The sequence below is a fragment of the Streptomyces sp. NPDC002817 genome, from assembly GCF_053592055.1.
The window spans coordinates 1-56806 of sequence record NZ_JBSFUY010000046.1 but is presented as its reverse complement, the minus strand read 5'-3'; the positions used below and the strand labels follow the sequence as shown (position 1 = coordinate 56806).

Genomic DNA, 56806 nt, shown 5'->3' with positions numbered 1-56806 from the left:
TAGGGGCTCTTGCCGGTTCTGACCACCGCACAGCTCGTCGCGGTGAACACGGCACGCTGCCCCACGAGTCCGAGAGCCCCCGCGAGCAGGTAGCCGCCCCCGAGGAACGGCAGCAGACCGAGGACCACGACGAAGAAGACCGCGGTGAGCCTCCCGGTCCGCGGAGGGCGCGGACGCGCCGGGCGGGCAGGTCCCTGTGGAGGTCCCGGCACGGCCCCCTGGCGCGGTGTCCTCTGGCGCGGGCGCCGTCTCTTCCTGGACCCCTTGCCCACCGCACCCTCCCCTGACCGCGACGACCGTGACCGTCCGCCGCGACGATCCTCCTCGGACGGACAGGCACCGCGGGCACGAGCGGAGAGGCTCTCGGCAGATCCTTACCGAGCGCCGCACGCCGCACCGACAACGCCTTCTCCATTGAGGACAGAACCTGACCGCAAGGGTCCGTAACTTCGTAGGTGTCAGGCAGAGCCAGCTGACCCCGACGACAAGACGAAAGGCGGCCGGTCATGGTCACTCACGTGCGAGCCGAGGCCCACGGCGACGAGCGCGGCGCACTGCTCTCCTTCCTCGCCGAACAGCGCGGCGGCATCCGCCGGGCCCTCCTCGGACTGACCGACGAACAGGCGTCCGGCAGGCCCAGCGCGAGCGAACTGTCCCTGGCGGGCCTGCTCAAGCACGTCGCCGAGGTCGAACAGGGCTGGGTCGCACGGGCCAAGGGTGAGGCGCCGGCGGTGAAGCGGGACGAGTCGAACTGGCACGAGTGTTTCCTGCTGGTCGACGGCGAGACCGTGGAGCAGCAGTTGGCGTACTGGGAGAAGGTCGCCGACGAGACGGAGGCGTTCATCCGCGCGGTGCCCAGCCTCGACGACACCTTCCCGCTCCCGAACGAACCCTGGTTCCCGCCGGACGAGTCGGTCTCCATGCGCTGGCTGGTTCTGCACCTGATCCGCGAGACGGCCCGGCACGCGGGGCACGCCGACATCATCCGCGAGTCCCTCGACGGGAAGACGGCCTTCGAGCTGGTGGGACTGGCGCGGAGCTGAGGTCATAACCTGGACGGCATGTCAACGATCCGTCTCCTCGTGCTGGCCGCGGTGCGCCAGCACGGGCGGGCCCACGGCTATCAGGTGCGCAACGACCTGGAGTACTGGGGCGCACACGAGTGGTCCAACGCCAAGCCCGGCTCGATCTACCACGCCCTGAAGCAGATGGCCAAGCAGGGACTGCTGTACGCGCACGAGATCGCACCGTCCACCGCGGGCGGACCGCCGCGCACGGAGTACGAGATCACCGAGACCGGCACCGAGGAGTACCTCGGTCTGGTGCGCGAGGCACTGACCTCGTACGACCAGAAGATGGACATGAAGTCGGCGGCCATCGGCTGCATGGTCGACCTCCCGCGCGCCGAGGCGGTGGCCCTCCTCAAGGAGCGCACGCGGAGGATCGAGGAGTGGCGCTCGGCCGTCACCGAGCACTACATCCCGGAAGAGGGCCCGGGGCAGCTCGGCCACATCGGCGAGATCATGAACCTCTGGGTGCACACGGCCGACGCGGAGGCCGAGTGGACCCAGGGGCTGATCTCCCGGATCGAGGGCGGCGCCTACACCTTCGCGGAGGAGGGCGAGCGGTTCGTCGGGGTGCTCGCCGAGGACCAGGAGAACCCGTACGCGACAGGGGAGCGGCATCCGGAGGACGCCCGCTAATCAAGTTTGACTAACTGAGGTCGGGGTATTAGCTTCGAGCTGGTAGTCAAGTTTGACTAGCGAAGGAGTCTCAGTGGCCGACGCGGCGATCACCGTCGAAGGGGCACGCAAGAAGTACGGCGGCGGCACCACCGCAAAGAACGCACTGGACGGCCTCGACCTGGAGGTCGGGCGAGGCACGGTGCACGGAGTGCTCGGGCCGAACGGCGCGGGCAAGACCACCCTGGTCCGCATCCTGTCCACCCTGCTCCGGCCGGACGCGGGCCGTATCGAGGTGGCCGGCCACGACGTCGTACGGCAGGCGCACGAGGTGCGTTTCCGCATCGGCCTGCTCGGCCAGCACGCGGCGCTCGACGAGGAACTCGGCGGCCGGCAGAACCTGGAGATGTTCGGCCGCCTCTACCACCTGGGCGCCCGCCGGGCACGCGCGCGTGCCGACGAACTCCTGGAGCGCTTCGACCTGGCCGGCACCGGCCGCAAACCGGTCCGCGCCTACAGCGGAGGCATGCGCCGCCGCCTGGACCTCGCGGCCTCCCTGATCACCGAGCCGGAGGTGCTCTTCCTGGACGAACCCACCACCGGCCTCGACCCGCGCGGCCGCGCCGAGGTGTGGTCCGCGGTCCGCACCCTCGTCGGCGGCGGTACGACGGTCCTGCTGACCACGCAGTACCTGGACGAGGCCGACCAGCTCGCCGACCGCATCTCGGTCGTCGACGTCGGCCGGGTGATCGCCGACGGCACGCCGGACGAACTGAAGGCACTGACGGGCGGCGACCGCATCGACGTCGTACTGCGCGACGAGGGCCAACTGGGCGCGGCGGTGGCCCTGTTGCCGCTGCGCGGGGCGGGAGTCTCGGTCGACCCCGACCGCCGGCTGCTCAGCGCCCCGGTCACCGACCGGATGGCGGCGCTCTCCGGGGTCGTACGGGCGCTGGAGGAGGCCGGGATCGAGGCGGAGGACGTGGCGCTGCGGCGGCCGACGCTGGACGAGGTGTTCCTGCACCTCACGGACGGGGACCGCCGAGCGAAGGAGGCCGCATGAGTACGTACGCGCTGACCGACTCCTGGACCATGACCCGGCGTGAACTCGCCCACTGGGCACGGCAGCCGGTGCAGGTCCTGGTCGGGCTGGTCTTCCCCGTGATGCTCCTGCTGATGTTCGCCTATCTGGTCGGCGGCGGCCGGGGCGTGAGCGGTGACTACGTCGACTACCTGGTCCCCGGCATGCTCGCGCTCACCATGGCCTTCGGCCTGGAGGGCACGATGCTCTCCGTCACCCAGGACCTCAACAAGGGCGTCATCGACCGGTTCCGCGCGATGCCCATGGCCAACGGGGCGGTGCTGGTGGGGCGTTCGGTGGCCGACATGCTCCAGTCGGCGCTGGGCCTGGCGGTGATGATCGGCGTCGCCTGCGCGCTCGGCTGGCGTGCGCACGGCGGTGTGTCCGGCTTCCTCGGCGCCGTCGGCCTCCTGCTGCTGTTCCGCTTCGCCATGCTCTGGATCGGCATCCACCTGGCGATGGTCGCGGGCAAGCCGGAGATGGTGCAGGCCGTGCAGATCCTGGTCTGGCCGGTGGGCTTCCTGTCCAACGCCTTCGCCACGCCCCAGTCCATGCCGGGCTGGCTGGGGACGGTCGTGGAGTGGAACCCGATGTCCCAGACGGCCACGGCGGTACGGGAGTTGTTCGGCGGGCCGGGCGGTGAGCCGGGGCATGTGTGGGCGGCCGTGGTGTGGCCGGTGGCGCTGATGGCGGTGTTCTTTCCGCTGGCGGTACGGCGGTTCGGGGCGCTGAGCAAGTAGTCCGGGCGGTCGGCGGGCCGCACGGAAAGTCGTCATGAGGAAGTGGGAACCCCGGCGCGGCGAGCGGTGTACCAGAGATGTCGGTGCATCGCGGACCGGGATCGGGGGACGACATGGAGTGGGTCAGGGGAAGGGCGGCGGTCGCCGTGGCCGTCGTGCTGGGCTTGCTGGCCGTCATGGCGGCGTGCACCCGGACGGACTCGGGCGGGCGGGTCTCCGCTTCTCGGGCGGCGGTGCCCGCCCGCATCCCGTCGGGGGCCGAACTGCCCGGAGGCGCGGTCGATGTCGGGTTCGCCGCGGACGGCAGCGGGTTCGCGTTGCTCGCGGAGTGCGGGAAGACCCGGTGCGTGCAGAGGATCGCCGTGCTGGAGAAGGGCGCCGGGGCCTGGAGGCTGGCGACCTCGCCGCTCCCGGACGTGACGGGCGACCTCGGCATCACCGCCGGACTCGTCGTCCTCGGCCCCGGCCGCGCGCTGATCACCGAGGGCAAGTGGCCGCCGCCGGAGCGCACTTGGTTCACCGGCGACGCAGGGGGCAGCTGGCGAGCGGCGACCACCGAGCCGACGGGCACCACGACGACCGTCCCCGAAGGCGGGGTCCTGGTCGAGAACTGCTCACGGCCCGACGAGGAGGGCAACGGATGCGCCCGGTCCCGTCTGGTGGCGGTGCTGCCCGACACGGGGGAGTACCGGATTCTGGCCCACCAGCCTCCGCTGAAGGGGGTCGTGATCCCGGCAGGTCACATCGGCGCCCGGCTCTACACCTACGGCCTCGACCCGCGCTCCGGCAACCCCGCACTCGCCGTGAGCGAGGACCGGGGCAAGAGCTGGCGTACGTCCGCGATGCCCGCCGGGCCGAAGGGCTGGAGCATGACCGTGGTGACCGACGGCTCGGTGCTCTACGCCGCCCACCACGGCCAGCTGCCCGACGAGGACGACGTGAAGAACGGCCTGCTCGCGATCGGCCGCAGCACCGACGGCGGCCACACCTGGGAGCAGGTCTGGAAGCACCGCAAGGGAGCCGAGCCCCGCTCGATCCTCGGTGCCCCGATCGCCGCCACCGACGGCAGCCTCACGATCCACGGCGAGGACGACGTCTGGCGCAGTACCGATGACGGCCGTTCCTTCAGCCGCGCCGGAGGCAGGGGACCGCAGGGCTGGGTGACCACGACCCCGCTCGGCTATCTGTGGGGCGACAGCTTCGGCGCCGGGAGGTACCGCATATCCGCCGACGGGGTCCACTGGACGACCTTCGACCTGGGCGACGGAACCTGACCGGCTCAGTGGTGGAACCCGGTCGCCGCCTCCTTGTCCCGGGTCAGCGGATGAGACTGGCGGCGCAGCTCCGGCAGCAGCCGGCTCAGGTCCTCCACGAACAGCTCGGCGAGATCGGCCGAGAAGCCGTTGCGGCACACCACCCGCAGCACGGACAGGTCCTCCCGGTTCGGCGGGAAGGTGTACGCCGGGACCAGCCAGCCGCTCTCCCGCAGTCGCCGGGACACGTCGAAGACGTCGTAGGCCGTCACGTCGTGGCCGGTCGTGAAGGCGAAGACCGGCAGCTGGTCGCCCCGGGTCAGCAGCCGGAAGTCGCCGAGCGCCTCCACCCGTTCGGCGAGGCTCAGGGCCACGTCCCGGGTGGACTGCTGCACGGCGCGGTAGCCCTCGCGGCCCAGCCTCAGGAAGGTGTAGTACTGCGCGACGACCTGGGCGCCGGGCCGGGAGAAGTTGAGGGCGAAGGTCGGCATGTCGCCACCCAGGTAGTTGACGCGGAAGACGAGTTCCTCGGGCAGGGCCTCCTTGTCGCGCCACAGTGCCCAGCCGACGCCCGGGTAGACGAGCCCGTACTTGTGCCCCGAGGTGTTGATGGAGGCGACCCTCGGCAGCCGGAAGTCCCAGGCCAGTTCCGGGTCGAGGAAGGGAGCGACCATGGCGCCGGACGCGCCGTCGACATGCACGGGGATGTCGAGGCCGGTCCGTTCCTGGAGTTCGTCGAGGGCGGCGCAGAGCTCGGTGATCGGTTCGTAGGAGCCGTCGAAGGTGGAGCCGAGGATGCCGACGACACCGATGGTGTTCTCGTCGCACAGTGCGGCGGCGGCCTGCGGGTCGAGGTGGAAGCGGTCGCCCTCCATGGGGACGAGGCGGGGCTCGACCTCCCAGAAGTTGCAGAACTTGTCCCAGCAGACCTGGACGTTGACCCCCATGACGAGATTGGGCCGGGCACCGGGCGCGGGGTTCCGCTTGCTCCACCGCCGTTTGAACGCCATCCCGGCGAGCATGCACGCCTCGCTGGAGCCGGTTGTCGAACAGCCCACGGCGGCCGACGGATCGGGGGCGTTCCACAGGTCGGCGAGCATCGCCACACAGCGCCGCTCCAGTTCGGCGGTGCGCGGGTACTCGTCCTTGTCGATCATGTTCTTGTCCCGGCACTCGCCCATCAGGACCCCGGCCTGCGGTTCCATCCAGGTGGTGACGAAGGTGGCGAGGTTGAGGCGGGAGTTGCCGTCCAGCATCAGTTCGTCGTGGACGAGCTGGTACGCGGTCGAGGGCGGCAGGGGGGCGTCCGGGAGCCGGTGCTTGGGCGGGGCCTCGGTCATACCGGCGACCGGGTTCGCCTCGCCGAAGAAGGGGTTGACGGACAGGGGGTTCTCGTCGGGCGTTTCGGGGCCTTGGTGCAGCGGCATCGATCGACTCCTCAGGGGTGGGATTCAGCGGACCGGGGTTCCGTCTGCGCGCAGTTGCATCTGGGGGCGGCCGGTCACCAGCAGCCAGGCGGGCAGCGAGGCGATGCACAGCAGGGCGATGATCGCAGGCGAGGCCACCAGTACGGCGGCGGTGAAGAGGCTCACCCAGCCCTGCCGGGTGATGGCGAGCAGCATGCCCAGTACCCCGGCGGCGACACCGAGCGCGGGATGGACACCGGGCACCAGGGCATGGGCACACAGCCCGAAGGCGACGCCCACGAACACGGCCGGGAAGATCCGCCCGCCGCGGAAGCCGCAGGACGCGGCGACGAGCAGCGCGGCCAGCTTGACCACCGCCATCGTGGCGAACTCCCCGGCCGACCAGCCGTCGGGGTCGGCCGCGATCTCCCCGACCTCGTCCAGCCCCTTGAAGAGGGTGAGGTGACCGCCGAGCGCCCCCAGCAGCCCCAGCACGAGCCCGCCGGCGGGCAGCGCGAGCATCGGATGGCGCAGTCGCGCGAAGCCGCCGTGGACGTAGGGGAAGGCTCGGACGGCGCACATGCCGAGCAGCGCGGCGGCGGACGCGATCACCACCACCGCCAGCAGATCGCCCCAGCCGGGCCGCCCGAGCGCGGGCAGATGCAGATCGAAGGTCGGATGGGCCACCAGGGTGGTCGTCACGGCGCCCGCGGCGGCGGCGGCGAGCGGCGCGAAGACGTTGTCCCACAGGGCCCCCTTGAGCTGCCGCCCCGCCAGCGCCTCGGAGATGAGGAGCGCCGCCGCAACCGGGGTGCCGAACAGCGCGCCGATCGTCGCCGCCTCCGCCAGCGCCGCCCACAGTCCGCCCGGCAGCCGGGGGAGCAGCCGGCGGCCCAGCCAGAAGGCGAGCGCGACGTTCACGGCGATGATCGGGTTCTCCGGTCCGAGGCTTGGTCCGCCCGCGAGCATGAGCGCGGTCGCCAGCAGCAGCCCGGGCAGCACGGCGGGCGGCAGGACGGGAGCGTTCAGGCCCATGGTGGCCGGGTCGGGGCCGGCGTGCCCCGGCACCTTCCACACCACGAGGCCGACCACCACACCGGTGGCGGTGAGCATGACGATCGTCCACAGCACGGAGTACCGGCCGACTCCCAGGGCGTCGGGCAGATTCCGCCACAGCACGTGCTGGAGCGCCTCGGCCGCGGCGCTCACTCCGAGAAGGAGCAGACTCGCGCCCACGCCCACGACGAGAGCGGGGAGGATCAAGGGCAGGAGCGCGCGAGCCGGGGCTGCCGTTGCCTGCTGCGCGGTGTCCTGGGCCACGGGCTCACGATAAACGGACAAAACCGGCACGACATCCGGAGCGCCCGGTGCGGGACCCGAGGCGGAACGGGCTTGCACCTCACGTGGCGTGAGGCCTCAGCGTGGAGGACGTACAGAGAAGGGAGCGGACGAAGTGAGCTATTCCGTAGGGCAGGTCGCCGGTTTCGCCGGAGTGACGGTGCGCACGCTGCACCACTACGACGACATCGGACTGCTCGCCCCCAGCGAGCGCAGCCACGCGGGCCACCGGCGCTACAGCGACGCCGACCTCGACCGGCTGCAACAGATCCTGTTCTACCGGGAGCTCGGCTTCCCGCTCGACGAGGTCGCCGCCCTGCTCGACGATCCGGCCGCGGACCCGCGCGCCCACCTGCGCCGCCAGCACGAGCTGCTGACCGCCCGGATCGAGAAGCTGCGGAAGATGGCGGCGGCCGTGGAGCAGGCCATGGAGGCACGGAAGATGGGCATCAACCTCACACCCGAGGAGCGGTTCGAGGTCTTCGGCGACAAGGACCCGGAGCAGTACGCCGAGGAGGCGGAGGAGCGCTGGGGCGGCACGGAGGCGTACGCCGAGTCACAGCGCCGCGCCGCGGGCTACACCAAGGACGACTGGAAACGCATGCAGGCCGAAGTGGCCGACTGGAGCGAGCGCTACAGCGGCCTGATGGCAGCCGGTGACCCGCCGGCGTCCGAGGCGGCCATGGACATGGCCGAGGAGCACCGGCAGCACATCTGCGGCTGGTTCTACGAGTGCCCGTACGACATGCACCGGTCCCTGGGCGAGATGTACGTGTCCGACGAGCGCTTCAAGGCGTTCTACGAATCCATGCGCCCCGGTCTCGCCGAGCACCTGAGGGCCGCGATCGACGCGAACGCGGCCCGGCACACCTCCTGAGGTCCCGGCCCGGGAGGAAGAGGCCTACTCCCGGGTCAGGATCACCGCCGTCCCGTACGCGCACACCTCGGTGCCGACGTCCGCCGCCTCGGTCACGTCGAAGCGGAACGCCAGTACCCCGTTCGCACCCCGCGCGCGTGCCTGCTCGACGAGCCGCTCCATGGCCTGGTTGCGGGTCTGCACGAGCGTCTTGGTGAGCCCCTTGAGCTCACCGCCGACCATCGACTTCAGCCCCGCCCCGATCTGGCTCCCCAGATGCCGGGAGCGGACCGTCAACCCGAACACCTCACCAAGTACCTCCTGCACCCGGTAGCCGGGTGCGTCGTTCGTCGTCACGACCAGCACGTCCGGCTGGGGTCCCTGACCGCCGCCGTACTCTTCGATACCCATGCCCCACAGCTTTGTCCCAGCGGGCGCACAGTGCATCCTGGGAGACCGCATGGAACCTGGGTTGTGACGGCTGCGTTGATACTTTTGGGCAGCCAGCCCCAGCCCGTCTCCCAGTACCAGGAGCCACAGACCCGTGACCACGCTCGCGCTCGCCCCCGAGTGGCTCAGTCCGAACTATCTGATCGAGACGTTCAGCCTGCCAGGCATCCTGCTGATCGTCTTCGCCGAGTCGGGTCTGTTCGCGTTCCTGCCCGGCGACTCCCTGCTGTTCACGGCGGGTCTCTTCGTGGCCCAGGGCGAGTACATCAGCCAGCCGCTGTGGCTGGTCTGCTTCCTGATCGTGGTGGCGGCCGTCGTCGGTGACCAGGTCGGCTACATGATCGGAAAGTTCTTCGGGCCCAAGCTCTTCAACCGTCCCAACTCCAAGCTCTTCAAGCAGGAGAACCTGGACAAGGCCCACGAGTTCATGGAGAAGTACGGCCCCAAGGCGATCGTCCTGGCCCGCTTCGTGCCGATCGTGCGCACCTTCGCCCCCATCGTGGCGGGCGCAGGCCGTATGAAGTACCGCACGTTCCTCACGTACAACGTCATCGGTGGTATCGCCTGGGGCACCGGCGTCACCCTCGCGGGTTACTGGCTCGGCCAGATCGACGTCATCCACAAGAACGTCGAGGCGATCCTCGTCCTCATCGTCTTCGTCTCGGTCGTCCCGATCATCATCGAGTACCTCCGCGAGCGCTCCAAGAAGAAGAAGGCGGCAGCCGAGGCCCCGGCCCCCCAGGCCTACCAGCCCCCGCCGATGGACGACGCGACGACCCAGCTCCGCCGCATCCCGTCGGACGACGAGCAGCACCAGCAGCAGTACGGCAACCAGAACGACCAGGGCTACGGCCAGCAGGGCCACCAGGGCCAGCAGCAGTACGGCTACGACCAGTACTACGCCCCGCAGCCCCAGCAACAGCAGCAGCCGTACGCCCAGCAGTACCCCCAGGGATACGGCGACCAGCAGCAGTACGACGGTCGGCAGAACCAGCAGTACCCGCCCAACCAGGGCTACTGAGGCGCCCGTTCAGGGGCGCCGACCCAGCTCTCGGGCGCTCAGAACCCACGCGTCCGCTTCGCCGCCCTGCGCCCCGAAGCAGCCCCACCCGGAACGCGCAGGAACAGCCGCGAGATCTCCGACCCGAGGTTGACCCCGATGGCGATGGCCATGGCGAGTGACGCCGCCGTGGCCAACGACACCAGGCCCTTGTCCACGTCGTTCTGCGCGATGGACAGCAGCCCGAAGTACGTGGCGGAGCCCGGCAGAAGAGGCCCGATCGCGGCCGTCGTATAGGGCAACGCCGAAGCGAACCGGTACCGCGACAGCATCTGCCCGAACAGCCCCACCAGCCCCGCCGCCACCGCCGTGGAGGCGACCGGGGAGATGTCGCCGACGTAGTACATCGCGCCGTAGACCGACCATGCGACCCCACCGTTGAGGGTCACCGCCAGCACGGTCGAGCGCTCCTGCTGCAACAGCACCGCGAACGTCAGCGACAGCAGCATTGCCGCCCCGATCTGCCACAGCGGCCGCTCCTCGATGACCAGAGCGACATCGGGGTTCAGTTCGGCGCCCAGCGTCACCCCGAAGTAGAGGATGAGCAGCACTCCCACGACGATGCCGACGAAGAAGTACATCACCTCCAGCAGCCGCGCCGACGCGGTGATGTAGAAGCCGGTCAGCCCGTCCTGCACGCCCGCCACCAGTGCCCGCCCCGGCAGCAGCGCGAACAGCCCACCGGTGATGACCGCGGAGGCCTTCACATCGATGTCGGCCAGCGTCAGCGCGATCCCTATGGCGGCCGGCGGCATCGCGGCCACCGTGAACTGGTAGAACTCCGGCAGCCCGCGCCCCGCGCACAGCCATGCAAGCCGGTCGCCGAGCATCGCTCCCAGCGCGGCCGCGACGAACACGATCAGATCACCGCCGACGAGCACCGAGGCCGCACCGGCGAGCAGCCCGCTCGCCCCGGTCAGCACCCAGCCCGGGTACGGGTGCCGGTTGCGGCGGATCTCGGCGAGCCGCCGGTAGGACTCCTCCAGGGAGATCGCCGTCTCGGGGTCGCTGAGGTCGTCCACCAGGTGGAAGACGGCCGCGAGCCGGGTGTAGTCGGTGCCGCGCCGCCGGACCGTCCGGGACGCGGTGACCGGATCGTCGACCAGCGACGGCTGGTACGAGATCGACAGCAGGGTGAAGGTGACGTTCGGCTCGCAGCGGTCGAGGCCGTAGGACCGGCAGACGGCGAACATCGCCGCCTCCACGTCCTCCGCGCCCTCACCGCCCGCGAGCAGCAGCTCGCCGATACGCAGCGTCATGTCGAGCACGCGCGGGACGGCCGGCCCCACTTCTTCGGCCTTCGCCGCCGACTCCGGAGCGGGCCGCTCGGCCACCGGCATCCGCAGCATCGTGCGCATCCGGTCCTGCCAGGGCACGTCCTTGGTCAGACTCACCACCGGTATGCCGGTCGCCGGGGTGAACGCGGGCGCCTGCTTGGCGCTGTAGGTGCGCGGCGTGTTGAACGCCGACCCCTCGGACTCGGCCGAGGGCACCTGCGGGACGTCCAGACCGTCGGGGACGGCGAACTCGCTCGTCGTCTCCGGTTCCGTGCCGCCTCTGGGCATCGCGAGCCCCTGCGGGATCGCGAACTCGGACGTGATCTCGGGGTCGTAGACACTCCTCGCCTCGTCCGACTGCGGCTTGCGGTCCTCCGCTTCCGTCACTCACAGCTCCTGTGTACGCACCTCCGGTTCGCACCAGTATGCGCACAGACACACAGCGGGCCGCACGCGTGTGCGTGCGGCCCGCTGGACATCAGGAGGCTCAGTGGCCGCCGGACTCCTTGAAGCGCTTGTACGACCGCTCGATCTCGACCTCGGCGTCGACCCGGCCGACCCAGTTGGCGCCCTCTACGGACTTGCCGGGCTCCAGGTCCTTGTAGACCTCGAAGAAGTGCTGGATCTCCAGGCGGTCGAACTCGGAGACGTGGTGGATGTCACGCAGGTGCTCCTGGCGCGGATCCGTCGCCGGCACGCACAGCAGCTTGTCGTCACCGCCGGCCTCGTCCGTCATCCGGAACATGCCGATCGCGCGGCACTTGATGAGGCAGCCCGGGAACGTCGGCTCGTCAAGAATGACCAGCGCGTCCAGCGGGTCGCCGTCCTCGCCGAGGGTGTTCTCGACGAAGCCGTAGTCGGTCGGGTAGGCGGTCGAGGTGAAGAGTCGACGGTCCAGGCGGATCCGACCGGTCTCGTGGTCCACCTCGTACTTGTTCCGCGAACCCTTCGGAATCTCGATCGTGACGTCGAACTCCACCGGTGGCTCCTCCATGATCAACACATAGTTCTGGTGGTTAAGTGTCCCTCACGCAGGTGTGTGATCGCGAAAGGGGCTGGTGGTCGTGCCTGAACTGAGGCCTTGGCGGGCTGCGAGACCGCATGTGGCGCGGGTCGCGAACGCCGTGCGACCCCGTCTGGCACAGGCCGCGACCGCCGCGAAACCACGGGTCGCGCGACTCGGCCGAACCATGTCGGTGCAGGTCACCAAGGTGCGGACCTGGCATTACACGGCCGGAGCCGCCACCGCGGGACTGGCACTGACCGCCGTCGTGGTGACGGCAGCCGGCCCCTGGGACTCCTCCGGTCAGCGTACGGCCGAGCGGGACCGGGCCGCCGCCCAGGAGCGCACGGGTGGCGCAGATCACGATCGCGATTCCGGTACGACGGAAGCGGCGCCCAAGCCCGCCCCCAGCGCCGCCTCCGTCCTCACCGGCCTCGGCGGCGCCGGCAGCACGGTGAAGTCGGCGCCGAACGGACCGGCCCTCGCGGACGTGCTGGGCCCGCTCCTGAAGGACGCGGCGCTCGGCAGCAGCCGTGCGGCCGAGGTCGTCGACATCGCCACCGGCAAGCGGCTCTACGGCACCGGTGTGGGCACCGCCCTCACCCCCGCCTCCACGACGAAGATCGCCACCGCGGTGGCCGCCCTGTCCTCGATGGGCGCCGACCACCGACTCACCACGCGCGCGGACCTGGAACCCGACACCAAGGAACTCGTCCTCGTCGGCGGCGGCGACCCCACGCTGACGGCCCGCAAGGACGCCGACGGCGCGGCGAGCCTGCGCGACCTGGCCACCAGGACCGCCGAGGCGCTGAAGAAGGACGACGTACGGAAGGTCACCCTCTCGTACGACACGACCCTGTACGCAGGCTCCGGGATCCACCCGATCGGCGCCGACAACGACAACCTCGCCCCGGTCAGCGCCCTGATGGCCGACGAGGGCCGCACGGACGACAGCACCAGCGGCACGGCGGTCCGAGTGGAGAACCCCGCGCAGGACGCGGCCCGCAAGTTCGCCGGCTTCCTGGGGGAGGCCGGTATCAAGACCACGTCGCCCGGCCCCTCCAAGGCGACGAGCCGCGCGAAGACGCTCGCCGAGGTTTCCTCCCCGCCCCTGTCCGCCCTGGTCGAGCGCATGCTGACCAACAGCGACAACGACATCGCGGAGGCCCTGGCCCGCCAGACGGCCGTGGCGGCGAAGGCACGCGCCGACTTCGAGGGCGGTGGCGAGGCGATCCGGGCGCAGCTGAAGAAGCTCGAACTCCCGGTCTCCGGCGTCTCCTTCAAGGACGGCAGCGGCCTGAACCGCGAGGACAGACTGACGGCGGACCTGCTGACGGCCCTCCTGGTGAAGGCGGGCGACCCGGCTCACCCCGAGCTCCGCCCCGTCCTCACCGGTCTTCCGATCGCAGGCTTCACCGGCACTCTGAGCACCCGTTACACGGACGGCGCGGCCGGCGTCGTACGAGCCAAGACTGGCACGCTGACCGGCGTGAACACCCTGGCGGGAACCGTGGTCGACCAGGACGGCCGCCTGCTGGCGTTCGCCTTCCTCGCGTCGAACACGACGAGCAAGGACGCGGCACAGTCGGCGCTGGACCGGACGGCCACGGCGTTGGCGGCGTGCGGCTGCCGTTGACCGAGGGCGCCGACACCGACGTACAACCGTCTCCGTCGGCACACCCGTCCCGGACGATCTCACAGCGCACGCCAGCCGCAACCGACCTCTGTGGCCTGCCCCAAGCGGGAACGCTCACGTACGGTTGACGCATGACGAGCATCGGTGGTGCCGAGATGGTCGACTGGAATCTCGCGGTGGCGACCGCGACCCGGCTCGTGCGGCCGGGCCCGGAGGTGAGCCGCGACGAGGCCAGGGCCGTCGTCGCCGAGCTGCGCAAGCACGCCAGGGCCTCGGAGGAACACGTCCGCGGCTTCACTCGAATGGGTACCGAGGAGACCCACGACACCCCGCTCCTCGTCGTGGACCGCCCGGGCTGGGTCAAGGCGAACGTCGCTGGCTTCCGGGAACTCCTGAAGCCGTTGCTCGACAAGATGCAGGAACGGCGCGGCAGCACTCCGGGCGGTGCGGTCCTCGGCGCCGTCGGCGGCAAGGTGACCGGCGTCGAACTCGGGATGCTGCTGTCCTTCCTGGCCTCCCGTGTCCTCGGCCAGTACGAGACCTTCGCCCCGGCCACCCGCGAACTCCCGGCCGGCGCCAACGGCGGCGGCCGCCTCCTGCTGGTCGCGCCGAACATCGTGCACGTGGAGCGCGAACTCGACGTACAGCCCCACGACTTCCGCCTGTGGGTGACCCTGCACGAGGAGACGCACCGCACGCAGTTCACCGCCGTGCCCTGGCTGCGGGACCACCTGGAGGGCGAGATCCAGTCGTTCTTGGGGGAGACCGAGGTCGACCCCATGACCGTCCTGGAACGCATCCGGGAAGCCGCGCAGTCGCTTGCCGGCGGGCGCCCCGAGGGCGAGGAGGAGGACGGCGGACGGTCGTTGGTGGAGATCGTGCAGACGCCCGCCCAGCGGGAGATCCTCGGTCGCCTCACCGCCGTGATGTCCCTCCTGGAGGGGCACGCCGACTTCGTGATGGACGGAGTGGGTCCAGAAGTCGTACCGACCGTCCAGGAGATCCGCGAGAAGTTCCAGCAGCGTCGCGCCAAGGGCGCCTCCCGCCTGGACATGGCCCTGCGCAAGCTGCTCGGACTGGATGCCAAACTCAGGCAGTACCGCGACGGCGAACGCTTCGTACGCGCTGTCGTCAACGAGGTCGGCATGGACGGCTTCAACCGCGTGTGGACCTCCCCCAACACCCTCCCGACGAAGACGGAGATCGCCAAACCGGCGGACTGGATCGCGCGGGTGCACCGCAAGGCCGAGTCGTGAGCCCCGCGGAAGGGTCGTGAAAGAAAACCGGCCGACGGCAGTCGAACGCCCCTTCAATCACCCGTCCGAGGGACCGTGAGGCCTGGGTAGGCGTGCAATGCTCGGGGAACGGCCCGGTTCTGTCACCATCTACACACTCTGAGTGACCGAACTCGGGTCTCACCCCCGAAAACTTCATGAAGGGAACCGGACATGGGTCCCCATCCTGCGGTCGCGGCGATACGCCTGGCGGTCCGCCGCGTCCTCCACGACATCCTCAACGACCATCAGACCTCCGCCGAGAAAGCCCCGCATGAGCGCCCGTCGCCGCCGCTCGTGCTCGTGGCGTGCTCCGGCGGCGCCGACTCCATGGCCCTCGCCTCCGCTCTCGCGTTCGAGGCCCCCAAACTCGGCATCCGCGCGGGTGGCGTCACCGTCGACCACGGCCTCCAGCCCGGTTCCGATCTGCGCGCCGACGAAGTCGCCCTGCGCCTGCGCGAACTCGGTCTCGACCCCGTCGAGTCCATCGCCGTGACCGTCGGCCGCGAAGGCGGACCCGAAGCCGCCGCCCGCGACGCCCGCTACGCCGCCCTCGACGCCGCCTCCGCACGCCACGGGGCCTGTGCCGTCCTGCTCGGCCACACACGCGACGACCAGGCCGAGACCGTCCTGCTCGGCCTCGCCCGCGGCTCCGGCATCCGCTCCCTGTCCGGAATGGCCGCGGTCTCGGGGGCCGACGGCCGTTACCGCCGCCCCTTCCTCCGGCTCGACCGGCAGACCGCCCGCAAGGCCTGTCTGGTCCAGTCGCTCCCCGTCTGGGACGACCCTCACAACGCGGACCCGGCGTACACACGTTCCCGCCTGCGCCACGAAGGCCTGCCCGCCCTGGAGAAGGCCCTCGGCAAAGGCGTCGTAGAGGCACTCGCCCGTACGGCCCAGCTCTCCCGCGACGACGCCGACGCCCTCGACGCCTGGGCCAGCCAGGCCGAGACCGCCGTCCGCGACGCCGCCGGCCTCCTCGAGTGCGCCAAGCTCTACGCCCTGCCGCCCGCCGTGCGCCGCCGCATCCTGCGCCGCGCCGCCATCGAGGCCGGCGCCCCGGCAGGCTCGCTCTTCGCCCGCCACATCGAGGAAGTCGACCGGCTGATCACCGGCTGGCGCGGCCAGGGAGCCATCAATCTCCCCGGCAAGGTCGTCGCCCAGCGTCAGGGTGGCAGACTGGTGATTCGGCAAGGCTGAATCCTTACGCCCCTCAGCGGGGCCGGACAGCTGGTGGGACGACCGAAAGTGATGCGGGTGGACGCGAAAGACATGGGCACCGACCTCAAAGAGGTGCTCATCACCAAGGAAGAGATCGACGCCAAGCTCGTCGAGCTGGCCGCGAAGATCGACGCGGAGTACGCGGGCAAGGACCTGCTCATCGTCGGCGTCCTCAAGGGCGCGGTGATGGTCATGGCCGACCTCGCGCGGGCGCTGTCCACCCCCGTCACCATGGACTGGATGGCCGTGTCGTCGTACGGCGCGGGCACCCAGTCCTCCGGTGTCGTCCGGATCCTCAAGGACCTCGACACCGACATCAAGGGCAAGCACGTCCTGATCGTCGAGGACATCATCGACTCCGGCCTGACCCTGTCGTGGCTGCTGTCCAACCTCGGCTCGCGCGAGCCGGAGACGCTCAAGGTGTGCACCCTGCTGCGCAAGCCGGACGCCGCCAAGGTCGCCATCGACGTCGAGTGGGTCGGCTTCGACATCCCCAACGAGTTCGTCGTGGGCTACGGCCTCGACTACGCCGAGAAGTACCGCAACCTGCCGTTCGTCGGTACGCTCGCGCCCCACGTCTACGGCGGCTGACCCGAAGGGCCCAGCCCCGTAAGAAGATCGGGAACCCTGGCGGGCACCGCGCCGTTGGAGCATGCAGACGGGTTCCTCAGCCGTCCTGTGCGTCTTCGGACGACAATGCTGGGGTACCGTCAGAAGAACTGTCTTATCAAACTCACTATGGCAGGAGGGACGGGGCGACACCGCTCCGTATGGATGGACGTGAAGCGATACTTCCGTGGGCCGGTCATGTGGATCGTGCTGGCCGTCCTTGCCGTGGTCGTGTTGATGCAGGTCGTCGGCTCGTCCGGCGGCTACAAGACGGTGGACACCGGCCAGGTCGTCCAGGCGATCAATGAGAACAAGGTCGAATCAGCCAAGCTGACCACCGGCGACGAGCAGACCATCAAGGTCCAGCTCAAGGACGGCGAAAAGGTCGAGGACAGCTCGAAGATCCAGGCGAGCTACATCGGCGACCAGGGTGTGGACATCGCCAACACCCTGCAGGGCAAGTTCCAGCAGAAGCAGATCCCCGACGGGTACACCGTCTCGCCGACGAAGCAGAACGCCTTCGTCGGGATCCTGCTCTCCCTGCTCCCCTTCGTCCTCATCGTGGTCGTCTTCCTGTTCCTGATGAATCAGATGCAGGGCGGCGGCTCCCGGGTCATGAACTTCGGGAAGTCCAAGGCGAAGCTCATCACCAAGGACACCCCCAAGACGACGTTCGCCGACGTCGCCGGATCTGACGAGGCCGTCGAGGAGCTCCACGAGATCAAGGAGTTCCTCCAGGAGCCGGCGAAGTTCCAGGCCGTCGGCGCCAAGATTCCCAAGGGCGTACTGCTGTACGGCCCGCCCGGCACCGGCAAGACCCTGCTCGCGCGTGCTGTCGCGGGCGAGGCCGGCGTGCCGTTCTACTCGATCTCCGGTTCCGACTTCGTCGAGATGTTCGTCGGTGTCGGTGCCTCCCGAGTCCGTGACCTCTTCGAGCAGGCCAAGGCGAACGCCCCGGCGATCGTCTTCGTCGACGAGATCGACGCGGTCGGCCGCCATCGTGGCGCCGGCCTCGGCGGTGGTCACGACGAGCGCGAGCAGACCCTGAACCAGCTGCTCGTCGAGATGGACGGCTTCGACGTGAAGGGCGGCGTCATCCTGATCGCCGCCACGAACCGGCCCGACATCCTCGACCCGGCCCTCCTGCGCCCCGGCCGCTTCGACCGCCAGATCGCGGTCGACCGCCCGGACATGCAGGGCCGTCTGGAGATCCTCAAGGTTCACCAGAAGGGCAAGCCGGTCGCACCGGACGTCGACCTGTCGGCGGTCGCCCGCCGGACGCCGGGCTTCACCGGCGCGGACCTGTCGAACGTGCTGAACGAAGCGGCGCTCCTCACGGCGCGCAGCGACAAGAAGCTCATCGACAACCACTCGCTGGACGAGGCCATCGACCGTGTCGTGGCGGGCCCGCAGAAGCGGACCCGGATCATGTCGGACAAGGAAAAGAAGATCACCGCGTACCACGAGGGCGGACACGCCCTGGTCGCGGCGGCTTCCCCCAACTCCGACCCCGTCCACAAGATCACCATCCTGTCCCGCGGCCGTGCCCTGGGCTACACGATGGTGCTCCCGGACGAGGACAAGTACTCGACCACGCGCAACGAGATGCTCGACCAGCTCGCCTACATGCTGGGCGGCCGCGCGGCCGAGGAACTGGTCTTCCACGACCCGACCACGGGCGCCGCGAACGACATCGAGAAGGCCACGGCAACGGCCCGCGCGATGGTCACGCAGTACGGCATGACCGAGCGTCTCGGCGCCATCAAGTTCGGTGGCGACAACACCGAGCCGTTCCTCGGCCGGGAGATGTCGCACCCGCGTGACTACTCGGAAGAGGTCGCCGCGCTGGTCGACGAGGAGGTCAAGAAGCTCATCGAGACGGCGCACAACGAGGCCTGGGAGATCCTGGTCGAGAACCGCGACGTCCTCGACGCGCTCGTGCTCCAGCTGCTGGAGAAGGAGACGCTGAACAAGGAGCAGATCGCCGAGGTCTTCGCTCCCATCGTCAAGCGTCCCCCGCGGCCGGCCTGGACCGGCTCCTCCCGCCGCACGCCGTCCACCCGTCCGCCGGTGCTCTCCCCCAAGGAGCTCGCACTGACGAACGGTGCCAACGGTGCGACGCCGGCCATCACCACCGCCAAGTCCACGGCGGCGGACTCCGCCCCGGCGGCCGAGCCGGTCACCGAGGACCGCCCGGAGAACTGACACCCCGGGCCCCGGTGACCTCACCGGGCCCGGAATGGATGCCGCGCCCCCCAGGATCTAGCCTGGGGGGCGCGGCGCTTTTCGGCCGCGTCGGCAGGCACACCCAGGAACGAGGCAGAGATGACCGACCCCGTGACGCTGGACGGCGAGGGCTCGATCGGCGAGTTCGACGAGAAGCGCGCCGAGAACGCGGTGCGCGAGCTGTTGATCGCGGTGGGGGAGGACCCTGACCGGGAGGGGCTCAGGGAGACGCCGGGGCGGGTGGCTCGGGCGTATCAGGAGATATTCGCGGGGCTGTGGCAGAAGCCCGAGGACGTGCTGACGACGACGTTCGACCTGGGGCACGACGAGATGGTGCTCGTGAAGGACATCGAGGTGTACTCGACGTGTGAGCATCACCTGGTGCCCTTCCGGGGTGTTGCTCACGTCGGCTACATTCCGGCCACCACCGGCAAGATCACCGGCCTGTCCAAGCTGGCGCGTCTCGTGGATGTCTACGCCCGTCGGCCGCAGGTGCAGGAACGACTCACCACGCAGATCGCGGACTCCCTGATGGAGATCCTGGAGCCGCGCGGTGTGATCGTCGTCGTCGAGTGCGAGCACATGTGCATGTCGATGCGCGGCATCCGCAAGCCGGGCGCGAAGACCATAACGTCGGCGGTGCGGGGGCAGCTGCGGGACGCGGCGACACGTAATGAGGCGATGAGCCTCATCATGGCCCGCTGACGCACGGGGCACGGGCGTCTGTGGGCTGGAGCTCGGCGCCGTGTGGCTTGTTCGGCGCTATGCCGCCGACGCCGCCCCCGTGTTCCGGTCGTCGTCCTCCGGGAGCTTGCAGACCCGCTCCAGGAAGATGGCGGCCATTATGACCGCGATGCCCGCCAGGACCGAGAAACCGGCGTAGATGGCCTGGTCGCGGCGGGCGGGGATGTCGAGGGATTCCAGGAGGAAGACGCCCGTGCCGCCGTACATACCGGCGACCAGGGCGGCTACGAGGGCGCTGGCCTGGCCGAAGACGACCGCGCGGGCCGCCATCAGGGGGTCGACGCCCTTGGCCTCGGGGCGGCGTTCGCGCTGGGCCTTGAGGCGGGACCGGATCGAGAGCGCCGTGGCGACCAGGACCACGGCGATCAGGGCGAGGACGATGGGGGCGGCCAGGGGGACGCTGGGCAGGGTCCCGATCGAGTTCCACAGGCGGGCGCCCGCCCAGGACAGGATTGCGGCGATGACGAAGACGCCGGCCAGCAGCCTGATGCGCAGCTCTCTCACGGTGCCCCTTCAGCTCCCCCGGATCCCACGAACAGTGGTTGCTTTGACCTTAACGACTATTCGGGCAGCCGGAGTTCCAGGTCCGGGCGGGCTTCGATGCCGATTCGGGTGACGGTGGCCAACAGGCCGGAGACCGGGCCGCGGCCGGGGAGCTGTGCCTGCGGTTCCACGTCGTTCCACGGCGCCAGGACGAAGGCCCGTTCATGGGCGCGCGGGTGCGGGAGCGTGAGCGTCGGGTCGTCGGAGACGACGTCGGCGTACGCCACGATGTCGACGTCGAGCGTGCGCGCGCCCCAACGCTCGTCCCGTACGCGGTGGAAGGCCTCCTCGACCGCGTGGGCCCGCTCCAGGAGCGAGGACGGGGGCAGCGTCGTCTTCACCACGACGACCGCGTTGAAGTACGCGGGCTGGCTGCCGGGCTCGACGCCCCACGGCTCCGTCTCGTAGACCGGGGAGACCGCCTTCACGCGGACGCCCGGGGTGTCCTCGAGGGCGTCGATGGCCCCCTGGAGGGTCTCCAGGCGGTTGCCGAGGTTGGCGCCGAGGGAGATCACGGCCCGCTTCGGGTTGTGGAGGGTGGTGTCGGCGGCGTCGACCTGCTGTACGACGGAGGCGGGCACCGGCTGTACGGTCGGGTCGCTGTGACCCTCGGTGAACGAGGCAGTCATACTCGGCTCCGGGTGATGGTGATCGTCACGTCGTCGAAGGGGACCGTGATCGGTGCGTCCGGTTTGTGGACGCAGACCTCGACCTCCTGGACCTCTTCGTGCTTCAGACAGGCCTGCGCGATGCGCTCGGCGAGCGTTTCGATGAGGTTGACGGGCTCGCCCTCGACGACGGCCACGACCTCCTCCGCCACGATTCCGTAGTGCGCGGTCTTCGACAGGTCGTCGTCGGCGGCGGCCGGCCGGGTGTCCAGTCCCAGGACGAGGTCCACGACGAAGGTCTGGCCCTCCTCGCGCTCGCTGGGGAACACACCGTGGTGCCCGCGGGCCTTCAGGCCGCGCAGCGCGACACGATCCACGCGAATCACTCCTGCAATCGTTGGTAACGGCCGGTTCGTGTCGTGTGCGGACGGCACACCGGCCTCGAACGAATCTACCTGCGGGCACTGACAGGGCCGGGCCACGGGGGCGCGGGCCCGAGCCGGGGCCAGAGGTTTCATCGGGTGTTTCCCCTGGGGAACCCGGTGGCTCACGGGTTGATAGCCGCCCCTACCCCGGGGTCCGTGATTCCAACCACTTCTTGGTCCCTGTGGGGCGCCTACCCGCTCAGGAGGGTGTGTCGTCCGGTTCGTCCTCGTCGTTTTCGGCCAGAACGGGAGAGGCGTGGTGGGACCAGAGTTTCCAGCCGGACGGGGTGCGGCGGAACACGTTGGTCGCGACCACCAGCTGGCCGACGAGCGGACCGAGCTCCTCGCCGCCCTCGGGGGCGGGGCCGCCGCTGAGGATGTTCTCGGTGCAGTTGACGAGGGCGGTGTCGCCGGTGACGGAGACGTGTACGTCGGTGAGGATGAACTGGATGTAGTCGGTGTTCGCCATGATCAGCGCGTACGACCTGAGGACCTCGCCACGGCCGGTGAGCACGGGCCAGCCGGGGTGCACGCAGGAGACCACGCCGGTGTCGGCCGGATCGTGGTACTCCTCGTCGACGCCGAGGTCGGCCGGGGTGAGCCAGAGGGAGGACAGCTCTTCGAAGTCGCCGCGCTCCATCGCCTCGTAGTAGGTGGTGTTGGCGGCTTCCACCTGCTCGACGTCGATGTGGGGGGCGCTCACTGGTCGCCTTCGGGGGAGTGGGGACCCGGCGTGCGCGTCGCTGAGTGCGCCTCGCTTGTCGCGTCCGTGCGGGGTGTGGGGTCGGTCGTGGGCGCCTGGCTCGTGGTGGTCGCGCCGGGCGCGTGGCCGGTCGTGGTCGCCCCGTTCGCGTGAGCTGCCTCCGGCGCGCGGCCCGATGTGCGCGCCCCTTCCACGGCGCGTGCGACCCGTACCGCGTCCGCCGTCGCGCGTACCTCGTGCACGCGCACCGCCCATGCGCCGGCCTGTGCCGCGAGGGCGGAGACGGCGGCGGTCGCGGCGTCGCGCTCGCGGGCGGGGGGCGGGGCGCTCTCCGGGCCGGCGAGGACGCGGCCGAGGAAGCGCTTGCGGGAGGCGGCGACGAGGAGGGGGTGGCCGAGGGTGAGCAGGCGGTCGAGGTGGGCGAGGAGGACGAGGTCGTGCTCGGCGTCCTTGGAGAAGCCGAGGCCGGGGTCGACGACGACGCGGTCGGGGGCGATGCCGCCGGCGAGGACGGCTTCCACGCGTGCGTGGAGTTCGTCGACGACCTCCGCGACGACGTCGGCGTAGACACCCTTGACGTTGCCGCCCTCCAGGAAACCGCGCCAGTGCATGACGACGAAGGGGGCGCCGGAGTCGGCGACGACGGGAATCATCGCGGGGTCGGCGAGGCCGCCGCTGACGTCGTTGACGAGGGAGGCGCCGGCGGCGAGGGCCTGTGCGGCGACCGAGGCGCGCATGGTGTCCACGGAGATGGTGACGCCCTCGGAGGCGAGGCCGCGGACCACGGGGATGACGCGCTTGAGCTCCTCGGCCTCGTCGACGCGGGTGGCGCCGGGGCGGGTGGACTCACCGCCGACGTCGACGAGGTCGGCGCCCTCCTCGACCAGGGCGAGGCCGTGCTTGACGGCGGCCGTCGTGTCGAACCAGCGGCCGCCGTCGGAGAAGGAGTCGGGGGTGACGTTGACGACTCCCATGACCGCGCAGCGGTCCCATTCCGGCAGCCCGACGACGCGCCCGCGTCCGCTCTGCTTGCTCATACGTTCAGCCTAGGCCCAGCGAGGAGCCGCAAGGCCGCCCGGCTCGGAGAGCGGGGTCGCCCTCCGCGTCCCGGGCCCTTCGAGGTCACACCGCGCGGACGTCTCTTTCCCCGACGGCGTGGGCACACGCGCGTGCGGTGGTCCGGCGGCGGCGCAGGAAGCGCGGCAGAGGGAGGGCGAGGTTGACGAAGCCCTCGGCCTGCATGGCGGCGAAGCCGATGCGGGGAAGGTCGCCGGAGGCGCGGTAGACGACGAAGCGGGGCTCCCAGCGGGGCTGGAACTTCGCGTTGAACTTGTACAGGGACTCGATCTGGAACCAGCGGGAGAGGAAGACCAGCAGCCCGCGCCAGGCGCGCAGCACCGGACCCGCGCCGATCTTCTCGCCGCGTGCCAGGGCGGCGCGGAACATGGCGAAGTTCAGCGACACGCGCGCGATGTCGAACTTCGGCGCCGCTTGGAGCGCGGCCACGATGAGGAGTTCGTTCATGCCGGGGTCGGCGGAGCGGTCGCGGCGCATCAGGTCCAGGGAGACGCCGTCGGTGCCCCAGGGGACGAAGTGCAGGATCGCCTTCAGGTCGCCGTACTCACCGGGCACGGCGTCCGCCTTGTGGGCGGTGGCGATCAGGCAGTTTCCGTCGGTGGGGGCGCCGATGCGGCCCAGCGCCATGGAGAAGCCGCGCTCGGTGTCGGTGCCGCGCCAGTCGTCGGCGGCGCGGCGGATGCGTTCGAGTTCGGCGTCGCCGATGTCACGGACGCGCCGTACGCGAGTCTCGTAACCGGCGCGCTCGATGCGCTTGACCATCTGGCGCACGTTGCGCATCGCGCGCCCGGCGAGGGAGAAATCCGCGACGTCCACCACCGCCTCGTCGCCCAGTTCCAGGGCGTCCAGACCGGTCTCGCGGGTCCAGACCTCGCCGCCGGTCTCCGAGCAGCCCATGACGGCGGGCGTCCAGGAGTGGACCTTCGCCTCGTCCATGAAGCGCTCGATGGCGCCCGGCCAGGCCTCGACGTCGCCGATGGGGTCGCCGCTGGCGAGCATCACGCCGGAGACGACGCGATAGGTCACCGCGGCCTTGCCGCTGGGGGAGAAGACGACGGCCTTGTCGCGGCGCAGGGCGAAGTGGCCGAGGGAGTCGCGGCCGCCGTGCTTGTCCAGGAGGGTCCTGAGACGGACCTCGTCGTCCTCTGTGAGCTGCGCGGCGGGGTGTTCGGGGCGGAAGGCCAGGTAGATCGTGGTGATCGCCGTGAGCAGGCCCAGGGCGCCGAGGGAGAAGGCGACCGTCCAGGAGGTGTTGCCCTGGTAGTCGACGGGGCCCTCGAAGCCGAACAGGCCGTACAGGACGTGGGTGATGCGGTCGGCCAGGCTCGGGTCGCCGACGAGCGTCTTCGGGTGGACGCTGACGATGACCAGTCCGAGCGCGAGCGAACCGGCGCCCATGAGGACGAAGTTGGCGAGCGCGCGCCAACGGCTGCGCGGGTCGGGCAGCGCCCTGAACTCGTCGCGGTGGATCAGCAGCGGCGCGAGCAGGGCGAGCGAGATGAGCGCGCCCACCAGGGAGTGGCGGTACGTGAACTGTGCGACCGCGCCGGCCGGCAGCAGGGCCACGGCGGCCCGCCAGGCCCGCCGCTTGCGGCGCCTGAGGCCGTGGGCGAGCAGGAGCAGCAGCACGCCCGTGCTCAGGGAGAGCGCCGCGGCGAACGGACCGAGCGCGCCCGGGAGTACCTCGGCCATGGTGTGCATACGGCTGTGCCGGAAGCGCGGGAAGACGCCCGCGGCGATGTCCAGCAGGCCCACGATCGCGCAGGCTCTGGCGACCAGGACGGGGACGGCTTCGGGGCGCGGGCCGCGCAGCGCGTGCCGTGCCCACTGTGATCGGTTCGGAACCCCACCCGACATTTCCACATCTGTCCTGACAGACATCGCATCCCGTAGTTCTGCGAGAGACCTTGGATCCGGGCCCGCATCGGGCGTCCGGCGACATTGCGCCCTCTAGGACGGTGTCTTCGAGGGAGAGGTTCACTCGCTTCCTCAAAGCCGGTTCAAAGGCCGGGAAAAGGGCCGGACAAGCCTTCGCGAAGATCCGCGGGGTGCGCCGGCACGGGGAGAAAGCGCAGGCAGGAAACCAACCATGGGTCTCACGGGGAACAACGTGCTGGTGCTGGCGGTCGGGTCGGCGGTGCTGCTGTTCGTCGGCACGGTGTGGCTGTGGCCACGGCTGTCGCGGCGGAGCTGGCGGGCCGTCGGCGGGCGGGTGGGGCTGCTGCTCGCGACCCAGCTGGCGCTCTTCGCGGCGGTCGGGCTCGCCGCCAACCAGGCCTTCGGGTTCTACGCCAGCTGGGCCGACCTGTTCGGGCAGGAGGACGAGCAGGGGGTGGTCGTGGACCACACGGCGAACGGCGGCTCGGGCGGCCCGCTCCAGGTGACGGACATACGGCGGGTCAAGGAGGCGGGCAGCTCGCGACCGCAGAACGGCGGCCAGATCCAGAAGGTCTCCATTGTCGGCCGTACGACGCACATCGCCACGTCCGCCTTTGTCTACCTGCCGCCGGAGTACTTCCAGCCGCAGTACCGCGCGCGGACGTTTCCCGCCGCCGTGGTTCTCACCGGATATCCGGGCACCGCGCAGGCACTGGTCGACAAACTCCACTACCCGAGCACGGCCTTGGACCTCGCCAAGGACGGCCGTATGCAGCCGATGATCCTGGTGATGATGCGGCCGACGGTGGCGCCGCCACGGGACACGGAGTGCGTCGACATTCCGGACGGACCCCAGACGGAGTCGTTCTTCGCAAAGGACCTGCCCGACGCCGTTCTCGCGCACTACAGGGTGGGGAAGAAGCCGGGCAGCTGGGGCGTCATCGGCGATTCCACGGGCGGCTATTGCGCGCTGAAGCTCGCCATGCACCACCCGGAGGTGTACGCCGCGGGCGCGGGCCTCTCGCCGTACTACAACGCGCCGAGCGACCCCACCACCGGCGATCTCTTCCAGGGCGACAAGGGGCTGCGCGATCGCGCGAACCTGTTCTGGTACCTCAAGCACATGCCCGCGCCCGACACTTCACTGCTCGTCAGCAGCAGCAAGATCGGTGAGGCGAACTACAAGGACACACTGAAGTTCATAGACCGCGTGAAGGCGACGAACCAGACGCGCATCTCGTCGATCATCCTCGAAAGCGGCGGGCACAACTTCAACACCTGGCGGCGGGAGATTCCGGCGACGCTGCAGTGGATCAGCGGGCGGTTGAGCGATCGGTGACAAATGATCTTGCGGTGGAGTCGGAGGATCGTGTCCCTGTTGTCGAATTCGGTGGCGGGTCTGATTCCTGATGTCGTGTGAAGGCTGCGGGATGGCTGTGTTTTTACGGGCCGGGGCACCACGATTCGCCTACGCGCGGTAAGTTTCTGGCCATGCCACGTGGACGTCACCGCCATTCCCCGCCCTTGCACAGGCTGCTTCCCCCGTCGGCGATCGCAGGCGTCTCCGTCGTCTGCGCATTCGGCCCCTGGGCGTTCTCGCAGCCGGCCGTGCTGCGTGTCGTCGCCGCGGCCGCCGCGGCGACGGCGGTCGTCGGTGCGGCCGTCATGCGCCGCTGGGACACGCAGGCCGGCAAGCAGGTCGCCGACCTCATACGTGCGCGTGCGGGCGACGAGTGGCGATTCGAGGAACGGGTCGCCGAACTGGAGACCGACCTCGAGGAGTCGCGCGAACTGCGCGGCAAGCTGGAGCAGCGGCTGCGGTCCAAGCGCACGGAACTGGCGGGCCTGCGCAACGAGCACGCGGCACTGCTGCGCCGGTACGCCACGGCGGAGACCGAGCGGGCGAGCGCCCTGGAGGGCCGCCGGCTGCTCGAGATAGAGGCGGCGCCGGCGCGCGCGCTGCCGCCGGTGCCGGTCGCCGTCGAGGAGGCCGAGGCTGTGGCTGCCCCGGCCGAGGACGAGGCGGTGGAGACCGAGGACGAGGCGGTGGAGAGCGCCGAGGCCGCTGAGAGCGCCGAGCCCGTCGACGACGAGCCCGAGGCGCCTGCGATCTTCTCGCCGGAGGGCTCCCAGCTGTTCCTGCGGGCGAAGGCGGCGCTGTCGCGGTTCGACGGCGGCGAGGGTGCCACGACGGACGACGCTCCCGAGGCCTCGGCCAAGGAGGGCGCGACGAAGGACGGCTCGGCCAAGGACGGCTCGGCCAGGGACGGCTCGGCCAGGGACGGCTCGGCCAAGGACGACGGGTCCCCCAAGGACGACGGCTCCCCGGACGGCGACGGCGGTCCGAAGGGCGAGGGACCCGCGAAGGACGTCCCGGCACAGGCCGGTCCCGTTGCCGCACAGGTGGTCACCTCCGGTGACTCCGGAGCGGAGGCCGCGCAGGAGGACGAGGCGCAGGGGCAGCCCGTGGCGGTCGACGGGCATACGCGCGCGGCCGCCGTCACCACCACGCCGGCCAAGCCCGCGCAGCAGCCCTCCGGACACTTCGTCGCACCGACCGCGGTGGCCGTCGTGCCGGCCGCGCCCGTGCGGCGTGCCGCCGTCGAGGGCGGCTTCGACTTCTTCGGCATGCAGAAGACGTCCGCCGAGCTGGAGTCCGTGCAGAACGAGGACCTCGCCGACGTGGTCGGCCAGGAGGCGCTCGCGCTCCACAAGGCCGAGTCCGAGGCGGAGTTCAAGCCGGCGGACGAGGAGTCCCGGGGCATCGGCCAGGTCATCGACCTGACGGCGCACGACGAGACCGAGCAGATCGATGTGGAGGGGCTGCGGAGCGCGGTTTCCTGAACGACGTGTCGACCAGAGCCGCGCGGACTCCTGAGGGGGCCGCGCGGTTCTCGTCTTTCTCCGACGCGGCCCGGTCGGGCGTCCAGCGGCCCGGCCCGGTCAGGCCATCCACCGGTCGGGCCGGGCGTCCCGCCGGCCCGTCCGTGACCTCTCCGCCTGCGCCCGCAGCAGTTCCGCGGCCTCCTCCACGTCCCGCAGACGAGCTGTGACGGTCTTGTTGGCCCCGGTGTCCACATGGACGTCGGCGAGCCGCCAGAGACGCTGCCAGGGCCCCTGGGCGAGCCGTACGCTCTGGACCTTCGCATGCGGGACCAGGGCGAGGCTGCGGCGCAGCAGGCCTTGCCGGGCCGCGAACACCGCGTCGGTGACGGCCAGTCCGTAGCCCCGCCACCACATCGGCACGCAACGCCCGGCGCGCCGCGGGGGCCGGGACAGCGCCGACAGGGGCGGTACGACCACGCCGGGCAGTACGCGCGCGACGATCGCCTCGGCGACCTCGCGCGGGGCAACGGGCACCAGCACGGAGTTGGACGACCCGGCCACGTCCAGCTCGACCCGCACCCAGCCGCGCCGCCGCCACAGCAGCGGCTCCACTATCCGCACGGTCTGCACGCGCCCCGGCGGCACCGTCTCGTGGGTGCGGTCCAGGAGCCCGTGGTCGATCCGCAGTCCGTCGGGCGACTCGCCCACGGTCCAGTCGTACTCGCCGACGAAGCGCCCCACGCTGCTCGCGCCCGCCGCGCCGAGCAGCGGTACGCCGGTCGCGAGGACCGTCCACAGGCTGTGGGTGGCGAACCACAGCACGGGCGGTACGACGAGGGCGGCGGCCAGCGTGGCCCAGGTGGCGCCCGTCAGGACGAGGGCGATCGCGAGGTCGCGCGCGGGCGTGCGCAGCAGCTCGCGCGCCGGAGCCTCGCCGACTTCGTGCGCTGTCTCGGGTGCGAACCCGGCGGCGCGGGCGAGGAGTTCCGCGCGGAGCACCCGCGCCTCACGCTCCCCCAGGAAGGCCAGTTCGTCCTTCTTGTCGGTGCCTATGACGTCGAGTTTGAGCTTCGCGACGCCCGCCACGCGCGCGAGGAGCGGCTGGGTGACGTCGATCGCCTGGATGCGTTCCAGCCGAATGTGCGCGGTGCGCCGGAACACCAGGCCGGTACGGATCCGCAGTTCGGCCTCGGTCACCGCGAAGTGCGTGTACCACCAGGTGAGGAAGCCGTAGAGGGCGGCGGCGGGAACGAACACGGCGAGGACGATCAGCAGGACCGTGGGCGTCAGCCGGGTCAGCTGGCGCTGCGCCTGGTCGGGGTCGTGCACCGCCCACCCGATGAGCACCGCGACGGGCGCCCACGCCCGCCTGAGCGGTGTCACGGGATGCAGCCGCCGCTCGGTCACGGGCGGCTTCTGTCGTACGTCGTCGTCGATGCCCGGTGTCGTCACAGGCCCGCCGATCGGGCCTGGCCGAGCTCGGTGAGCCGGTCGCGCAGCCGTTCCGCCTCGGCCGGCTCCAGGCCCGGGATGGTCGCGTCGGTCGCCGCGGCCGCCGTGTGCAACTGCACGCTGGACAGCCCGAAGTGCCGTTCCACGGGCCCGGAGGTGACCTCGACCAGCTGCATCCGGCCGTACGGCACGACGGTCTCCTCGCGCCACAGCACACCCCGGCTGATCAGCAGGTCGTCGGCGCGCTCGGCGTACCGCCAGGAGGCCCAGTTGCGGCCCAGCATCGCCCAGCCCCACGCCATGAGGGCGAGCGGCAGCAGCGCGAACGCGGCCCAGGCGGGGCCCGCGAACAGATTCAGCAGCACACCAACCGCCACGGTCAGCAGCCCCAGCCACACCACCAGCAACAGCCGTCGCATCCGCAGCAGCCCCGGAGGCAGGCCGATCCACACCGGCTCGCCCTCGGCCGTCCCCGTGCCCTGCCCGTTCCCGGTCTCCATGAGGTCAGCGTACGTAGGACAGACTGTGTCCATGACTCCCACGACGGAGACCACGGTCGGTATCGGCGGCGCCGCGGAGAGCACCGACATGGTGCTCAACATCGGGCCCCAGCACCCGTCGACGCACGGTGTGCTGCGCCTCAGGCTCGTCCTGGACGGCGAGCGGATCCAGCACGCCGAGCCGGTGATCGGCTATATGCACCGGGGCGCGGAGAAGCTCTTCGAGGCGCGCGACTACCGCCAGATCATCATGCTCGCTAACCGCCACGACTGGCTGTCGGCCTTCTCCAACGAGCTGGGCGTGGTCCTCGCCGTGGAGCGCATGCTCGGCATGGAGGTCCCCCCGCGCGCGGTGTGGACGCGCACCTTGCTCGCGGAGCTCAACCGGGTGCTCAACCACCTGATGTTCCTGGGCTCCTACCCGCTGGAACTCGGCGGTATCACGCCGGTCTTCTACGCGTTCCGGGAGCGCGAGGTGCTCCAGAACGTCATGGAGGAGGTCTCCGGCGGACGCATGCACTACATGTTCAACCGCGTCGGCGGCCTCAAGGAGGACCTGCCGGCCGGCTGGGCCACGCGCGCGCGTGCCGCCGTCGCCGCCGTGCGCTCGCGGATGGACGTGTACGACGACCTGGTGCTCGGCAACGAGATCTTCCGGGGGCGCACGCGGGGCGTGGGCGTGCTCACGCCGGAGGCCGTGCACGCGTACGGCGTGAGCGGGCCGATCGCGCGCGCCTGCGGGGTCGACTTCGATCTGCGCCGGGACGAGCCGTACCTCGCGTACGAGGAGCTCAAGGACACCCTGAGGGTGGTGACCCGCGAGGAGGGCGACTGTCTCTCCCGCTTCGAGGTCCTCCTGGAGCAGACCCACAACGCCCTCGACCTCGCCGACGCCTGCCTCGACCGCCTGGCCGACCTCGCGCCCGGCCCGATCAACCAGCGGCTCCCGAAGGTCCTGAAGGCGCCCGAGGGCCACACGTACGCGTGGACCGAGAACCCGCTCGGCATCAACGGCTACTACCTCGTCAGCAAGGGCGAGAAGACCCCGTACCGCCTCAAGCTCCGCTCGGCCTCGTACAACAACATCCAGGCCCTTGTGGAGCTGCTCCCGGGCACGCTGGTCGCGGACATGGTCGCGATCCTGGGGTCACTGTTCTTCGTGGTCGGGGACATCGACAAGTAGCGCCCCGAGAGGTGTGTCCGGTGCGTCCGGTACCGCGACCGGCTGGAGCAGCCAGCCGAAGTCGCCGAGGCCGCCGGGTGCGGTGAGTTCGGCGGCCTCGCCGGCGCTCGCGAGGGCGCGTACGTAGGCCGCGGGCTGTGTCGAGGCCAGTGCGAGCGGGGGGCGTGCGCCTGAGATCCCCAAAGCGCGCAGGGCGGCGCGTTGTGTCAGTACGCGCCCCCCGGGTAGCGCGCACGCGTCCAGCGCGACGTGCGCCGTGATGTCGCACGACCCGTCCGGTACGGGTGCCGTCTCGCGCCCCGCGCGGAAACCGGTGAGCGTCCCGAAGAGGGGGCGCGCGCCGACCGCGTGCGCGTAGTCGACCGCGACCGCGAGCCCTCGTTCGACCGTCGCGACCGCGGCGGCCCACGCCTCGTCCCGGGGCAGCCCCACCTCCGCCCGCAGCCCCTCCTCGGCCGGCAGCGGCCACCACCGCGCGAGCCACTGCGCCTCCGCGCCGGAGAACGGCTCCCCGAGCCGCTCGGTCCCGTCGGGCCGTACGAGCACCCGTCGGGCCACGCCCGCGGAGTCCGTCTCGGCGATCTCCACGGGCACGTTGTCCAGCCACTCGTTGGCGAACAGCAGCCCGGTGATCCCGCGCGGGGGCTCGGTCAGCCACTCGATCCGGTGGTCGAGGCCGTCAGGGCGGGCGGCGAGTTCGACGGCGTACGCGCGCGTGCGGGCGGCCAGGTCGGCGGGCAGCGCGGCGAGCACCCCGGTGACCAGCTCGCCGCGGCCGGCGGCCATGTCGACGAGGTCGAGCGTCGCGGGCCGGCCCAGGGCCTCGTCGACCCGGCCCAGCAGCCGCGCCACGGCCTCGGCGAACAACGGCGACGCGTGCACCGACGTACGGAAGTGACCGGCCGGTCCCTCGGGCCGGTGATAGAAGCCCCCAGGTCCGTACAGGGCGGTCTCCGAGGCCGTCCGCCAGCCACGCCATCCGCCCGCCGTGTCGTCCGTCACGCCGCCAGATTAGGCGTACAGGGGAACGGGGCCTCCACCTTGGGGAGTACGCGGGCCGGGCATGGATCGGTCCTCCGGTTGACCCCTGCACGCTTCACGCTTCCCTACGCTGGGTTACGTGCAGCGCCTCTATGACTTCCTCCGCAGAAACCCGACAGGGGTCGACACCTTCTGGGCCGTCTTCCTGTTCGGGATCTCGCTGCTGAGCGGGACCGCCAGTTCGGCGGTGCGGGGCAACGACTCCCCGGCGCTGATCGTTCCGATCGCGTTTCTGCTGTGCCTGGTGATCGCGCTGCGCCGCCGTATGCCGGAGCAGATGCTGGTGCTGTCGGTCGGGATCGGTCTGACGCAGCTGGCGCTGAACGTCCAGACGATGGCCGCCGACTTCGCGATGCTGGTGATCGTGTACACGGTGGCCGCGACGGGCTCCCGATGGTCCTCCCGGCTCGCGCTGGCCGTGGGGCTGTGTGCCGCGCCGATGGCGCAGATGCGCTGGCCGCTGGACGGGAGCGCGGTGGGCAATGCCGCGAAGGCGATCTTCCTGACGGTGCCGTTCGCCCTCGCCTGGGTGCTCGGCGACTCGATCCGCACCCGGCGGGCCTACTTCGCGCAGCTCGAGGAGCGCGCGAGCCGGCTCGAGAAGGAGCGCGAGGCGCAGGCGAAGGTCGCGGTGGCCGCCGAACGCGCCCGGATCGCGCGCGAGCTCCACGACGTGGTCGCGCACAACGTCTCGGTGATGGTGGTGCAGGCCGACGGCGCCGCCTATGTCCTCGACGCCGCGCCCGACCAGGCGAAGAAGGCCCTGGAGACGATCTCCTCCACCGGCCGTCAGGCGCTAGCAGAGATGCGCCGCCTGCTGGGTGTGCTGCGCACCGGTGAGCACCAGGAGGTCGGCGAGTACGTCCCGCAGCCCGACGTCGAGCAGATCGACGACCTCGTCGAGCAGTGCCGCACCTCCGGCCTGCCGGTCGACTTCAAGGTGGAGGGCACACCACGCCCGCTGCCGAGCGGTGTCGAGCTCACGGCGTACCGCATCGTGCAGGAGGCGCTCACCAACACCCGCAAACACGGCGGGCCGAACGCGGGCGCCAGTGTGCGCCTGGTGTACTTCGACGACGGGCTCGGCCTGCTCGTCGAGGACGACGGCAAGGGCGCCCCGCACGAGCTGTACGAAGAGGGCGGCACCGACGGACAGGGCCACGGCCTGATCGGCATGCGCGAGCGGGTCGGCATGGTCGGCGGCACTCTGGACGCGGGCCCCCGTCCCGGCGGAGGGTTCCGTATCAGTGCGCTGCTCCCGCTCAAACCGGCGCATTGACGCCGACGCACGCCCTGTGTTGACACCTGTAACAACCCCGCCACCGCAATCAGCAGAGCCACAAGAGCCTGAAAGAGACGGAAGAGGACCCCGATGACGATCCGCGTGATGCTCGTCGACGACCAGGTGCTGCTGCGCACCGGGTTCCGGATGGTGCTTGCAGCCCAGCCGGACATGGAGGTCGTCGCCGAGGCGGGCGACGGCGTCGAGGCCCTGGAAGTGCTGCGCGCGACCACCGTCGACGTGGTCCTGATGGACGTCCGGATGCCGAAGCTCGACGGCGTGGAGACCACCCGCCGCATCTGCCAGGAGGACAACCCGCCGAAGGTGCTGATCCTGACCACCTTCGACCTCGACGAGTACGCCTTCTCCGGGCTGAAGGCGGGCGCGTCCGGCTTCATGCTCAAGGACGTGCCGCCCGGCGAGCTCCTCACCGCCATCCGCTCGGTGCACAGCGGCGACGCGGTGGTGGCCCCCTCGACCACGCGCCGCCTCCTGGACCGCTTCGCGCCGATGCTGCCGAGCACCGGCAAGGAACCCCGGCACAAGGAGCTGGAGCGGCTCACCGAGCGCGAGCGCGAGGTCATGATCCTGGTCGCCCAGGGTCTGTCCAACGGCGAGATCGCGGCCCGGCTCGTCCTGTCCGAGGCGACGGTGAAGACCCATGTGGGCCGCATCCTCACCAAGCTCGGCCTCCGGGACCGGGTGCAGGTGGTGGTCCTGGCCTACGAGACGGGGCTGGTGCGGGCCGGCGGGCACGGCTGAGCGGCGGGACGTGACTCCCGCGTAACCCGTGCCCACTAGGGTCTGCGCATGCTCCTCTGGATCAACGGCCCCTTCGGGGGCGGGAAGACACAGACGGCGTACGAGATCCAGCGGCGGCTGCCCGGCAGTGTCGTCTGCGATCCCGAACACGCCGGCTTCGGTCTGCGCCGCATGCTGCCACCCGAACTGCGCGGGGACTTCCAGGACTTGAAGGCCTGGCGGCAGGGCGTCGTCGAGGTGCTCGACCTCGCCCTCACCAAGCATGACGGCGTGGTGATCGTCCCCATGACGGTCACGGACTCCGGCTGTTTCACGGAGACCGTGGGTCGGCTGGGCGAACTCGGCCACGACGTACGCCACTTCACACTCCTCGCGCAGCGCGAGACCGTCGTCAAGCGGCTGCGCGAGCGTGGCTTCGGGCACCTCCTTCAGTACGTCGGCGGGAAGAACGCCGGTCTGGGACGCGAGACCTGGGCCGTGCAGCAGCTCGACCACTGTCTCGAGCGGCTGCGGGAGCCCGAGTTCGCCGAGCACCTGTGGACGGACGAGTCGACCGTGCCGAAGACCGCCGACCGCATCGCCGTCCTGGCCGGGCTGAGGCTGCGGCCGAACAACGAGGGCGCGCTGCGGACGCGGCTGAGGCAGGTACGGGTCGGGGTGAAGCACATCCGGTTCGACTGACCGGCTACCTGAGGATCCCCTCCAGGAAGTCGCTGCCCAGCCGGGCCACGACCGCGATGTCCAGCTGGTGCTGGACGTACCGGCCGCGACGGCGCGTGGTGATCAGGCCCGCCTTCTTCAGGACGCTCAGATGCCGGGATATCTCGGGCGCCGTCATCCCGTGCGCCTGCGCCAGCTCGCTCGTGGTCCAGGCGCTGCGGGCCAGGTGGCGGCAGATCCGCATCCGGACGGGGTGGGACAGGGCGGTCATGCGCAGGGCGAGCTGCTCGACGGAGGGCGGCGCCGCGAGTTCGGGGGAGCCGACCGGGTAGTGCACCACGGGCTGCCAGCCGGGCCGGTACAGGACGGCCAGGTGGGGCCAGCCGAGACTGGTCGGTACGAGGATGAGGGGGCCGTCCCCCGTGGTCGTACGGCCCACGCTCAGCTTGTCGACCGTGATCTCGGCGGCGCCCTCGTCGAGGGTGATCGCCGGGGACGCGGCGGCCAGCGCCTCGGCGAGGCCCTTGCGGCGCACGAGGTCCGTCTTGTGGCGGGCGTCCGCCGCGAGCTGGTGGCGCAGCCGGGACCAGGTCTCCGCGAAGAACGCCTCGTCGCAGTCCTGGAGGAACTGGCGCAGCCAGGCCCGGATCTTCGGCGGGTCGGTCAGCAGCAGCTCGGTGAACCGCTCCTGCCGCGGCCCCCGCGCGGCGGCCAGCTCCAGGGCGCGCCGCCCCTGCTCGGCGTCGACGAGCCAGCCGCTTCCGACGTCGTAGCAGGTCGCGCAGCTGAACTCCAGCGCCGCGTTGACGAACTGCTCGTCCGTGAGCTTGTCCAGCAGGTCCAGTTCCTCGGCGAGCGTGGCTCCCGGGAGGGCGGCGCCGCCCGGGATACCCGCGTACGGCAGGAACAGGTCCGCGAACGTCGTCGTCCAGAGGAAGTCCGCGTCGCACATCCGGTCGGCCAGATGCGGGTCGAGGCGGGCCAGCACACCCGTCACCCAGCCCTGCAGCCCCGGATGGTGGCCAGGCTCGGACAGTGCGTGCAGCGCCATGCCGAGCTCGGCCAGGGGCGAGGGGACGACGGCGACCCTCTCCGGCCGCAGCCCCGCGATGTCGATGCGCACGCTCATGACCTCATGGTGCACCCCGCCACTGACAACGCCGCCCCCGATTGACGGCCGCCGTCAATCGGCGCGACGTGACCGCCGTACCGGCGCAACCTGGGATCACGGGGGCAGCCGCCGAGCCCGGCCCATCGGACAGCGACCCGAGAAGGCGATACGCCATGAGCCTCACCCAGCAGTACCTCCTCGACACCTACCGTGCCCAGCGCCTCGGACAGCCCGCCCCGCCCGCGCCCGGTACGCACGACTGGCAGGTCCTGCGCGAACTGCGCGACCACCGGCGGTTCCGGGCGGTGCTCGCCGGGCGGCCGGCCCACCGGCGGATACGGCAGGCCCTGGGACGTCGGCTGCACCGGCGGCCGCGGCCTAGCCGCTGAGCCGGGCCACGAAGTCCGCCACCGCCGCCTTCACGTCGCCGGCCGTCCACTCCAGGCCCGCGGCGCCGACGGTGACCTCGGCGAGGGCCAGACCCGGCCCGCCGCGGTCCCAGTAGCCGGTGAACAGATACGTCCCCGTCTCCTCCGCCTGCCGCACCGCCGCCTCCAGCAGCACGTCGGCGTCGTACGGCAGCCAGACCTGGAACTGGTGGGTGTGCGGCTCCTCGGGGTGCACGCGCGCCCATGCCACACCCGCCTCGGCGAACCCCTCCCGCAGCGCGGCGGCCACCACGCGCGCGTGGCGGACGTACTCCGGCAGCCTGGGCAGCTCCCGTTCCAGGCCGACGAGCGCAGACAGCGCGGTGGGGAACTGCTGGAAGGCCATCCCGCCGTACCGGTGGCGCCAGGTCTTCGCCTCCTCCACCAGCGTCTTCGGACCGGCGAGCGCGGCGCCGGCGAAACCGTCGAGGGACTTGTAGAACGACACGTAGACGCTGTCCGCCAGGCCCGCGATCTCGTCCAGGGGGCGGCCGAAGTGGACGGTGGTCTCCCACAGGCGCGCGCCGTCGAAGTGCACCACCGCGTCCCGCTCGCGCGCCGCCTCCACGATCCCGGTGAGCTCCTCCCAGGTCGGCAGGAGGAATCCGGCGTCCCTGAGGGGCAACTCGAGCATCAGCGCGCCATAGGGCTCCTCGAAGTCGCGTACCTCGTCGGCGGTGGGCAGCCGGGGCTCGCTGGTCAGGCGCACCGGACGCAATCCGCTGACCTGGGCGAAGGCATGCCGCTCGTGGACTTCGGGGTGGGCCAGGGCGTGCAGGGCGACCATCTGGTTGCCGGTGCGGCCCGCCCAGCAGCGCAGGGCGACCTGCTGGGCCATCGTGCCCGTGGGGAAGAACGCGGCGGCCTCCTTGCCCAGCACGTTCGCGACACGCTCCTCCAGGGCCGCCACGACCCCGTTCCCGTAGATGTCCGCGGACTCGTCCACGTCGTACACCTCGGGCGCGGCCTCCGCGAGCGACGCGAGCCGCTGCCGGATCGTGCCGCTGAGTCCTCCGCGCCACAGGACACGCCGCGCCGCTCGCAGGGCGTCCCGGCGCCGCTCCCGCAACTGCTCCTCCGCCGACTGCTCTTCAACCTGTTCCGCAGCATCGCTCATGCCCTGGATCATCCCGCGCGCCCCTTCCCGCGGGCACCGCCTTTTCCGTGCGCGGACGGCCCGCGACAACCCACAGCCTGTGGACAACCGAACGCCCCTCGAACCAATCGCGTTAACATGACGAGAAATCGTCCGGTACCCGGAGCGGACTGGAACGGGAAGGCCGCCGTCGCGTGAGTACAAGCCAACTGCCAGACCCCAAGGACCGCCCCGCGCGGCTCACCGTCGGCGTCGTCGGCGCCGGCCGGGTGGGACCCGCGCTGGCCGCTTCCCTCCAGCTCGCCGGGCACCGTCCGGTGGCCGTCTCCGGGGTTTCCGACGCCTCCCGCAGGCGGGCCGCGCAGCTGCTCCCGGACGTGCCGCTCGTGCCGCCCGCCGAGGTCCTGGAGCGCGCCGACCTGGTACTGCTGACGGTCCCCGACGACACCCTGCCCGGCCTCGTGGAGGGCCTCGTCGAGACCGGGTCCGTACGGCCGGGACAGCTGCTGGTGCACACCTCCGGGCGGTACGGCACGAAGGTCCTGGACCCCGCCCTGCGCGCGGGCGCGCTGCCGCTGGCCCTGCACCCCGCGATGACCTTCACCGGCACCCCGGTCGACGTCCAGCGCCTCGCCGGCTGCTCCTTCGGGGTCACCGCGCCCGACCAGCTGCGACTGGCCGCCGAGGCCCTCGTCATCGAGATGGGCGGCGAGCCCGAGTGGATCGCCGAGGAGCGGCGCCCGCTCTACCACGCGGCCCTCGCGCTCGGTGCCAACCACCTCGTCACCCTGGTGGCCCAGTCCATGGAGCTGCTGCGCGAGGCGGGTGTCGAGGCCCCGGACCGGATGCTCGGCCCGCTGCTCGGCGCCGCCCTCGACAACGCCCTGCGCTCCGGCGACGCGGCCCTCACCGGCCCCGTCGCGCGCGGGGACGCGGGCACCGTTGCCGCGCACGTCACCGAGCTGCGCAAGCACGCCCCGCAGACCGTCGCCGGCTATCTGGCGATGGCACGCGCGACCGCCGACCGGGCGCTCGCCCACGGGCTGCTGAAGCCCGAGCTCGCCGAGGACCTTCTCGGGGTACTCGCCAACGGGACCGACGGCACCAAGGGAGATGCCGGATGACCACCACCCTGCTGCGCACCGCCGACGAGCTCCACGCGCGCGTACGCCACGGCCGCCGTGCCGTCGTGATGACCATGGGCGCCCTGCACGAGGGGCACGCCACCCTGATCCGCACCGCGCGCGAGATCGCCGGCCCCGAGGGCGAGGTGGTCGTCACCGTCTTCGTGAACCCCCTGCAGTTCGGGGAGGGCGAGGACCTCGACCGCTACCCGCGCACCCTCGACGCCGACATCAAGATCGCCGAACAGGCGGGCGCGGACGCCGTGTTCGCGCCCTCCGCCGACGAGGTCTACCCCGGCGGCGAGCCCCAGGTCCGCGTCAGCGCGGGCCCCATGGGAGAGCGCCTGGAGGGCTCCTCGCGCCCGGGGCACTTCGACGGCATGCTCACCGTCGTCGCCAAGCTGCTGCATCTCACCCGGCCCGACGTCGCCCTGTACGGCCAGAAGGACGCCCAGCAGCTCGCCCTGATCCGGCGCATGGTGCGGGACCTGAACTTCGGCGTCGAGATCGTCGGCGTACCGACCGTCCGCGAGGACGACGGCCTGGCCCTGTCCAGCCGCAACCGCTACCTCTCCGCCAAGGAGCGGCGCACCGCGCTCGCGCTGTCCCAGGCGCTGTTCGCGGGCCGCGACCGGCACGCGGCACAGGAGGCACTGCGCGCGCGGGCACGCGAAGTGCCCGCCACGCACGCGCGTGCCGAGGCGCTCAGCGCCATAGGGGAGTCCCGAGCGGCCGCCGACGCGCACGCCGTCGCGAAGGCGCTTCCGGGCGCCCCCTCGGCCGTCCGCGCGGCCGCGCGCCTGGTCCTCGACGAGGCCGCCCGCCTGGACCCGCCCATCGCCCTGGACTACCTCGCGCTGGTCGACCCCTCGGACTTCTCGGAGATCGACGACGACTTCGACGGCGAGGCCGTCCTCGCCGTCGCCGCCCGGGTCGGCACCACCCGGCTGATCGACAACCTCCCCCTCACCTTCGGAACCCTCGGAGCCGCCTCGTGACCAGCACAGGCATACGTCTGCACGCGCCCGCGCCCGGATGGTCGATCGACGCGGACGTCGTGGTCGTGGGCTCCGGCGTCGCGGGCCTCACCGCGGCCCTGCGCTGCGAGGCCGCCGGCCTGCGGACGGTCGTCGTCACCAAGGCCCGCCTCGACGACGGCTCCACCCGCTGGGCGCAGGGCGGCATCGCCGCGGCGCTCGGCGAGGGCGACACCCCCGAACAGCACCTCGACGACACCCTGGTCGCGGGCGCGGGCCTGTGCGACGAGGACGCGGTACGGATCCTCGTCACCGAGGGCCCGGACGCCGTGCACCGGCTCATCGAGACCGGCGCGCACTTCGACGAGTCCGAGGAAGGCGGCCTGGAGCTCACCCGCGAGGGCGGCCACCACCGCCGCCGCATCGCGCACGCCGGGGGCGACGCGACCGGCGCGGAGATCTCCCGGGCGCTCGTCGAGGCGGTACGTGCGCGTGGACTGCGCACGATCGAGAACGCGCTCGTCCTGGACCTCCTGACGGACGCCGACGGCCGTACGGCGGGCGTCTCGCTGCACGTCATGGGCGAGGGCCAGCACGACGGCGTGGGAGCCGTGCACGCCCCCGCGGTCGTCCTCGCGACCGGCGGCATGGGCCAGGTCTTCTCCGCGACCACCAACCCGTCCGTGTCCACGGGCGACGGTGTGGCACTCGCCCTGCGCGCGGGCGCCGAGGTGAGCGACCTGGAGTTCGTCCAGTTCCACCCCACCGTGCTCTTCCTCGGCCCGGACGCCGAGGGCCAGCAGCCCCTCGTCTCCGAGGCGGTACGCGGCGAGGGCGCCCACCTGGTCGACGCCGGCGGAGTGCGCTTCATGGTCGGGCAGCACGAGCTGGCCGAGCTCGCGCCCCGGGACATCGTCGCCAAGGGCATCATGCGCCGCATGCAGGAACAGGACGTCGAGCACATGTTCCTCGACGCCCGGCACTTCGGCGCCGCCATGTGGGCGCACCGTTTCCCGACGATCCTCGCCGCCTGCCGCGCCCACGGCATCGACCCGGTCACCGAGCCCATCCCGATAGCCCCGGCCGCCCACTACGCCTCCGGCGGCGTGCGCACCGACTCCCAGGGCCGTACGACCGTCCCGGGCCTGTACGCGTGCGGCGAGGTCGCCTGCACCGGCGTGCACGGCGCGAACCGCCTCGCCTCCAACTCCCTCCTGGAGGGCCTCGTCTACGCCGAGCGCATCGTGGAGGACATCGCCGCCGTCCACGCGGCCAACGGCCTCCACGCGCCCGTGCCCGCACCGGTCGAGCGCCCCGAGACCCCCGCGCACCCCCTGCAGTCGCCCGAGGCCAGGTTCGCGATCCAGCGGGCCATGACGAACGGCGCCGGCGTCCTGCGCTCGGCGGACTCCCTGGAGAAGGCCGCCGAACAGCTCCAGCAACTGCACACCGACGCCCGCGACGCCCTCACCGAGAACGGCAAGACGGCCGAGCCCGGTGTCGACACCTGGGAGGCCACCAACCTCCTGTGCGTGGCCCGCGTCCTGGTCGCCGCCGCACGCGTGCGTGAAGAGACGCGCGGCTGCCACTGGCGCGAGGACCGCCCCGACCGCGACGACACCGCATGGCGTCGTCACATCGTCGTACGGCTGAATCCGGACCGCACACTCGCCGTACACACCACCGATACCGCAGACTTCCCCCCGACCCGGCAGCCCCTTCAGGAGCAGTGACAGACGTGAGCACCCCCGACCTTCCCCTCGCTGAGACCGGCGGCTGCGGCGACGGCTGCGCCTGTGGCGCAGACGGCGGCGAGGAGTACCTGGAGTGCGGGCTCGATCCCGCGCTCGCCCAGCTCCTGGCCGACGCGGGGCTCGACCCCGTGGAGGTCGAGGACATCGCCAACGTGGCCATCCAGGAGGACCTCGACCACGGCGTGGACGTGACGACGGTCGCGACCATCCCCGAGGACGCCGTCGCCACCGCCGACTTCGTCGCGCGCGAGGCGGGCGTCGTGGCCGGCCTCCGGGTCGCCGAGGCGGTCGTCTCGGTGGTCTGCGAGGACGAGTTCGAGGTCGAGCGGCACGTAGAGGACGGCGATCGGGTGGAGGCCGGGCAGAAGCTCCTGTCGGTCACCACGCGCACGCGTGACCTGCTCACCGCCGAGCGCAGCGCGCTGAACCTGCTGTGCCGGCTGTCCGGCATCGCGACCGCCACGCGTGCGTGGGCGGACGCGCTGGAGGGCACCAAGGCACGCGTGCGTGACACGCGGAAGACGACGCCCGGCCTCAGGTCGCTGGAGAAGTTCGCGGTGCGGTGCGGCGGCGGGGTCAACCACCGCATGTCGCTCTCCGACGCGGCGCTCGTCAAGGACAACCACGTGGTGGCCGCCGGCGGCGTCGCGCAGGCCTTCAAGGCCGTCCGCGAGACCTTCCCGGACGTGCCGATCGAGGTCGAGGTCGACACCCTGCACCAACTGCGCGAGGTCGTGGACGCGGGCGCGGACCTGATCCTGCTGGACAACTTCACGCCGGGGGAGTGCGATGAGGCGGTGGAGCTGGTGCACGGCCGGGCGGCGCTGGAGGCGTCGGGCCGGCTGACGCTGGACAACGCGCGCGTGTACGCCGACACCGGCGTCGACTACCTGGCGGTGGGCGCACTCACCCACTCCTCGCCGATCCTGGACATCGGCCTCGACCTGCGTGAGGCGGAGTAGTCGCGATGCTGCTCACGATCGACGTAGGAAACACGCACACCGTCCTCGGCCTGTTCGACGGCGAGGAGATCGTCGAGCACTGGCGCATCTCCACGGACGCGCGCCGCACGGCCGACGAGCTGGCCGTCCTGCTGCAGGGCCTCATGGGCATGCACCCGCTGCTCGGCGAGGAACTGGGCGACGGTATCGACGGCATCGCGATCTGCGCGACGGTGCCCTCGGTGCTGCACGAGCTGCGCGAGGTGACGCGGCGGTACTACGGCGACGTGCCCGCGGTGCTGGTGGAGCCGGGCGTCAAGACGGGCGTGCCGATCCTCACCGACAACCCCAAGGAGGTCGGCGCCGACCGCATCATCAACGCGGTCGCGGCGGTCGAGCTGTACGGCGGTCCGGCGATCGTCGTCGACTTCGGTACGGCGACGACGTTCGACGCGGTGTCCGCGCGCGGGGAGTACGTCGGCGGCGTCATCGCGCCCGGCATCGAGATCTCCGTGGAGGCGCTCGGGGTGCGGGGCGCGCAGCTGCGGAAGATCGAGGTGGCCCGGCCGCGGAGCGTGATCGGCAAGAACACCGTCGAGGCGATGCAGTCCGGGATCATCTACGGGTTCGCCGGGCAGGTCGACGGGGTCGTCGAGCGCATGGCCCGCGAACTCGCGGAGAACCCGGACGACGTGACGGTCATCGCCACGGGCGGCCTGGCCCCGATGGTGCTGGGCGAGTCCTCGGTGATCGACGAGCACGAGCCGTGGCTGACGCTGGTGGGGCTGCGGCTGGTGTACGAACGCAACGTGTCGCGCATGTGAGACGGGGCGGGCAGCGCGTCCGGCCGGGTGGCGCCGCGCGCCACACCCGCCCGCCCTATGTCGAGTTTGTCTGATTAGCGCGTACTGTCGCCGCATGCCCACGCCATACGGATCCCGCGGCGGCATGGCGTTCGGTGTGGAGGAGCTGCGTGTGCTCCGCCGCGCTCTCGCTCTTGCCCTTCACCCCCGAACCGCCTCGGCCGAGGACGTTCAGGACTGTCTCCGCCTAGCCGACTCCCTCGACGAGGCGATGCGCGAGGGCGCCCGGCTGCGTGCCTTCCTGGTGGCCGACCTCGCCCGGTACCGCGCCGCCCTGCCCGGCACCGCCGCCGGCTACCTCGCCCTCCTGGAGGAGGCGCTGAGCGCCGGGTACCGCCCGGAGGTCGACGACCTCGCCGCCCTGCGGGCCCTGCGCGGCAACCCCGTCGCGGCGGCCCTGCTCGATCGCTGTCTGGTCCTCGCCGAGCAGGGCGTACGCGCCCGTCTCGCGCGCGGGACGGCCCGCCGGACCACCCCGGCCGTCCCGGCCTCCCGTACCCGCCTCCTGGCCCTTCCCGGGGGTCTTTCGGACCGCTCCCCGAGCGCCGACGAGAACCTTGCCGCGGAGTCCGCCGAGAAGCCCGAGCAGCCGGAGAAGAAGCCCATGGAGAAACCGGCCACCCCCAAGCCGGCCCCCGCGCGCCCCATCCCCACCCCCGGCGAGGTCTTCCCCCGTCGCAAGCCGGCCCCGCCACCCTCGAACCCGCCGCAGCAGCTCGCCGCGGGCTGAGCCGCGCCCGGGCCCGTCCCCGGGCCCGCACGCACCCCCGGCCCCGCCCGCGTCCGGCCCGTGGCTACCCTGGACGCATGGACTACGTCTCCGCGCTCGTGCCCCCGGTCGTCATGGCCGTGTTCTTCATCGGCGTGATCAGGGTGATCGTGAAGACCCAGGGCGGGGCCAACAAGGCCAAGGAGGACGCGGCCGTCGACGCCGCCCTCGCGCGCGTGGAGGGCACCAAGCAGTCCTCCGCGCGCAGCGACGCCTGAGCCTCCCGGCCACCGCACCCTCACCGGCGTACGACTCTCTCGCCTTCCGAGTCGTACGCCCTTTTTGTTGCTGTTTGCCGGTTAACCGCACGTCCGGCAGGCCAATGGCGGTTTCTCCCACTATTGTGCTGAGCTGTGCCTCGCCCATTGGGAGAACTCGAAGACTCGGTCATGACGCGGGTGTGGAAGTGGAACCGCCCGGTGACCGTTCGAGAAGTCCTGGAAGACCTTCAACAGGAACGGTCCATCGCCTACACCACGGTGATGACCGTTTTGGACAATCTCCATCAGAAGGGTTGGGTGCGACGGGAGGCCGAAGGGCGTGCCTATCGATATGAAGCCGTCTCCACCCGGGCCGCCTACGCAGCGGCGCTGATGAACGACGCCTGGTCGCAGAGTGACAACCCCGCCGCCGCTCTCGTCGCGTTCTTCGGCATGATGAGCGAGGAACAGCGACAGTCGCTGCGGGACGCCGTACACATCGTCCAAGGACCGGAAACCGTCGAAGCCCCACGGGATACCGCTGCCGAAACCGGCCGTGAGAACCCCGGCTCGGCACCGGAGGGCGACGGGCGATAGCGTCCGCACATGTCAGCAGAGAGCTCGTCCGCGCGGAGTCCCGAAGTCAGCGCAAAAGCCATCACGGTCCGGCGGGCCCGCACCAGCGATGTCCCGGCCGTACGCAGTCTCCTCGACGAGTACGTCCGCGCCCGCATCCTGCTCGACAAAGCCACCGTGACGCTTTACGAGGACATCCAGGAGTTCTGGGTCGCCGAACGCGATGACAACGGCGAGGTGGTCGGCTGCGGCGCACTGCACGTCATGTGGGAAGACCTCGCTGAAGTGCGCACTCTCGCCGTGAAGCTCGGACTGAAGGGCGCCGGTGTCGGCCATCAGTTGCTGGAGAAGTTGCTGCACACCGCGCGCTGGCTCGGTGTTCGCCGGGTTTTCTGTCTGACCTTCGAAGTGGACTTCTTCGGCAAGCACGGCTTCGTCGAGATCGGCGAGACTCCGGTCGACACCGATGTCTACGCGGAGCTGCTGCGTTCCTATGACGAGGGTGTCGCGGAGTTCCTCGGTCTCGAACGAGTGAAACCGAACACCTTGGGCAACAGTCGGATGCTTCTGCATCTGTGATCGTCATGCCCTATTCCATGGGACGGCCCTGCCCAGGTTCCCTATGTCCGAAACGCGCACGTTTCCGGACCGGAGGTGGCCAGTCCGTCTCTCCCAGGGGTTTGTGTTTTCCCAGCAAAAGCGGTTTGCTTTCCGACGTACTGCAGTACTGCATATAACAGGGGGCGGCGAAACGGCGGACGCCGCAGACCCCAGTCCCTCAAGTTATCGATGAAAGGAAATCCGGTGGCACAGAAGGTTCAGGTCCTTCTTGTCGACGACCTCGACGGCGGCGAGGCGGACGAGACCGTGACGTTCGCGCTGGACGGCAAGACGTACGAGATCGATCTCACGACTGCCAATGCGGACAAGCTCCGAGGCCTTCTCGAGGCTTACGTGAAGGGCGGTCGTCGTACCGGAGGCCGCGCTGCGGGAGGCCGCGGAAAGGCGCGCGCCACTTCCGGCGGCAGCCAGGACACCGCGCAGATCCGCGCGTGGGCGAAGGAGAACGGTCTCGAGGTCAATGACCGCGGCCGTGTTCCCGCGTCCATCCGTGAGGCCTACGAGAAGGCGAACGCCTGAGCGCGACGCCTATGAACAGGCGGGCGGCTGAGCGCACGCGCGCAGCCGCAGGCGGTGGCAGCACGTCGCCACCGTGGCCAGCAGCCTTACGAGATCGGGGGCGCCCCCACCGCCCCCCAAGGCCGACAGCGTCGGCAGCGAGGTCTCGACCTCGCACCCCGGCACGGGGGGCCGCAGCCACACGGCGGCCCCCTGCAAGGCACCGGAGCGGCCGGTGGGAAGCGGTCGCGGTCCGGTAGGGCCCGGCTCGGGAAGACACCGCGCGGCGCCGGACCCGGGCGCGAGAGGGCGCCGTACGACGTCGGCGGATCCCTGCGCGGGAAGAAGCCGTACGCCTTCGGCGGGGGCCCCCGGTCCGGGGGGCAGCGGTGCGTCCATCACCCCGCCCTCGCCGATCGCCGTCAGATCCAGCGGCAGCGCGCCCCACTCCAGCCAGTCCAGCACCCCGGGCACCTCGTCCGCGCCGCCCGCGGCCAGCAGCAGCCGCATCCGGTCGCCCTGCACGGCCACCGGGGAGCCCGGCGCCAGATGGCGCAGGCCGGCCCGGCCCGCCTCGAGCGGCACGTCCAGGACGTCGAAGCGCGCGCCCACGGAAAGCCGCAGCGCAGAGCCCGGGGGCCCGGGCACGGTCGGCCATCCCAGTTCGTTCTCGTACCACCGGCGGACCTGATCGCTCGACTCGAGCGGCCGGCGGGGGAAGGGGACCGTGACGACCGGGGGGACTGTGCCAACCATGACAAGTGAAACCTCCGGAAGGACGCCCGAGTTACGCTGGGTGTTCTGGCAGTAGCGCAGAGTTCCGAAAGAGGGGGCGTTCGGGGGTGTGGCGCGGCGCAAGGTTGTTCGCCCGTAGCGGAGGGAACCGGTGCGCTCGGCATGGAGTGTCAGTCCCAGCGGGTAAGACATCCCTAGTGGGAGGGGGCGACACGCAGGACAGGACGTCTCACGTTCGCCATCGGCGTACTGGAGGTAGGGGTAACTGCCTGGCCTGCGGGAACATCGTCTCGCACCATCGGGTTGGAGCAGATGTCGGCGTTCGGGGTCAGGAGGCCATCGACGGTGTCGGCAGTTGGAATGAGCGGTCCCCGCTTGCGGGACTAAGCTGCGGAAGGACAGGGAGGGGAAGTTCCCCCCACTGCCTGACCGCTCTGAGGAGCGATTAACGATGTTCGAGAGGTTCACCGACCGCGCGCGGCGGGTTGTCGTCCTGGCTCAGGAAGAAGCCCGGATGCTCAACCACAACTACATCGGCACCGAGCACATCCTCCTGGGCCTGATCCACGAGGGTGAGGGTGTCGCCGCCAAGGCCCTTGAGAGCCTCGGGATTTCGCTCGAGGCGGTCCGCCAGCAGGTGGAGGAGATCATCGGGCAGGGGCAGCAGGCCCCGTCCGGCCACATCCCCTTCACCCCCCGTGCCAAGAAGGTCCTGGAGCTGTCGCTCCGGGAGGCCCTTCAGCTGGGCCACAACTACATCGGCACGGAGCACATCCTGCTCGGCCTGATCCGCGAGGGCGAGGGCGTCGCAGCCCAGGTCCTCGTCAAGCTGGGCGCTGATCTCAACCGGGTGCGGCAGCAGGTCATCCAGCTGCTCTCCGGCTACCAGGGCAAGGAGACCGCCACCGCCGGCGGGCCTGCCGAGGGCACCCCCTCGACGTCCCTGGTCCTCGACCAGTTCGGCCGGAACCTCACCCAGGCCGCTCGTGAGTCCAAGCTCGACCCGGTCATCGGGCGCGAGAAGGAGATCGAGCGGGTCATGCAGGTGCTGTCCCGCCGCACCAAGAACAACCCGGTCCTGATCGGTGAGCCCGGCGTCGGCAAGACCGCCGTCGTCGAGGGCCTCGCCCAGGCCATCGTCAAGGGCGAGGTGCCCGAGACCCTCAAGGACAAGCACCTCTACACCCTCGACCTCGGTGCGCTGGTCGCCGGCTCCCGCTACCGCGGTGACTTCGAGGAGCGCCTGAAGAAGGTGCTCAAGGAGATCCGCACCCGCGGCGACATCATCCTGTTCATCGACGAGCTGCACACGCTGGTCGGTGCGGGTGCCGCCGAGGGCGCCATCGACGCGGCTTCGATCCTGAAGCCGATGCTGGCCCGCGGCGAGCTGCAGACCATCGGTGCCACCACGCTGGACGAGTACCGCAAGCACCTGGAGAAGGACGCGGCCCTCGAGCGCCGCTTCCAGCCCATCCAGGTCGCCGAGCCCTCGCTCCCGCACACGATCGAGATCCTCAAGGGTCTGCGTGACCGGTACGAGGCCCACCACCGCGTCTCCATCACGGACGAGGCGCTGGTCCAGGCCGCCACGCTGGCCGACCGGTACATCTCGGACCGCTTCCTCCCCGACAAGGCGATCGACCTGATCGACGAGGCGGGCTCCCGGATGCGCATCCGCCGGATGACGGCTCCGCCGGACCTCCGCGAGTTCGACGAGAAGATCGCCGGAGTCCGCCGGGACAAGGAGTCCGCGATCGACTCGCAGGACTTCGAGAAGGCCGCGTCCCTGCGCGACAAGGAGAAGCAGCTCCTCGCCGCGAAGGCCAAGCGGGAGAAGGAGTGGAAGGCCGGCGACATGGACGTCGTCGCCGAGGTCGACGGCGAGCTGATCGCCGAGGTCCTCGCGACCGCCACCGGCATCCCGGTCTTCAAGCTGACCGAGGAGGAGTCCTCGCGTCTGCTGCGCATGGAGGACGAGCTCCACAAGCGGGTCATCGGCCAGGTCGACGCCGTCAAGGCGCTGTCGAAGGCGATCCGTCGTACGCGTGCGGGCCTCAAGGACCCGAAGCGTCCCGGTGGTTCGTTCATCTTCGCCGGCCCCTCCGGTGTCGGTAAGACCGAGCTGTCCAAGGCCCTCGCCGAGTTCCTCTTCGGTGACGAGGACGCGCTGATCTCCCTCGACATGTCGGAGTTCAGCGAGAAGCACACGGTCTCGCGTCTCTTCGGTTCGCCCCCCGGCTACGTGGGCTACGAAGAGGGCGGCCAGCTGACGGAGAAGGTGCGGCGCAAGCCGTTCTCGGTGGTTCTCTTCGACGAGGTCGAGAAGGCTCACCCGGACATCTTCAACTCGCTGCTCCAGATCCTGGAGGACGGTCGTCTGACCGACTCCCAGGGCCGGGTCGTGGACTTCAAGAACACGGTCATCATCATGACGACCAACCTCGGCACCCGGGACATCTCCAAGGGCTTCAACCTGGGCTTCGCGGCCTCCGGTGACAAGAAGTCCAACTACGAGCGCATGAAGAACAAGGTCTCGGACGAGCTCAAGCAGCACTTCCGGCCCGAGTTCCTCAACCGCGTCGACGACGTGGTCGTCTTCCCGCAGCTGACGCAGGACGACATCCTGCGGATCGTCGACCTCATGGTCGGCAAGGTCGACGAGCGCCTCAAGGACCGGGACATGGGCATCGAGCTCTCCCAGTCCGCCAAGGAGCTGCTGTCCAAGAAGGGTTACGACCCGGTGCTGGGTGCGCGGCCGCTGCGTCGCACCATCCAGCGCGAGATCGAGGACACGCTCTCCGAGAAGATCCTCTTCGGTGAGCTGCGTCCCGGTCACATCGTGGTCGTGGACACGGAGGGCGAGGGCGAGACCCAGACCTTCACGTTCCGTGGTGAAGAGAAGTCGGCGCTGCCGGATGTTCCGCCTATTGAGCAGGCGGCCGGTGGGGCTGGGCCGAATCTGAGCAAGGACGCGTAGCCCTTCGGGGATTGCGCGGAAGAGGGGCCGCCCTGGGACTTCGGTTCTGGGGCGGTCCCTTTTTCAGCTCGGGTACATCTTGATCTCGGCGTCTGGGAAGAGGCCGGCGTAGCGGGCGGCGGGCAGGGGATCACCGAGATTGCTGTAGAGGGCCACCGAGCGCAGCCCCGGCAGTTTCGGCACCAGAGCGGAGAGATCCTCGGCGCCGTGCATTTCGATCACCCGCAACACCTCGATGCCGGGCAGTTCCGGCATGGCCTCGACGGAGTGCGGGAAGTCCCGGATGATCGCCGCGCTCAGATAGAGCCGGTCCAGTGCGGGCAGTTCGATGACCGACTGCCAGTCGGCGTCGGTCAGTTCCGCGGTCAGCGGTCCGAGGCTGAGCGTCTGCAGACCGGTCCAGTGCTGGAGTCCGCGCAGTCCCGTGTCGCCGATGGTGTTCTGGCCCAGGAAGAGAAACTCCAGCGGGGCGTCGACCGGCAGGACATCGGTGAGGTCGGTGCCCGGCAGCTCCTGGATGAGGGAGAGGCGGCGCATCGAGCGCAGCTGACGCAGCCCGGCCAGATCGGCGACATTGCGGCAGCCGAGCAGGTCGAGCGGAAGCGCGGTGAGTCGGTCCAGTCCACCCACCGGGCAGTTCACCAGCCACAGATCACGGAGCGAGCCGAACCCCAGCAGGGCGTCGGCATCGGTGAGAAAGGGGTTGTCGCGCAGGTCGAGCTGCGTCACGGCGTCGGGCACCGGCGCCGCGGCCAGCATCTCCTCGATTCGGTGCGGGCCCACGAAGGCGAGGTGATGCCAAGGCCGCATCCGTGCGAGGGCTGAGCGCTGCTCGGCCGATTCGCAGGTGATGAAGAGATCCTCCCGTTCCAGATGGGCCAGGACTTCGACGGCGTACTCCGCCGTGTCGAAGCGATGCCAGGTCCCCGCGAGCTGGCGCCGTACGTCGAGATCAGGATGCTCCCGATAGCGCCGCAGCACGGCCAGCGCCCCCTCCGGCTCCTCCGCTCCCAGGCGGGAGGCGGTGACCGTGACGCCGACGGCTTCCGCGCTCGTCAGCCCCTCCGGCCCCGGCAGCAGCTCCAGCACCAGGGGCCCCGCCTCCGCCAGGGTCTTCGCCTCCTCCGTCGTGCGCGGCGGGATCAGCGCGGCCGCCTGCGCCTCCACGGCCGCCCGCACCCCTGGGTCCAGGGCCGTGGCGTGCTCCAGGGCGGCCAGTGCCAGCAGCGTCAGCCGAGGCGTCTCGCGGGACAGCAGCTGTCGTAGCAGGGAGGCCCGTTCCCGGGGCCTGGCGTGGGCCACCGCCAGACGGATCACGTCCTCCCACTGGGTGTCGTCGGCATGGCTGACCAGCACATCGAGGTGGCCCTCCTCCACGGCGTAGCGCGCGCCCAGGTAGTCCTGGAAGGTGCGGTGGACGAAGTCGACGACCCCCTCGGCCGGCCGGCGGAGCAGCCCGCTGCGCAGCAGCAGCGCCCGCAGTACCGACCCGGCGTCTCCCGGCACCGCGATCGACGGCAGGCAGCGCTCCACGATTCCCTCGGCCGTCTCGACGTCCATCTCCGTACGGCCGCTCAGGACCAGCGCGTACGCCAGGCGTTGCAGCACCTCCAACTGAGCCTCCTCGCCCAGGTCCTCCCCGTCGAAGGTGCCCATGCCGCGTTCCCGGTCCCGGCGCGAGAGCAGCATTGTCAGAGCGGCGTCGTACAACTCCTTGCGCCCCGTGGGGAGATAACCCCGCCGCTCCTGGTGCAGCGCGCAGATCAGGCCGCACATCAAGGGGTTGGTGGCGAGGCGGGCCAGGTCGCGCTTGGTGCGGAGGGAGTCCAGCAGGGGGCTTTCGTACGACGGGGCCTGCGCCGCCGTGTGCCAGCGGCGTACGAAGGTGGCGACCTCGGACCGCCGCATCGGAGCCAGGGACAGTTCGCGGAAGCCCTCGCCGGCCAGCCAGTCGGGGCGTACGGCGGTGGGGCGGGAGGTCAGGAGCCAGCTGTTGCCCGGGAAGGTGTGGATGAGGGTCTGGAGCCAGTCGCGGGTGCGGTTGCGGTCGGCCGACGGGATCTCGTCGAGGCCGTCCACGAGGACCAGGCCCCTGCCCGCCGTCAGGACGCGCTCGGCCCAGCCGTCCGGCGGGCTCAGTGGACAGCTCACCGAGGCGAGGAAGGCCGACGGCCCCGGCAGGGAACCCGCGCGGATCAGCGTGCGCAGGGGAAGGACGTACGGGACCTGTGTCCCCTCCCGCGCCGCCGTCACCGCCAGCCATTGCACCAGCGTCGTCTTGCCGGAGCCCGCGTCGCCGCGCAGCAGGACGCGGTCGTGGGTCAGCAGGGCTTCCTCGGCGGGGAGTTGGACGCTGAGGGGACCGGCCGGGTGTTCCTCGGGCAGCGTCCGCTCCTCGACCGCCGTCGCCTCCAGGCTGAGGTAGGCCACTTCGAGCGGCCAGCGGTCGGGGGAGTCGCGGAGGTCGATGCCGTAGATGGTGATGCGGTTGTGGCGGTCGGCGACGTAACGGAGATAGCGGCGTTCGAAGGTGCTGTCCTGCGCGTCGGGGTGGGGCGTGCGGGCCATCAACTCGTCGATCTTCGCTATCAGTTCGGCCTGGCGGCGGGTCTGCTCGACGAGTGTGCGGGCTACGAAGGTGGACCGGCGGGTGAAGAAGTCCAGGATGTGGAGGCAGGCCCACTCGGTCGCGGAGTCGAGGAAGTAGCCGGCGTCGGTGGAGAGGCCGACGGGCGGGGGCGCCTGGTCGCGGAGCCTTCTGGCGAGTTCGCGGTGGCCCAGGCGTACGGCCTGGACGTCGTCCATGTCCAGGTCGCCGAGGGCGAGCAGGCGGGCGGTCATGGCCTCGATGACCGCGGCTTCCTCATCGGCCGGGAACGGGAGCTCGCCCGGGGGGTTCGCCGATCCGGAGACCAGCCGGCGGGCCAGCGCGCGGACCTCCTTCTCGCCCAGCGTCCGCTTCTCGCCGCGGAAGGAGACCAGGGCGGTCAGGCGTACGGGCTTGTCGACGAGGCCCGCTCCCGGGGCGTCCGCTACGAAGAGTTTCCGTACGAGGGAGGCCACCAGGCCGGACGCGAGCTTGCTGCCGAGTACCGCCGGATCCATCCGCCCCACCCCCGTGATCACGCGAACGAGGGTGAGGCTACCCGGAGTCGAGCGGGAAGACTCAGGACAGCTGACCGTCGTAGTCCGGGAGCTTGTACGTCTTCTCGGCGTGGCCGCCCGACAGGTCGGTGGCGCTGTTGCCGATGTTCGCGATGATCGTGTAGCCCTTGTTCTCGATGGCGACGCGCTGGGCGGTCTTGTAGGCGGCGACGTCCTTGAAGAGGTCGATGAAGCTGCGGACGTAGAGGCCGGAGACGTCGTAGCCGACGTGATCGAGGTTGTAGTCGGTGAACGAGTAGATGATGCCGGGGCGGGCCGTCACGAAGAAGAGGGATACGCCGTGGTCCTGGGCGTACTCCGCCACGTCCAGGACCGGCTCGTTGGCCGGCTGGGGGTAGCTGAAGCCGAAGTCGGTCTCCAGGGTGGTGTTGTCGATGTCGAAGACGATGGCCTGCTTCTCGCCCGGCTTGGCGGCGGCGATCCGCTGCTTCAGGTACGGCAGCGCCTGGTCCATGACCGTCCGGCAGTCCTGCTGCCAGGTGGTGTAGTCGACGTCTTCGGTGGTCGCGGCCTCGGCCGGGGCGGCCAGCGACACGAGGGCCGCCGTGGAGACGGCGGTGACGGCCATACGGCGCACCAAGGGGCGTCGGTTCGTCATCTGTGGGGGTCCTCTCACGTCAGTAACGCTGCCGTTGTCGGGTGCATGTTCGTTGGCGTGGGTGGCGCGAGGGGAACCGTAAGGTTACTGGGGGGTAAGTGCCAAGAGGTGTGCGTCACATGATTTCGGGGCCGGGGGTGCGAGGGCCTCGGTGGCCGGTGACATGACGCACAGGCGATTTGTCCGTTACTAGGGTGAATAGTGGAAAGCCCGAATTGGACAAAAAGGACTTTCGTCCCGGAACTCCTATGCAGGTTATGCCGTCATGGGTTGATTCATTCCAGATACGTGCTCTGTCAAGAAGCGGGAAGTTTTGGGGTGAAGTACTAGCTTCCGTCGTAGATCAGCGGTTTGGGGCTTCTGGGGCCTCGGGGTTACCAAGGGATGCCCCATCCGGCGGCGGCTTGTGCGCCGGGTGGCTTTTCTGTCCCCGTCCCCATGAGGTTCCGATGTCCCAGCGCGTTTCGTCCCGTTCTTCCCGTACGTCCAAGCTCCGCACCCGCGCCGCCGTGGTGGCCGTCGGTCTGGGGGTCTCGGCCGTGCTGGGGACCGGTGTCGCGGCGGCCGCGGAGACCGGCAAGACCGTCTCCTGGGTCGACCCGGTGAAGAAGTACAAGCTCAGCGCGAGCTTCGCGCAGTCCGGTGCCCTGTGGCAGTCCACCCACAGCGGGCAGGACTTCGCCGTGGCCAGCGGTACCCAGGTCTTCGCCGCGCACGGCGGGACCGTCGTCAAGGCCGGCGGCAACGGTGCCGGTGACGGGTCGGCGTACGGCAATGCCATCGTCATCAAGCACGCCAACAAGACCTACTCGCAGTACGCCCATCTCTCGCGCATCGACGTGAAGGTCGGCCAGGTCGTCAAGACCGGTCAGCGCATCGCCCTGTCCGGCAACACGGGCAACTCCAGTGGCCCGCACCTGCACTTCGAGATCCGTACGACCGCCAACTACGGCTCGGCGATCGACCCCGTCGCCTTCCTGCGCACCAAGGGCGTGACCGTCTAAGGCCGTCTAAGGCTTCTTGCGGGTGCCTTCGTGGGCCTGGGTCACCAGGTCCGACGCCACCTCCAGGACCGCCCTGCGCTTGTCCTCGGGGTCGCCCGCGAGATCCTGGAGGAAGAACATCCCGGCGTGCAGGGTGAAGATCGCGCTGGTGTAGCGGACCTGGTCGACCAGGTCCGCCTTCGGGTCGATCATGATGTCGCGCAGCCCCTGCATGCGCTCCTTGAAGGTCTCGCCGACCCGCAGTTCCCGTACGGTCGCCTGGTTCTCCTGCATGAAGCGGAACAGGGGGGTGGCGTTGGCGAGGATGCCGCTGTAGCGCCGTACGATCTCCTGCTTCGTCTCCAGGGTGTGCGGCTGCTGCTTGCCCCACTCGATCAGGTCGAGGATCGGCTGGGTCAGATCGTCGAAGATGCTGACCAGGATCTCTTCCTTGGTCTTGAAGTGGTAGTAGAGCGCCGCCTTGGTGACGTCCAGGCTTTCGGCGATCTCGCGCAGGGAGGTCTTCTCGTAGCCCTGCTCGGCGAAGAGGTCGAGGGCCACGTCCTGGATGCGCTGGCGGGTGTCCCCGCGGCGCCGCTGCTTGGTGCCGTCCATGGTGCCGCCCATTCTCCGTGAAGCCCTTGGCTTTGACCAAAACTTACTTGACGCCCGGCTAGTTACGGGTCTACCTTCCCCAGTGTAGTCAACTTGCCGGGCGGCAAGTAAGTAGCTGGGGGAGTGGGAGTCATGGCGGACACACAGACGACAGCCGAGCCGGAAGACGGCAAGCAACCGAAGAGCGTGCGGGTCGTCCTGCTCGCACTGATGATCACGATGATGCTGGCGATGCTCGACAACATGATCGTGGGCACCGCGATGCCGACGATCGTCGGTGAGCTGGGCGGGCTCGAGCATCTGTCATGGGTCGTGACGGCGTACACGCTGGCGACCGCGGCCTCCACCCCGCTGTGGGGGAAGATCGGTGACATGTACGGGCGCAAGGGCGCCTTCATGTCGTCGATCGTGCTCTTCCTGATCGGGTCGGCGCTCAGCGGCATGGCCCAGGACATGGGACAGCTCATCGGGTTCCGGGCCGTTCAGGGCCTTGGCGCCGGTGGTCTGATGGTCGGTGTCATGGCGATCATCGGTGATCTCATTCCGCCGCGGGAGCGGGGCAAGTACCAGGGCATGATGGCCGGCGTCATGGCGCTCGCCATGATCGGCGGACCGCTGGTCGGCGGCACCATCACCGACCACTGGGGCTGGCGCTGGGCCTTCTACATCAACCTGCCGCTCGGTGTCGTCGCGCTCGCCGCGATCAGCGCCGTGCTGCATCTGCCGAAGAAGCGGGCCAAGGCGCGCATCGACTACCTCGGTGCCGGGCTGCTGACCGTGGGGATCACTGCGATCGTGCTGGTCACCACGTGGGGCGGTACGGAGTACGCCTGGTCCTCCGCGCGGATCATGGAGCTCATCGGCATCGGTGTCGCCGCGCTGATCGGGTTCGTGTTCTGGCAGACCAAGGCCGCCGAGCCGGTGGTGCCGCTGCACATCTTCCGCAGCCGCAACTTCACGCTGATGTCCCTCATCGGCTTCGTCACCGGGTTCGTGATGTTCGGTGCGACGCTGTTCCTGCCGCTGTACCAGCAGTCCGTGCAGGGTGCGTCCGCGACCAACTCCGGGCTGCTGCTCCTGCCGATGCTCGGTGCGATGCTCGTGACGTCGATGGTGGCGGGGCGCGTGACCACGAACACCGGGCGGTACAAGGTGTTCCCGGTGGTCGGCAGTGTGCTGATGGTCGTCGGGCTGTACCTGCTGTCGCTGATGGACACGGACACCTCGCGGTTCACGTCCGGGGTGTACATGGCCGTCGTCGGACTCGGTATGGGCTGTCTGATGCAGATCACCATGCTGGTCGCGCAGAACAGCGTCGAGATGAAGGACATGGGCGTCGCGTCCTCGTCCACGACTCTCTTCCGTACGCTCGGTTCCTCCTTCGGTGTTGCGATCATGGGCGCGCTGTTCAACAGCCGGGTCCAGGACGTCATGGCCGAACGGGGCGGGGCGATCGGGGAGAAGGTGACCGAGTCGTCCGCGCAGCTGGACGCGGCGAGTCTGGCGAAGCTGCCGGACGCGGCGCGTGAGGCGTATCAGCATGCGGTGTCGGCCGGTACGCACTCGGCGTTCCTGCTGGGGGCTGTGGTGGCGGTGCTGGCGTTGGTCGCCGCGGTGTTCGTGAAGGAGGTTCCGCTGAAGGGGGCGGGGCCGAAGGACGAGGCGGAGGAGGCGGCGGCGCCGATGCAGGTCGTCGAGGCCGTCTGATCCGAACCTGAGCTGAAGGCCCCCCGGCTGGTGTCCGCCCCGGGGGGTCTTCGCGGTTTCCTCGCCCCCGCCGCCCCTACCCGTCCCATCCTCCAGGGGCGCTGCCCCTTCGACCCCGCTCCCTGGGGGCTCCGCCCCCAGACCCCCCGTCGGCCCTTGAGGGGCCTCGTCCTCAAACGCCGGACGGGCTGGAGGGTGCGGGCTTGCCCTCGGAGGCGCGGGTGGGTGGGGGATCGGGATGGCAGGCCCTTGTTCTCGGACGCCGGACGGGC

The 56806-nt window shown here is 70.5% G+C and carries 54 protein-coding genes (1 of these 54 cut by a window edge); 33 read left to right on the top strand and 21 right to left on the bottom strand.

All coding sequences use genetic code 11. The features are described from left to right. On the bottom strand, positions 1-212 hold the 5' portion of the coding sequence (locus ACWD3I_RS44715) for a hypothetical protein (RefSeq protein ID WP_365404386.1). 322 nt of this gene lie to the left of the window's left edge; only the first 212 of its 534 coding nucleotides appear in the window; its start codon is at positions 210-212; the stop codon falls past the left edge of the window. Positions 213-506: 294 nt separating this feature from the next. Here ACWD3I_RS44715 and ACWD3I_RS44710 point away from each other — a divergent pair, with 294 nt between their 5' ends. The 5 genes from ACWD3I_RS44710 (at position 507) to ACWD3I_RS44690 (ending at position 4777) form a co-directional block, all read left to right on the top strand. Continuing rightward, positions 507-1043 carry a DinB family protein gene (locus ACWD3I_RS44710; protein ID WP_365404389.1) on the top strand — a complete coding sequence of 179 codons (537 nt, stop codon included), beginning with the start codon at positions 507-509 and terminating at the stop codon, positions 1041-1043. Positions 1044-1061: 18 nt separating this feature from the next. After that, on the top strand, positions 1062-1703 hold the full coding sequence (locus tag ACWD3I_RS44705; RefSeq protein WP_365404393.1) for a PadR family transcriptional regulator: 642 nt from the start codon (positions 1062-1064) through the stop codon (positions 1701-1703). Positions 1704-1776: 73 nt separating this feature from the next. After that, a complete protein-coding gene (locus tag ACWD3I_RS44700; RefSeq protein WP_365404396.1) occupies positions 1777-2745 on the top strand; it encodes an ATP-binding cassette domain-containing protein in 969 nt (322 codons plus the stop codon). Next, positions 2742-3503: an ABC transporter permease gene (locus tag ACWD3I_RS44695; protein ID WP_365404399.1), complete on the top strand. Its 762-nt coding sequence runs from the start codon at positions 2742-2744 to the stop codon at positions 3501-3503. The genes ACWD3I_RS44700 and ACWD3I_RS44695 overlap by 4 nt, the downstream gene beginning before the upstream one ends. Before the next feature lie 113 nt (positions 3504-3616). Continuing rightward, on the top strand, positions 3617-4777 hold the full coding sequence (locus tag ACWD3I_RS44690; RefSeq protein ID WP_365404402.1) for a WD40/YVTN/BNR-like repeat-containing protein: 1161 nt from the start codon (positions 3617-3619) through the stop codon (positions 4775-4777). Positions 4778-4782: 5 nt separating this feature from the next. Here ACWD3I_RS44690 and ACWD3I_RS44685 read toward each other — a convergent pair whose 3' ends face one another. Together ACWD3I_RS44685 and ACWD3I_RS44680 are read right to left on the bottom strand one after the other, a co-directional pair. After that, positions 4783-6183 carry a glutamate decarboxylase gene (locus ACWD3I_RS44685; protein WP_365404405.1) on the bottom strand — a complete coding sequence of 467 codons (1401 nt, stop codon included), beginning with the start codon at positions 6181-6183 and terminating at the stop codon, positions 4783-4785. A gap of 24 nt (positions 6184-6207) precedes the next feature. Further along, positions 6208-7482, bottom strand: a complete 1275-nt coding sequence (locus ACWD3I_RS44680) for an ion channel protein (protein ID WP_365404408.1) — start codon at positions 7480-7482, stop codon at positions 6208-6210. A 133-nt stretch (positions 7483-7615) separates the two neighbouring features. On the opposite strand from ACWD3I_RS44680, the gene ACWD3I_RS44675 reads away from it, so the two are divergent. After that, complete coding sequence (locus ACWD3I_RS44675) at positions 7616-8377, top strand: MerR family transcriptional regulator (RefSeq protein WP_365404411.1); 762 nt, start codon at positions 7616-7618, stop codon at positions 8375-8377. Between the two features lie 24 nt (positions 8378-8401). Here ACWD3I_RS44675 and ACWD3I_RS44670 read toward each other — a convergent pair whose 3' ends face one another. Then, the gene (locus ACWD3I_RS44670; protein ID WP_365404413.1) at positions 8402-8767 is read right to left on the bottom strand and encodes a YbjQ family protein; all 366 of its coding nucleotides are present in this window, start codon (positions 8765-8767) and stop codon (positions 8402-8404) included. 133 nt (positions 8768-8900) lie between these two features. Here ACWD3I_RS44670 and ACWD3I_RS44665 point away from each other — a divergent pair, with 133 nt between their 5' ends. After that, a complete protein-coding gene (locus ACWD3I_RS44665; protein ID WP_365404416.1) occupies positions 8901-9827 on the top strand; it encodes a DedA family protein in 927 nt (308 codons plus the stop codon). Between the two features lie 38 nt (positions 9828-9865). Here ACWD3I_RS44665 and ACWD3I_RS44660 read toward each other — a convergent pair whose 3' ends face one another. Both ACWD3I_RS44660 and ACWD3I_RS44655 read right to left on the bottom strand, forming a co-directional pair. Continuing rightward, positions 9866-11530 carry a threonine/serine exporter family protein gene (locus ACWD3I_RS44660; RefSeq protein WP_365404419.1) on the bottom strand — a complete coding sequence of 555 codons (1665 nt, stop codon included), beginning with the start codon at positions 11528-11530 and terminating at the stop codon, positions 9866-9868. Between the two features lie 100 nt (positions 11531-11630). Further along, a complete protein-coding gene (locus ACWD3I_RS44655) occupies positions 11631-12122 on the bottom strand; it encodes an inorganic diphosphatase (protein ID WP_046260371.1) in 492 nt (163 codons plus the stop codon). Between the two features lie 79 nt (positions 12123-12201). Between ACWD3I_RS44655 and dacB the strand changes: the two genes are divergently transcribed. From dacB to folE, 6 genes are all read left to right on the top strand, one after another. Continuing rightward, entirely contained in the window at positions 12202-13782 is a 1581-nt protein-coding gene (gene dacB, locus ACWD3I_RS44650) for a D-alanyl-D-alanine carboxypeptidase/D-alanyl-D-alanine endopeptidase (protein ID WP_365404422.1), read from the top strand. 131 nt (positions 13783-13913) lie between these two features. Next, positions 13914-15038 (top strand): zinc-dependent metalloprotease, encoded by a 1125-nt coding sequence (locus ACWD3I_RS44645; RefSeq protein ID WP_365404425.1) that lies wholly within the window; start codon positions 13914-13916, stop codon positions 15036-15038. A gap of 192 nt (positions 15039-15230) precedes the next feature. Then, positions 15231-16256, top strand: coding sequence for a tRNA lysidine(34) synthetase TilS (gene tilS, locus ACWD3I_RS44640; RefSeq protein ID WP_365404428.1), 1026 nt, complete (start codon positions 15231-15233; stop codon positions 16254-16256). A 51-nt stretch (positions 16257-16307) separates the two neighbouring features. Next, complete coding sequence (gene hpt / locus ACWD3I_RS44635; RefSeq protein WP_046260375.1) at positions 16308-16868, top strand: hypoxanthine phosphoribosyltransferase; 561 nt, start codon at positions 16308-16310, stop codon at positions 16866-16868. Positions 16869-17051: 183 nt separating this feature from the next. Then, complete coding sequence (ftsH, locus tag ACWD3I_RS44630) at positions 17052-19091, top strand: ATP-dependent zinc metalloprotease FtsH (RefSeq protein WP_365404431.1); 2040 nt, start codon at positions 17052-17054, stop codon at positions 19089-19091. A 120-nt stretch (positions 19092-19211) separates the two neighbouring features. Then, positions 19212-19817: a GTP cyclohydrolase I FolE gene (gene folE, locus ACWD3I_RS44625; RefSeq protein WP_365404434.1), complete on the top strand. Its 606-nt coding sequence runs from the start codon at positions 19212-19214 to the stop codon at positions 19815-19817. Between the two features lie 57 nt (positions 19818-19874). Here the strand turns inward: folE and ACWD3I_RS44620 are convergent, their stop codons facing one another. The 6 genes from ACWD3I_RS44620 to ACWD3I_RS44595 form a co-directional block, all read right to left on the bottom strand. Then, on the bottom strand, positions 19875-20360 hold the full coding sequence (locus tag ACWD3I_RS44620; RefSeq protein WP_365404437.1) for a DUF3180 domain-containing protein: 486 nt from the start codon (positions 20358-20360) through the stop codon (positions 19875-19877). A gap of 56 nt (positions 20361-20416) precedes the next feature. Next, positions 20417-21028 carry a 2-amino-4-hydroxy-6-hydroxymethyldihydropteridine diphosphokinase gene (folK, locus tag ACWD3I_RS44615; protein ID WP_266889304.1) on the bottom strand — a complete coding sequence of 204 codons (612 nt, stop codon included), beginning with the start codon at positions 21026-21028 and terminating at the stop codon, positions 20417-20419. Further along, a complete protein-coding gene (folB, locus tag ACWD3I_RS44610; RefSeq protein WP_365404440.1) occupies positions 21025-21384 on the bottom strand; it encodes a dihydroneopterin aldolase in 360 nt (119 codons plus the stop codon). The genes folK and folB overlap by 4 nt, the downstream gene beginning before the upstream one ends. Before the next feature lie 247 nt (positions 21385-21631). Continuing rightward, entirely contained in the window at positions 21632-22135 is a 504-nt protein-coding gene (locus ACWD3I_RS44605; protein ID WP_365404443.1) for a nuclear transport factor 2 family protein, read from the bottom strand. After that, positions 22132-23172, bottom strand: coding sequence for a dihydropteroate synthase (folP, locus tag ACWD3I_RS44600; protein WP_365404446.1), 1041 nt, complete (start codon positions 23170-23172; stop codon positions 22132-22134). Before folP ends, ACWD3I_RS44605 begins: the two co-directional genes overlap by 4 nt. 85 nt (positions 23173-23257) lie before the next feature. Continuing rightward, complete coding sequence (locus ACWD3I_RS44595; RefSeq protein ID WP_365404449.1) at positions 23258-25069, bottom strand: phosphatidylglycerol lysyltransferase domain-containing protein; 1812 nt, start codon at positions 25067-25069, stop codon at positions 23258-23260. Positions 25070-25301: 232 nt separating this feature from the next. Here ACWD3I_RS44595 and ACWD3I_RS44590 point away from each other — a divergent pair, with 232 nt between their 5' ends. Then, positions 25302-26429 carry an alpha/beta hydrolase gene (locus tag ACWD3I_RS44590; protein WP_365404452.1) on the top strand — a complete coding sequence of 376 codons (1128 nt, stop codon included), beginning with the start codon at positions 25302-25304 and terminating at the stop codon, positions 26427-26429. A gap of 152 nt (positions 26430-26581) precedes the next feature. Next, positions 26582-27934 carry a hypothetical protein gene (locus ACWD3I_RS44585; RefSeq protein WP_365404455.1) on the top strand — a complete coding sequence of 451 codons (1353 nt, stop codon included), beginning with the start codon at positions 26582-26584 and terminating at the stop codon, positions 27932-27934. 99 nt (positions 27935-28033) lie between these two features. On the opposite strand, the gene ACWD3I_RS44580 is transcribed toward ACWD3I_RS44585, so the two are convergent. Continuing rightward, on the bottom strand, positions 28034-29368 hold the full coding sequence (locus ACWD3I_RS44580) for a PH domain-containing protein (protein ID WP_365404458.1): 1335 nt from the start codon (positions 29366-29368) through the stop codon (positions 28034-28036). After that, the gene (locus ACWD3I_RS44575) at positions 29365-29868 is read right to left on the bottom strand and encodes a PH domain-containing protein (protein WP_365404461.1); all 504 of its coding nucleotides are present in this window, start codon (positions 29866-29868) and stop codon (positions 29365-29367) included. The genes ACWD3I_RS44580 and ACWD3I_RS44575 overlap by 4 nt, the downstream gene beginning before the upstream one ends. 31 nt (positions 29869-29899) lie before the next feature. Between ACWD3I_RS44575 and ACWD3I_RS44570 the strand changes: the two genes are divergently transcribed. Then, positions 29900-31051 carry an NADH-quinone oxidoreductase subunit D gene (locus ACWD3I_RS44570; protein WP_365404464.1) on the top strand — a complete coding sequence of 384 codons (1152 nt, stop codon included), beginning with the start codon at positions 29900-29902 and terminating at the stop codon, positions 31049-31051. On the opposite strand, the gene ACWD3I_RS44565 is transcribed toward ACWD3I_RS44570, so the two are convergent. Continuing rightward, on the bottom strand, positions 31016-32053 hold the full coding sequence (locus ACWD3I_RS44565) for an SAM-dependent methyltransferase (protein WP_365404467.1): 1038 nt from the start codon (positions 32051-32053) through the stop codon (positions 31016-31018). The genes ACWD3I_RS44570 and ACWD3I_RS44565 overlap by 36 nt on opposite strands. A 118-nt stretch (positions 32054-32171) precedes the next feature. On the opposite strand from ACWD3I_RS44565, the gene ACWD3I_RS44560 reads away from it, so the two are divergent. The 3 genes from ACWD3I_RS44560 to ACWD3I_RS44550 all read left to right on the top strand — a co-directional run bounded on the left by ACWD3I_RS44560 (position 32172) and on the right by ACWD3I_RS44550 (position 34817). Next, the gene (locus tag ACWD3I_RS44560; protein ID WP_365404470.1) at positions 32172-33371 is read left to right on the top strand and encodes a sensor histidine kinase; all 1200 of its coding nucleotides are present in this window, start codon (positions 32172-32174) and stop codon (positions 33369-33371) included. Positions 33372-33464: 93 nt separating this feature from the next. After that, positions 33465-34136, top strand: coding sequence for a response regulator transcription factor (locus ACWD3I_RS44555; RefSeq protein WP_365404473.1), 672 nt, complete (start codon positions 33465-33467; stop codon positions 34134-34136). A 48-nt stretch (positions 34137-34184) separates the two neighbouring features. Beyond that, entirely contained in the window at positions 34185-34817 is a 633-nt protein-coding gene (locus ACWD3I_RS44550) for an AAA family ATPase (RefSeq protein WP_365404476.1), read from the top strand. Positions 34818-34821: 4 nt separating this feature from the next. Here ACWD3I_RS44550 and ACWD3I_RS44545 read toward each other — a convergent pair whose 3' ends face one another. Beyond that, a complete protein-coding gene (locus tag ACWD3I_RS44545) occupies positions 34822-35925 on the bottom strand; it encodes a DUF5937 family protein (RefSeq protein WP_266889288.1) in 1104 nt (367 codons plus the stop codon). 155 nt (positions 35926-36080) lie between these two features. Between ACWD3I_RS44545 and ACWD3I_RS44540 the strand changes: the two genes are divergently transcribed. Next, positions 36081-36296 carry a hypothetical protein gene (locus ACWD3I_RS44540; protein ID WP_365404480.1) on the top strand — a complete coding sequence of 72 codons (216 nt, stop codon included), beginning with the start codon at positions 36081-36083 and terminating at the stop codon, positions 36294-36296. Here the strand turns inward: ACWD3I_RS44540 and ACWD3I_RS44535 are convergent. Next, positions 36286-37452 carry a threonine aldolase family protein gene (locus ACWD3I_RS44535; protein ID WP_365404483.1) on the bottom strand — a complete coding sequence of 389 codons (1167 nt, stop codon included), beginning with the start codon at positions 37450-37452 and terminating at the stop codon, positions 36286-36288. The genes ACWD3I_RS44540 and ACWD3I_RS44535 overlap by 11 nt on opposite strands. A 173-nt stretch (positions 37453-37625) precedes the next feature. On the opposite strand from ACWD3I_RS44535, the gene ACWD3I_RS44530 reads away from it, so the two are divergent. From ACWD3I_RS44530 to ACWD3I_RS44485, 10 genes are all read left to right on the top strand, one after another. Beyond that, entirely contained in the window at positions 37626-38555 is a 930-nt protein-coding gene (locus ACWD3I_RS44530) for a Rossmann-like and DUF2520 domain-containing protein (RefSeq protein WP_365404486.1), read from the top strand. Then, positions 38552-39553 carry a pantoate--beta-alanine ligase gene (panC, locus tag ACWD3I_RS44525; protein ID WP_365404489.1) on the top strand — a complete coding sequence of 334 codons (1002 nt, stop codon included), beginning with the start codon at positions 38552-38554 and terminating at the stop codon, positions 39551-39553. Before ACWD3I_RS44530 ends, panC begins: the two co-directional genes overlap by 4 nt. After that, positions 39550-41265, top strand: coding sequence for an L-aspartate oxidase (locus tag ACWD3I_RS44520; RefSeq protein WP_365404492.1), 1716 nt, complete (start codon positions 39550-39552; stop codon positions 41263-41265). Before panC ends, ACWD3I_RS44520 begins: the two co-directional genes overlap by 4 nt. A gap of 5 nt (positions 41266-41270) precedes the next feature. After that, positions 41271-42248, top strand: a complete 978-nt coding sequence (gene nadC, locus ACWD3I_RS44515; protein WP_365404495.1) for a carboxylating nicotinate-nucleotide diphosphorylase — start codon at positions 41271-41273, stop codon at positions 42246-42248. 5 nt (positions 42249-42253) lie between these two features. Continuing rightward, positions 42254-43051 carry a type III pantothenate kinase gene (locus ACWD3I_RS44510; RefSeq protein ID WP_046260399.1) on the top strand — a complete coding sequence of 266 codons (798 nt, stop codon included), beginning with the start codon at positions 42254-42256 and terminating at the stop codon, positions 43049-43051. A gap of 124 nt (positions 43052-43175) precedes the next feature. Then, positions 43176-43820, top strand: a complete 645-nt coding sequence (locus tag ACWD3I_RS44505) for a hypothetical protein (RefSeq protein WP_365404521.1) — start codon at positions 43176-43178, stop codon at positions 43818-43820. A 77-nt stretch (positions 43821-43897) separates the two neighbouring features. Beyond that, positions 43898-44077 (top strand): hypothetical protein, encoded by a 180-nt coding sequence (locus ACWD3I_RS44500; RefSeq protein ID WP_365404498.1) that lies wholly within the window; start codon positions 43898-43900, stop codon positions 44075-44077. Positions 44078-44212: 135 nt separating this feature from the next. Next, positions 44213-44656 carry a BlaI/MecI/CopY family transcriptional regulator gene (locus ACWD3I_RS44495; RefSeq protein WP_266889280.1) on the top strand — a complete coding sequence of 148 codons (444 nt, stop codon included), beginning with the start codon at positions 44213-44215 and terminating at the stop codon, positions 44654-44656. Between the two features lie 9 nt (positions 44657-44665). After that, positions 44666-45214: an amino-acid N-acetyltransferase gene (locus ACWD3I_RS44490; RefSeq protein ID WP_046263302.1), complete on the top strand. Its 549-nt coding sequence runs from the start codon at positions 44666-44668 to the stop codon at positions 45212-45214. 225 nt (positions 45215-45439) lie between these two features. Further along, the gene (locus tag ACWD3I_RS44485; protein WP_266823828.1) at positions 45440-45775 is read left to right on the top strand and encodes a histone-like nucleoid-structuring protein Lsr2; all 336 of its coding nucleotides are present in this window, start codon (positions 45440-45442) and stop codon (positions 45773-45775) included. A 9-nt stretch (positions 45776-45784) separates the two neighbouring features. On the opposite strand, the gene ACWD3I_RS44480 is transcribed toward ACWD3I_RS44485, so the two are convergent. After that, entirely contained in the window at positions 45785-46510 is a 726-nt protein-coding gene (locus ACWD3I_RS44480; RefSeq protein WP_365404503.1) for an SCO3374 family protein, read from the bottom strand. Between the two features lie 430 nt (positions 46511-46940). On the opposite strand from ACWD3I_RS44480, the gene ACWD3I_RS44475 reads away from it, so the two are divergent. After that, on the top strand, positions 46941-49466 hold the full coding sequence (locus ACWD3I_RS44475) for an ATP-dependent Clp protease ATP-binding subunit (RefSeq protein WP_365404506.1): 2526 nt from the start codon (positions 46941-46943) through the stop codon (positions 49464-49466). A gap of 63 nt (positions 49467-49529) precedes the next feature. On the opposite strand, the gene ACWD3I_RS44470 is transcribed toward ACWD3I_RS44475, so the two are convergent. Then, complete coding sequence (locus ACWD3I_RS44470; protein WP_365404524.1) at positions 49530-52571, bottom strand: NACHT domain-containing protein; 3042 nt, start codon at positions 52569-52571, stop codon at positions 49530-49532. Between the two features lie 61 nt (positions 52572-52632). Next, positions 52633-53229, bottom strand: coding sequence for an HAD family acid phosphatase (locus tag ACWD3I_RS44465; RefSeq protein ID WP_365404509.1), 597 nt, complete (start codon positions 53227-53229; stop codon positions 52633-52635). A gap of 449 nt (positions 53230-53678) precedes the next feature. On the opposite strand from ACWD3I_RS44465, the gene ACWD3I_RS44460 reads away from it, so the two are divergent. Then, a complete protein-coding gene (locus ACWD3I_RS44460; protein ID WP_365404512.1) occupies positions 53679-54233 on the top strand; it encodes a M23 family metallopeptidase in 555 nt (184 codons plus the stop codon). A 6-nt stretch (positions 54234-54239) separates the two neighbouring features. Here the strand turns inward: ACWD3I_RS44460 and ACWD3I_RS44455 are convergent, their stop codons facing one another. Continuing rightward, positions 54240-54839 (bottom strand): TetR/AcrR family transcriptional regulator, encoded by a 600-nt coding sequence (locus tag ACWD3I_RS44455; protein WP_365404515.1) that lies wholly within the window; start codon positions 54837-54839, stop codon positions 54240-54242. Positions 54840-54959: 120 nt separating this feature from the next. On the opposite strand from ACWD3I_RS44455, the gene ACWD3I_RS44450 reads away from it, so the two are divergent. Then, a complete protein-coding gene (locus tag ACWD3I_RS44450) occupies positions 54960-56534 on the top strand; it encodes an MDR family MFS transporter (protein WP_365404518.1) in 1575 nt (524 codons plus the stop codon). Positions 56535-56806: the final 272 nt, after the last annotated feature.

Coding starts and splice junctions, on each gene's coding strand:
- ACWD3I_RS44710 (WP_365404389.1), top strand. CDS start 507: ATGGTCACTCACGTGCGAGCCGAGGCCCACGGCGACGAGCGCGGCGCA.
- ACWD3I_RS44705 (WP_365404393.1), top strand. CDS start 1,062: ATGTCAACGATCCGTCTCCTCGTGCTGGCCGCGGTGCGCCAGCACGGG.
- ACWD3I_RS44695 (WP_365404399.1), top strand. CDS start 2,742: ATGAGTACGTACGCGCTGACCGACTCCTGGACCATGACCCGGCGTGAA.
- ACWD3I_RS44690 (WP_365404402.1), top strand. CDS start 3,617: ATGGAGTGGGTCAGGGGAAGGGCGGCGGTCGCCGTGGCCGTCGTGCTG.
- ACWD3I_RS44685 (WP_365404405.1), bottom strand. CDS start 6,183: ATGCCGCTGCACCAAGGCCCCGAAACGCCCGACGAGAACCCCCTGTCC.
- ACWD3I_RS44670 (WP_365404413.1), bottom strand. CDS start 8,767: ATGGGTATCGAAGAGTACGGCGGCGGTCAGGGACCCCAGCCGGACGTG.
- ACWD3I_RS44645 (WP_365404425.1), top strand. CDS start 13,914: ATGACGAGCATCGGTGGTGCCGAGATGGTCGACTGGAATCTCGCGGTG.
- tilS (WP_365404428.1), top strand. CDS start 15,231: ATGGGTCCCCATCCTGCGGTCGCGGCGATACGCCTGGCGGTCCGCCGC.
- hpt (WP_046260375.1), top strand. CDS start 16,308: ATGCGGGTGGACGCGAAAGACATGGGCACCGACCTCAAAGAGGTGCTC.
- ftsH (WP_365404431.1), top strand. CDS start 17,052: ATGGACGTGAAGCGATACTTCCGTGGGCCGGTCATGTGGATCGTGCTG.
- folE (WP_365404434.1), top strand. CDS start 19,212: ATGACCGACCCCGTGACGCTGGACGGCGAGGGCTCGATCGGCGAGTTC.
- folK (WP_266889304.1), bottom strand. CDS start 21,028: ATGACTGCCTCGTTCACCGAGGGTCACAGCGACCCGACCGTACAGCCG.
- folP (WP_365404446.1), bottom strand. CDS start 23,172: ATGAGCAAGCAGAGCGGACGCGGGCGCGTCGTCGGGCTGCCGGAATGG.
- ACWD3I_RS44595 (WP_365404449.1), bottom strand. CDS start 25,069: ATGTCGGGTGGGGTTCCGAACCGATCACAGTGGGCACGGCACGCGCTG.
- ACWD3I_RS44590 (WP_365404452.1), top strand. CDS start 25,302: ATGGGTCTCACGGGGAACAACGTGCTGGTGCTGGCGGTCGGGTCGGCG.
- ACWD3I_RS44585 (WP_365404455.1), top strand. CDS start 26,582: ATGCCACGTGGACGTCACCGCCATTCCCCGCCCTTGCACAGGCTGCTT.
- ACWD3I_RS44575 (WP_365404461.1), bottom strand. CDS start 29,868: ATGGAGACCGGGAACGGGCAGGGCACGGGGACGGCCGAGGGCGAGCCG.
- ACWD3I_RS44570 (WP_365404464.1), top strand. CDS start 29,900: ATGACTCCCACGACGGAGACCACGGTCGGTATCGGCGGCGCCGCGGAG.
- ACWD3I_RS44555 (WP_365404473.1), top strand. CDS start 33,465: ATGACGATCCGCGTGATGCTCGTCGACGACCAGGTGCTGCTGCGCACC.
- ACWD3I_RS44550 (WP_365404476.1), top strand. CDS start 34,185: ATGCTCCTCTGGATCAACGGCCCCTTCGGGGGCGGGAAGACACAGACG.
- ACWD3I_RS44545 (WP_266889288.1), bottom strand. CDS start 35,925: ATGAGCGTGCGCATCGACATCGCGGGGCTGCGGCCGGAGAGGGTCGCC.
- ACWD3I_RS44540 (WP_365404480.1), top strand. CDS start 36,081: ATGAGCCTCACCCAGCAGTACCTCCTCGACACCTACCGTGCCCAGCGC.
- ACWD3I_RS44535 (WP_365404483.1), bottom strand. CDS start 37,452: ATGAGCGATGCTGCGGAACAGGTTGAAGAGCAGTCGGCGGAGGAGCAG.
- panC (WP_365404489.1), top strand. CDS start 38,552: ATGACCACCACCCTGCTGCGCACCGCCGACGAGCTCCACGCGCGCGTA.
- ACWD3I_RS44510 (WP_046260399.1), top strand. CDS start 42,254: ATGCTGCTCACGATCGACGTAGGAAACACGCACACCGTCCTCGGCCTG.
- ACWD3I_RS44505 (WP_365404521.1), top strand. CDS start 43,176: ATGGCGTTCGGTGTGGAGGAGCTGCGTGTGCTCCGCCGCGCTCTCGCT.
- ACWD3I_RS44500 (WP_365404498.1), top strand. CDS start 43,898: ATGGACTACGTCTCCGCGCTCGTGCCCCCGGTCGTCATGGCCGTGTTC.
- ACWD3I_RS44490 (WP_046263302.1), top strand. CDS start 44,666: ATGTCAGCAGAGAGCTCGTCCGCGCGGAGTCCCGAAGTCAGCGCAAAA.
- ACWD3I_RS44480 (WP_365404503.1), bottom strand. CDS start 46,510: ATGGTTGGCACAGTCCCCCCGGTCGTCACGGTCCCCTTCCCCCGCCGG.
- ACWD3I_RS44475 (WP_365404506.1), top strand. CDS start 46,941: ATGTTCGAGAGGTTCACCGACCGCGCGCGGCGGGTTGTCGTCCTGGCT.
- ACWD3I_RS44470 (WP_365404524.1), bottom strand. CDS start 52,571: ATGGATCCGGCGGTACTCGGCAGCAAGCTCGCGTCCGGCCTGGTGGCC.
- ACWD3I_RS44465 (WP_365404509.1), bottom strand. CDS start 53,229: ATGACGAACCGACGCCCCTTGGTGCGCCGTATGGCCGTCACCGCCGTC.
- ACWD3I_RS44460 (WP_365404512.1), top strand. CDS start 53,679: ATGTCCCAGCGCGTTTCGTCCCGTTCTTCCCGTACGTCCAAGCTCCGC.
- ACWD3I_RS44455 (WP_365404515.1), bottom strand. CDS start 54,839: ATGGGCGGCACCATGGACGGCACCAAGCAGCGGCGCCGCGGGGACACC.
- ACWD3I_RS44450 (WP_365404518.1), top strand. CDS start 54,960: ATGGCGGACACACAGACGACAGCCGAGCCGGAAGACGGCAAGCAACCG.